Here is a 51,562-nt window from a genome sequence, read left to right on the forward strand (position 1 = left end):
ATACATAATCTCTTCGTTGCTATAAAAATAATTCAATATCGTAAAGATAAAATTATCATAGTTAAAATTTCTTTCTCCCAGATACATGGCAATTTTAAAAGTCAAAAAAGTTAAAATGACATATATCAAAATGAAAATAGTAAAAATTTTAAAATATGTTCTTAGTTTTGAGGAATTATAAACAGAGCATATCAATGAAATGGCAAAAAATAAAAGTAGCCAACTGATAGAGTCGCAGCATGCTTTGAAGATAAGACTGAAATCACGATCAAGGGTTTTGTAAAGTCCCGAAACGAAAACTAGATACTTAAATATCACCACGATACAAGATATAAGCCCCAACTCTCTGGCACTTTTTAGCATATATTTTTTTTCTTGTTGTAATGGTTCCAAATTTACTCCTTAAATTAAATTAGTTATTTTATTATAATTAGTTTAAAAATATTCAAATATTTTAAATCAGGTTAATTTATTTTAATTTGGTATTTATTTATCTCGTGACTGACCTTAAAAAGTAGCTAGAAACCGCGCATATAAGCGATACTGCTGCGACAAAGTAAAATGAGTGTATAAGGCTAAAGATGTCAGCGATCTTGCCGATGACCGTTGCGAATATGCAACCATCGTTATACTAAGGCCAAGCATTACGCCGGAGGCTAGGCCGATTTGATTTGATTATAAAGACCAGCGTCCCTTTTAGGCCAAAATTTCCCACAAAAACGGCGACTAAAATGGGTCCAACCGCAAAGCCCACATTGCCACCAAATGAAAATATACTTATGCTTTTGGCTCTATTTTTGGTGTTTGAGGCGTAGTTTACGATCCTTGCAGCACTTGGGTGAAAGAGCGCGGCGCCGATACCGCTTATCATCACGCAAACTAGGATGATGTAGTAGTTTGTCACAAAGCCAGTGAGGCTCATGCCCCCCCCCGCCAGCAAGCAGTAGCCCAAGCGGGATGACGTATGGCAACTCTTTTTTGTCGCTTAGGTGACCGATGAGCGGTTGGATGAGCGAGTTTGCTAAATTCGTGGCGGTCACGAGCGAGGTGGCTGTAGCGTAGTCGTAGTGGTAGCTCGCGATGAAAAATGGCAGCATCGCGCCAAGGGCACTTTGGTTTATGTCGCTACAAAAGTGCCCAAGCCCCATTAGATACTTTAAATTTTCCGCCTTTTTCATCTAAAATAGCCCCTTTAAAAACCCCTTTAAATTTTGTTTGTCGTTGTTAGAGTCGCTATCTTTGCCAAGCTTTTTATCTAAAAATCTACCTATCTCTTTTTTGACCTTATTTTCAAGATATTGCGATCTGACGTCGTATTCTAGGTTGTCTGTCATGCCTGAGATTTGCACGTTTAGATCGGTCTTTTCTAGCCTGCAAACAAGCGGCGCGTTAAGCATTTTTGTCGCGGTATTGTAAGTGCCGTTTGCAACCTTTATGTCGCTCTTTGGCGAGCTTAAATTTACGTTAAAGATGACGTTGTCGCCCTTTATATCGCCGTAAATTTTACCGTCTTTGTAAATTTCTTTTGTGATGTCCTTGCCAGTGAATATTTTTATGTTGTTTGTGAGATTTGTGCTGGCTAGGTGACCCTCTTTTAGCAAGATGTCAAATTTGCCGAGCTTTTGCTTCGTTTCGTAGTCAAATTTAGCATCGCCATTGCCGTCATATAGATGATCCAGCCCCAAAGTCTGCGTTAGCCCTTTAACCTCAAAGTTTTTTAGCACCGCATCAAGCGCGCCACCTTTGTAGGTTGCCTCTAGCTTGCCCCTAAATAGATCATCTGAAGTGGCTTTTACGCTTAGATCATCCACTTTGCCGTTTGCCGTTACGTGGGCTGCAAATTTACCGTGAAGCTCGCGACCAGCTAAAAATGCAAGCTTATTTAGCTCCGAAACTACCGCTTGAAGCTTTAAGTTTAGCGTATTTTTGCCCACGTCAAAACTGCCATCTATGCCCTTTATATCAGCTAATGAGCTAAGAAAGTCACCACTAAATTTTGCCATGTCGCCTTTATAGTCTAGGCTCAAATTTGAGCTAAATTTCTCATTTTCAGGGAATTTTTTATCAAGCATTTTGCTAAGTGCTACGGCGTTAAATTTACCATCATTTAAAGCGATCGTTGTGGCGATGCTTGGGCTTTTACTAAAGATATTTTGCCCCTTTGCTTGGACATTTGCCTTAGCGTTTGCCAGTCTGTCATTGCCGCTGAGCGCCAAGATCTCTCCTAGCTGCGCCTCTTTTAGGCTAAGATCAAGATTTTCATTTTTTATTGTGGCGTTTAGCTTGCCAGCAAAGGCATCACCGCCTAAATTTAGCTCATCTATCTTGCTAGCCTTGAGCTTCACATCGCCCGCAAGCACCATCTTTGAGCTCACCTCAAAGCCGCTAACCGCTTTAAATTTCTCAGGGTCGCTAATGAGCAGGACAAATTTGCTAAAAATTTGGCTATTTTTTAGGTCAAAAACGCCCTTTACATCCTTTAACTCACCAAGGTCGCTAAGCACATTTGCGTCAAAATTTACAAGCTCATTTTTCGCGGTAGCGCCACCTTTTAGCTCAAATTTTGCCGCATTTTTAAGCTTTGCAAGACCATTATTTATAAGGCCGTTTTTTATCTCAAATTTAGCCTCGCCCGCAAGCTTTTTTAGCTCGTCAAAGCCGCTAAAATTTGCATTTAAATTTATCTCTCCGTCTGCGTAGCTAGGCTGCAAGGCAAGCGCTAGAAGCTCTTTTAGCTTTATGCTGGCCGCATTTAGGGCTAAGTTTTTACTATCAAAATTTGCATTTATCTTGCCACCAAGGCCGTTTATGTCAGCCTTTAGGTTTTTAAGGGTGTTTTCTTGCATTGTAATTTCGCCGTTTGCATCCACGGCGCCACTTAGCTGTTGCCCCAAAAGCTTGCCAAAAAGAGCAAGATCAGGCACATTTAGAGAAAAGTCGCTCTTTAAATTTTTGCTACTTAGATCATAAGTCGTCTCATTTGCTTTTAAAGTGGCTTCAGGCGCAATGATAAGGGTTTTTGCGGTCACTTTTTCATTTGCAAATTTAGTATTTACACCGCCTTTAAAGTTTATATCTTTTGCTAAATTTATCCCAAATTCGTTTTTAAGAATTTCTTTGTTTATCGCTGCATCACTTGCTAAAATCTGAGCGTTAATGATCGGCTCATTTTTCTCATCAACCCCTTGCATATTGCTCGTTAGATCAAGCTTACCACTAGCTAAATTTGGCTTTTGAGCAAGAGCTGATATCTCAGAGAGTTCGATATTTTTAGCGTCAAGATTTAGAGCTTTTGGCAGATAGTCTTTTAAATTTGCATTTAAATTTATGTTTGAGCCAAGCGCTGTGCCAGTTGCCACTAGTTTGAAGTCACTAAATTTACCAGCCACGTTTGCTTTAAGTGCTACATCTCTTTTTAACCCAAGCTCGCTAGCCTTTGCCTTGTCGGCATTTATATCTATATTTAAATTCATACTTTGAGCAAATAATGAGAGATCGCCATTTGCCCTTAAATTTATGGCATTCATCACGGTCGCTTCTAAATTTAGCGTACTAAGCCTAAGATTAAAATCTTTAAATTTCACATCGATACCGCGAGCAAGTGCCTCTTTTTCTATTTTGTTGGCTATAAATTTATTACCAAAAGAGCTAAAGATAAAGCCAAAAATGCAAAGGATTATCAGCGCCAAAGCCACTACCAAATAGGCTATTTTTTTCATAAATTTCCTTTATATTAGTTTTATATATCATAAAACTTTAGTGCAAGTGACTAAAGTTTTAATAAAATTTAACTATAAATTATTGACTTTTTTAGAAAAAAGTGCTAGGATTTCATCACTCAAAAATAAAGAGTGCTAAAAAAGACAATTAAACCAAAAGGATGAACAATGAACTTTCAACCATTAGGCAAGCGTGTTCTAGTCGAACGCGTAGAGGAGACAAAGACCACAGCTTCGGGCATTATTATACCTGATAACGCAAAAGAAAAACCTTTAAGCGGTGAGGTAAAAGTAGTCAGTGCTGAAGTAGAGGGTGTAAAAGTTGGTGATAAAGTTGTATTTGCAAAATACGGTGGCACTGAGATAAATTTAGATGATAAAACATATCTTGTTTTAAATATCGATGACGTTTTAGGCGTGATCAAATAAGGCTGCAGATGGCTACGATTATGTATGTTGATTTTCCGCAAGAAGGTCTTTTTGGAGACGAGATGTCAAAAGCTTTTGAGGATTTGGCTAAAAGCATCAACCAAGAACCTGGTATGATATGGAAAATTTGGACTGAGAACAAACAAACAAAAGAAGCAGGCGGAATTTATCTTTTTGACAATAAGGAGAATGCGGAAAAATATCTGAAAATGCACAGCGAAAGGCTAGCTAAAAACGGCTATTCAAATATTCGCAGCAAAATTTTTGATATTAATATGCCTTTGTCGATGATAAATAAGGCTGATTTTTTAAAATAAATTAAAACCGAAAGGAAATACAATGGCAAAAGAAATTTTTTACTCTGATGATGCAAGAAACCGCCTATACGAGGGCGTAAAAAAACTAAATGACGCTGTGAAAGTGACAATGGGACCAAGAGGTAGAAATGTCCTTATCCAAAAGAGCTTTGGCGCTCCAAACATCACAAAAGACGGCGTTAGCGTGGCTAAAGAGGTTGAGCTAAAAGATACTATCGAAAACATGGGTGCAAGCCTAGTTAGAGAAGTAGCAAGCAAGACAAACGACCAAGCAGGTGACGGCACTACAACAGCGACTGTGCTAGCTCACGCGATATTTAAAGAGGGTCTTAGAAACGTAACTGCTGGCGCAAATCCTATCGAAGTAAAACGCGGCATGGATAAAGAAGTAGCAGCTCTTATAGATGCACTAAAAAACATCTCTAAAAAAGTTTCTGGCTCAAAAGAGATCGCGCAGATCGCTACTATCTCTGCAAACTCAGACGAGAGCATCGGCAAGCTTATCGCAGATGCGATGGAGAAAGTCGGCAAAGATGGCGTAATAACAGTAGAAGAGGCAAAGTCTATCCAAGACGAGCTAAGCGTTGTTGAGGGTATGCAGTTTGACCGCGGATATCTAAGCCCATACTTCATCACAAACCCTGAAAAGATGCAAGTTGAGCTAAGCAATCCATTTATATTGCTATTTGACAAGAAGATCACAAATTTAAAAGATCTACTCCCTGTGCTTGAGCAAGTACAAAAGAGTGGCAAACCACTTCTAATCATCGCTGAAGATATCGAGGGTGAGGCCCTTGCAACACTTGTTGTTAATAAACTTCGTGGCGTGCTAAATATCTCAGCTGTTAAAGCTCCTGGCTTTGGCGACAGAAGAAAAGCTATGCTTGAAGATATCGCTATCTTAACAGGTGGTGAAGTTATCAGCGAAGAGTTAGGCAGAACACTTGAGAGCGCTACTATAAACGACCTTGGACAAGCTTCAAGCGTAGTTATTGACAAAGATAACACAACTATCGTAAATGGTGCGGGCGAGAAGTCAGCGATCGACGCTAGAATAACTCAGATCAAAGCGCAAATCGCTGAGACAACAAGTGACTATGACAAAGAAAAACTTCAAGAGCGTCTTGCAAAACTAAGCGGTGGCGTGGCAGTTATCAAAGTAGGTGCTGCGACTGAAACTGAGATGAAAGAGAAAAAAGACCGTGTAGATGACGCTCTAAGCGCTACTCGTGCAGCTGTTGAAGAGGGTATCGTAGTAGGTGGCGGTTCAGCTCTTATCCTTGCTTCAAAGAGTGTAAATCTAAATTTACAAGGTGATGAGGCAATCGGCGCTGAGATCGTTAGAAGAGCGCTTCGTGCTCCACTTCGCCAAATCGCTGAGAACGCTGGCTTTGACGCAGGTGTAGTGGCGAACGCAGTTGAGACAAGCAAAGATGCAAATTTTGGCTTTAACGCTGCAACTGGCGAATATGTAAATATGTTTGAAGCTGGCATCATCGATCCAGTAAAAGTTGAGAGAGTTGCTCTACAAAACGCTGTTAGCGTGGCTAGCTTGCTACTAACAACTGAAGCAACTATCAGCGAGATAAAAGAAGAAAAAGCAATGCCTGCAATGCCTGACATGGGCGGAATGGGTGGCATGGGCGGCATGATGTAGCAGCCCTTTTCGAGCTAGAGCCTTCTAGCTCGAATTTATATTTAAACTTTAACCTCACTAAATTTATAAAATTATTTACTCCTTTTTAAATTTATTCTTGTATCATTTTGCTTTCTTTTATGGAGAATTTACAATGAAATATGATGAAATTTTTAGAGAATATGACATCCGCGGTATTTTTGAAAAGGACTTGACAGAAGATAGCGTCAAGGCTATAGGGCTTGCTTTGGGTAAGAAATTTAACGAATTTGGCGTGAAAACTTTAAGTGTTGGTTTTGATGCAAGGCTAAGTGCTAGCACGCTTTTTAGGTATCTGCTAAGTGGTCTAAACAAGGCTAGCGGCTTTAAAATTTATAACATCGGCTTACTTCCAACTCCCGTTGGCTACTTTAGCGTTTATGCTGATTATTTTGACGCAAACATCATGATCACGGGCTCTCACAATCCAAAAGATTATAACGGCTTTAAGATCACTATCAAAAAAGATAGTTTCTTTGGCAAAGATTTGCAAATTTTAAAAGATAAGGTGAACGAGATAATCGCCTCTGGTGAGCAAATAGCAGACAATGAGAGCTGTGAGAAATTTAATATCTTAGAAAAATACGTTGAGTTTTTTGTAAAAGAATTTAGCGAGCTTAAAAATTTCAAAAAGCCTTTTATCATCGACTGTGCAAATGGCGCTGTTGGCGTGAGTTTGGTGCCTATCGTCAAGGCACTTGGACTAAATGCAAAAATTTTATATGAAGATCCAGACGGAAATTTCCCAAATCACCACCCAGATCCAAGTGAAAAAGAGAATTTAAAAGAGCTATTTTCTCTTATCGAAAAGAAAGAATTTGACCTTGGATTTGGCTTTGACGGAGATGGCGACAGGATCGCCGTGATAACGCCAAAAAGAGATATAAAAGGCGATGAACTAGCATATCTTTATGCTCTAAATATGAAACATCCAAAGGTGCTTGGTGAGGTTAAATGCTCGCAAAATATGTATGATGAGATCGCAAAGATTGGTGAAGTTTTTATGGGAAAAACAGGACACAGCAACATCAAAAAAATGATGAAAGAGCTAAATGTCGATCTTGCGGCTGAAGTGAGTGGCCATATCTTCTTTAAAGAGCGCTATTTTGGCTTTGACGATGCGCTTTACGCGATGATGAGGGTGCTTGAGCTAGTTCACAAGGGCTTTGACCTTGATGGCGAGCTTGATAAGATGCCACTTGTCTTTAGCACCGATGAGATCAAGGTAAAGACGACTGATGAGGCTAAATTTAAGATAGTTGCCAAGCTAAAAGATTGTGTGAAAAATGAGAGTTGCGACCTGCCAAAGATAAAAAATATCATCGACATTGATGGTATAAGAATTCAGTTTGAAAATGGCTGGGCGCTGGTACGTGCATCAAATACAACGCCAGTTATCGTCACTAGATTTGAGGCAAAGAGCAAGGAATTTCTAGAAGAGATCGAACAAAAAGTGACAAATTTATTAAAGAGTTTAATGTAGCTTGCAATGAGCATTTTGGGCTAAATTTACTCCAAAATACTTTTTAAATTTTTATTTAAATATTCAAAAACTGAGATTTGTCTTTCTTGTATGGCTTTCGCGGTTTTTCCTCTGCATACATACTATCTGTAATTTAAATTTATCAAAAACATGCATCTTAGCTTTTTGAACCTTCATGTGGATAATGTAATTTAAATCCGCAAGTAGTCTATCTATAGCTCATTATTGCAAGGAGCTCGTCTACTAGCTTGCTACTCAGGTATGTTAAGATATCCGCCCTTTATGGATTTTATGCAGTGTAATCTACTGGCAAAAATTTTTACAAACGTATTTGTCAAATTTAAAAAAAAAGAGAGATGGCGTAAAAATTTACGCCATTAAATTTTAGAGTTTGCCGCCTTCAACGACAAGTGATTCTGGATTGACGCTGTCGCCGTAGATCGGTTTTAGCGTAGCATCATAGTCTTTGTGGAAGAAATTTTCTTTTCCAAGCTCAATGATCTCATTGTTTAGCCAGTCAAGTAAAACTTTGTTACCTTTTTTAACAGCTGGTGCTATCACATCCACATCACCAAGTGCTTCAACGCCTACAACAAAGCCAGGGGTCTCTTTTGCCCAGGCAAAAAGTAGGGCGTTATCATGCGCTAGTGCAGCACCTCTTTTATCAACCAAAGCTGCGAATGTTTCAGTATTTTGGTCATATTTTGCAAGCTTGATATCAGGATAATTTTTTGTAAAAAACGCGTCTGCGGTTGTGCCCTTATTTACGATTAGGGTTTTGTCTTTTAGCTCATCGATGCTCTTTATCACTGCACCTTCAGGGCTTACGATGCCAAGCGAAACCTTCATGTATGGAAGCGCAAAATCAACAACTTGTGCGCGCTCAGGTGTTTTTGTAAAATTTGCAAGCGTGATATCTACTTTATCAGCTACTAAAACTTCAACTCTACCAGCAGCCTCGACTAGCTCAAATTTTACCTTGCTTTCATCGCCTAGTAGGTCTTTTGCGATACGTTTTGCAAAGTAAATATCATAGCCTTGGTTTTTGCCGTCTTTATCGACATAGCCAAATGGTGGTTTGTCGCTGAAAACGCCAATTCTTACATATCCGCGCTCTTTGATCTTTGCGATCGCATCAGCTTCGTTTGAAGCAGCTTTTGCCGTGTCGGCACCTTTGTCATTACCACAACCCGTTAGAAAGACGGTAGCGATTAATGCTAATAAGAAAAATTTAAATTTTCTCACTCTTTCTCCTTATAAAAAATTTAAATAAATAAGAGCGTTAAATTTTCGCTCTAAACGCATTTTGAAAAAACGGCAAATTATCTCTTATTTTTTCTAAAACGAGAATAAATTTAGAAATTTCTTCGCGCGGTCACTCTTTGGATTGGTAAAAAATTCCTCTGGCTCGCTGATCTCCACGATCGCTCCAGCATCCATAAATACGATCTTGTTTGCAACCGCCCTTGCAAAGCTCATCTCGTGGGTAACTATTAGCATCGTCATTCCATCTTTGGCTAAATTTAGTATCACGTCAAGCACCTCTCTAACGATCTCTGGATCAAGTGCAGCCGTAACCTCGTCAAATAGCATAATCTCAGGGTTTAAACAAAGGCTTCTTACTATTGCTATGCGCTGCTTTTGACCGCCGCTTAACTCCTTTGGGTAGGCAAATTTCTTATCAAGAAGTCCAACCTTGCTTAACCACATATCAGCCGTTTTTTCAGCCTCGGCCCTATCTCTTTTTTGTACCTTTAAAGGCCCAAGAAGGACGTTGTCAATGACGTTCATGTGATCAAACAGCTCGTAGCTTTGAAAGACCATGCCGACTTTTTGGCGGATCCTTTGCCAATCATTAAATTTAGCATCTATCGCTTCGCCATCGATTATTATCTCGCCGCTTGCGATACTCTCAAGTCCGTTTATACATCTAAGAGTTGTGCTTTTGCCACAGCCCGATGGTCCAAGAAGCACGACCACTTCACCGCTTTTAACCTCTAAATTTATATCTTTTAAGGCGTGAAGCTCTCCATAAAATTTGTTTATTTTTTTAAGTTCTAATATGTTTTCGCTCATTTTAGCTCCATTTTTCTTCTAGTTTTTTTGATAGTTTTGAGACTGGATAGCAGATCACAAAATATAAAAAGAATATGAGCGTGTATATCCAAAATGGCGCCATAGGATTTGTAAATACATTTCGCTCGATGATCTGCTGACCGACCTTGACTACCTCTACAACGCCAATTAGCACGACGATAGAGGTCGTTTTTATCATACGGCTTAGTAAATTTACAGCTCCAGGCACTAGCCTTCTCGTGGCTAGTGGGATGATGACGTGAGAGTAAATTTGAAATTTACTAAGTCCAAGTGAGGCGGCTGATTCAAATTGATGTTTTGGTATTGATGTTATTGCACCACGCACGATGTCCATCATTTCAAAAATTCCCCACAAGCTAAAGACGATGAGTGAGGCTGTAAATGCTGAAATATGAATATCAAACGCCTTGCTGACACCAAAATAAAATAAAAATAGCCAAACGATCTGAGGCATTATACGAACGATTTCTAGGCAAATTTTTAAAATAAAATAGATAAATTTATTTTTCATGCTCATAAGCACGCCAAGCACTAAACCGCCGATTATAGAGATAAAAATAGAGATAAATGAAATTTCTGTGCTAACGACTAGACCTTCAAAGAGCCTTAGTAAATTTTGCGTGTCAAATAAAATACTAACTCCTTGCATTTCTCACCCTTTTTTCGATATAGCTAAGCACTAGCGAGACTGGCAAGATGATGATGAGATAGCTAATTACTAGCATAAAAAGCGCTTCGTCTGTTTTGTAATAAAGCCCGATGAGATCCTTTGCGACGTAAACTAGATCAGCAAGAGCTACAATACTAACGATGCTTGTTTCTTTTAGTAAAAAGATAATATTTGCACTAATGCTTGGCACTGCTACACTAAATGCTTGAGGCAAGATAACATATCTTAAGAGCTGATTTTTGCTAAGTGCGATGCTAAGACCTGCTTCTATCTGCGACTTTCTAACCGCCTCAAAACCAAGTCTAAAGCTCTCACTCATGTAACTACCGCCAAGAAAGCTAAGTCCCGCGACCGCACAGGCAAAGCCGCTCATCGATACACCAAGCTTTGGCAAGCCATAATATAAAAAGAAAAGCTGTATAAGAAGTGGCGTATTTCTTGAGAGTTCGACGTAGCAGTCAATCACTTTTGATAGAAATTTTAGCTTGTAAAATTTTACAGCCATACAAAAAATACCGATCAAAATAGAAAAAATGATCCCTAAAAAGGCGATCTCACAGGTAAGCACTCCGGCCTTAACATAAAGCGGATAAAATTTCTCAATAAACTCAAAATCCATAAAACTTTAATCCAATCTGAAAAATGGAGTTATTTTATCTTATAATCATAAATTTAAAACTAATTAGATATGATCTTGCTTTAAATTTAAGCTTGCAAAAAGGATAAAATTTGATCGACCTTTTTCAGATCATCGGCTTTTTAGGGATGATTTGCATCGTGATGGGCTACTTTTTACTTCAGATCGGCCGCCTAAATAGCCGCGATCTAGCCTATCAGATAATAAATTTAGCAGGTGCGGTGCTACTTATCATCTCGCTTTTTGTGCACTTTAACCTCGGTTCATTTTTGATAGAGGTCTTTTGGATAATCATTACGATTTATGGAATTTACAAAATTTATAAGGAGAGAGCGTGAGAGCGTATGCAGAGTGGGAAGAGCAGGAGCTTTTGTTTTTATCGCTACCACATAGTAAGAGCGACTGGGAGCCTTATTTAGAGGAGATTTTGGCGAGCTATGAGGAGCTAGTGGCTGCTATTACGCCCTTTGAAAAGGTGGTACTAATCTGCCCTGATGAGGCAAATTTTGATAGATTTAAGAAATTTAAAAATATTGAGTTTGTTAAGCTTGATACTGACGATACTTGGATCAGAGACTACGGTATGATCGACGTTTGTGCTGAAGATGGCGTAAAGAGCTACGACTTTAAATTTAACGCTTGGGGCGGTAAATTTAAGAGCTCGAAAGATGATGCGATAAATTTAGAACTAGCTAAAATTTACAAAACCAAGCTTGAGCCAGTCGATATGATACTAGAGGGCGGAAGTGTTGAGTTTAACGGAGATGGCGTGCTTTTAACCACTTCAAAATGCCTGCTAAATGAAAATAGAAATTCCTCTCTTAGCAAAGAGCGGATCGAGGAGAAGCTTAAAAATTTATTTGGCCTAAAGCGTATCATCTGGCTTGAAAATGGCTTTATAAAAGGCGATGACACAGATAGTCACATCGACACTTTAGCACGCTTTATCACACCTGATACTATCGCTTATGCGAGCTGCGAAGATGAGAGTGATGAGCACTTTGATGAGCTTAAAAAGATGGAGGACGAGCTTAAAAAAACTGGCTTTAAGCTGCTTGCTCTGCCGCTACCAAAACCTAAATTTTATGAGGGCAAAAGGCTTGGCTGTACCTATGCAAACTTTATATTTATAAATGGCGCTTTGATCGTGCCAACATATAACGACGAAAACGATGAAAAGGTGCTAAATTTACTAACCAAGGCGCTGCCAGATAGAAAGATCATCGGTGTAAATTCGCTAGTTTTTGTCCGTCAAAATGGCTCGCTTCACTGCTCAAGCCAAAATAGATACAAAAGGTCTTAGTCTTGTCAAGTCCGTTTGATTATGAGTTTAATCGCATAAATAAGCAGGAGTGTACGCAGGGCGAAAATAAGGCAGTTATCGCAGCTGGAGCTTGCGCCTTTTTGCTCGCACTTGTGAAATTTACAGCTGGGCTTTTTAGCGGCTCGGTCGCTGTGCTTGGCTCGGCGATTGACTCGATGCTTGATTTTATAGTCTCGCTTTTAAATTTATTTGCGCTTAGAAAGTCAAGAAAGCAAGCCGATGAGAGATTTAACTTTGGCTATACAAAGCTAGAGGCGTTAGCAGCGCTATTTGAGTGCGTCATCATCGTTGTGGCTGCTGGATATATATTTTATGAGAGCATTAAGAAATTTAGCGAGCCAAATTTAGAGATAGACCTTGGCTTGAGCCTTGGTGTGATGGTGTTTTCAGTCGTGGTTACGCTATGTTTGGTGCTATTTTTAAACCAAATTTCTAAAAAAAGTGGCAATCTTATCATAAAAGCAGACGCACTGCACTACAAGATCGACCTTTTTAGCAACCTTGCTGTCATTATTTCTCTTCTTATCATTAAATTTAGCGGATTTGTGATGATAGATGCGATCTTTGGTATCGTGATAAGCGGCTACATCGCTCAAAGTGCGATAAGCCTTGGCAAAGACGCTCTTGGTGTCTTGCTAGATCACGCAGCAAGCCCTGAGGTCACAGCTGAGATTATCAAGATGATAAAGGCAAAAGAAAGAATTTCTGATTTTCACTATCTAAACACAAGACAGAGCGCAAATACCATATTTTTAACGCTGCATTTAGTTTTTGACAAAGATATCTCGCTTTACGACGCGCACGAGGTGGCCGACTCGCTTGAAGCTGAGATAAGAGAGAAATTTAAGGAATTTTCGTGGCAGATAACCACGCATTTAGACCCATACAACGACAAAGAAGGGAGATGAGATGAAAGTAGCACTACTTCAACAAGAATTTAAAGGGACAAAAGAGGCGACTATCGCAAAGACACTTGAGCTAATCGCCGAGGCAAAAAAAGGCAGCGCCGATCTAGTCGTCTGCCAAGAGCTGCACCAGACGCAGTACTTTTGCCAAAGCGAGGATACAAATTTCTTTGATCATGCAAACGACTGGCAAGAGGACGTCGCTTTTTGGGGCAGGGTGGCAAAAGAAAATGGCGTGGTTTTGGTCACTTCGCTTTTTGAAAAGAGGGCTGACGGACTTTATCACAACACCGCCTTTGTCTTTGAGCGTGACGGCAGCGTGGCTGGCAAATACCGAAAAATGCATATTCCTGATGACCCTGGATTTTACGAGAAATTTTACTTCACGCCTGGCGACATTGGCTTTGAGCCAATTGAAACAAGCCTTGGCAAGCTTGGCGTTTTGGTCTGCTGGGATCAGTGGTACCCAGAGGCAGCAAGGCTGATGGCACTAAAAGGGGCGAAAATTCTCATCTACCCAACGGCTATTGGCTGGTTTGAGGGCGATAGTGACGATGAAAAATCAAGACAGCTTGAAGCATGGGTGGCAGTTCAAAGAGGTCACAGCGTGGCAAATGGCCTGCCGGTTGTTGCGGTAAATCGTGTGGGCTTTGAAAAAGATGATAGCGGCGTGATGGATGGGATAAAATTTTGGGGAAATAGTTTTGTTTTTGGGCCACAAGGCGAGCAGCTTTTCCGTGCAAATAGCACAGATGAGCTTTGCAAGATCGTTGAAATAGATATGAAAAGAAGCGAAGAAGTGCGCAGAATTTGGCCATTTTTAAGAGATCGCAGGATAGATGCCTACGCAAATATCACAAAGAGGTTTATCGACTAAATTTAGAGCTAGAATTTCTAGCTCTTTTAAAATGTAAATTTCTTATCTACAATTCGAACTATCCTGCCGCCAAGCCTTTTTGTCTGCTCTTCATTGTGCGTGGTGATGATGATGGTGTATCTTTGCGACAAGCTTTTTAAAAGCTCCTCTACGATCAAAATATTTTTCATATCAAGCGATGAGCAAGGCTCGTCAAGCATGAGCACTTCAGGTTTTGTAGTTAGCATCCTTGCGATGCAAAGTCTTTGCTTTTGACCACCAGAGAGCTTGCTAGCTGGCATATCTAGGTCACTTATTTCACCTAGTAAATTTACGCTTTTAAGTAGCTCTTCTACCCTTTTTTGCTTATCTTTTATGCTGCCCTCGTAAAATTCCATTGCATAGGTCAAATTTCTCTCGACACTAAAAGGAAAGAGCGTGGCGTCTTGAAAGAGTATAGCTAGCTTTCGTCTTAGCCAAATTTCGCCCTTATTTTTGATATTTTCGCCTTTAAATAGTATCTCTCCGCTATATCTGCCGCCTTTTTGCTCCAAAAAGCCATTTAGCGCTGAAAGAAATGTCGATTTACCACATCCTGAGCTGCCCATTAGACAGATGATCTCGTTTTCGGCGACGCTTAAATTTAGATCTTTTAAAATTTCATTATCTTGATAAAAAATACTAAGATCTTTTATGTTTAAAATATCTGGCAATTTTCTCTCCTATATCAAATAAAACTACGGCTGAAAGCAGATGCAAAATGATCAATATAAAAATGAGCACGAGCGCCGTGGCGTAGGCATTTTGCGTTGCGACTGACTGGCTTAGTAGCATGTGCAGATGAAAAGGCAGTGCCATGACTGGCGAGAGCAGCCCCTCTACTTTTGCCATGAAGACGACTCCAGTTAAAAGTAGCGGTGCGGTAGCCCCTATGGCGTAGCTGCCAGCAAGTATTAAAATAGATATTATATTTTTTCTAATAGCTGGCAAAACCAGCTTTCTAGCCATGAAATTTTTATCAACACCAAGCGCGAAGCTATCTCTTAACATCTTTTCATCGATCTGCGAGATCACCTTTTCAACGCTTACTTCAACGAATGGAAAGACCATCAAAGCAAGCGTAATGCTAGCTGTTAGCAGGCTCTTTGGGATATCAAGACTAACTATAAAAAGCCCATAAACAAACATCCCAAGCAAGATAGAGGGTATGGAGGCCATCGTTTGGATGATAAATTTAAGCCCAAGCTTGATCTTGCCAGAGGTGCAGTAAATTTGCCTATAAATGGCGCAGCTAACGCCAAGAAGTGCAGAAAATATCATAGATAGTAGCATCAGCAAAAATGAGCCTATGATAGCGTTTTTTATGCCGCCACTCTCACCTAAATTTAAACCTTGCGGATTTTTAGTTAGAAAGTCTAAATTTATCTGAGAGATGCCATTTGCGAAGATGAAATAAAATATCCAAAATATCACCGCAACGACTATAAAAACGCAAAGATAGGCGTAAAATTTGACTAGATGATCTTTAAAAGCGTTCATTGTTTTTCTCAAATTTAAAGATAAAAATATTTAGCAAAAATATAAAAACAAGCAGGACAAATCCGCTTGCTATTAGGGCGTGATAGTGCAAGCTACCAGCCTCGCTCATGCCCATTTCAAGGGCTATTAGAGATGGTATGGTCTGAGCTTTTGAGAGTAGGTGCGGAAAAAGTGGAGTGTTGCCTATGACCATCATCACAGCCATCGTCTCGCCAGCTGCCCTTGAGAATGCGAGTATAAAGCCTGAAATGCTAGCTTTTATGGATTTTCTAAAAATGACTTTTCTTATAAAATATCCCGTGCTTACGCCAAGCGCGTCTGAGTTTGTTTTGAAATTTTGCTTTAGCAGATCAACACTTTGGAGCAAGTGCGAGGTAAAAAAGGGCAGTATCATGACGCTAAGGATGAGGCTAGCGGCCAAGACTGACTCGCCAGCGGACATTTTTAGCCCTGACTCTAAAATTTTTACAACCGTGTAAAGCGCGAAAAATCCATATATGATAGAGGGTATGCCAGCTAGTATTCTTATCATCCAGTCTAGCACGTGCCTAAGCCAGGCGTTCGCAAAAAAGCAGATAAAGATAGTAACTCCAAGCGAGATGAAAAATGAAAATATGCAAGCTAGAAATGCGACTGCAAAATTTGCGATTAGGATATTAAAAAGCCCAAAGCTAAATGGCTCCGTGCTAACGTCCCAGTCGCCATTTAGTAAGAAGTCAAAGAGACTTACTTCTGCAAAGAAACTCGTGGAATTTAGCAGCAAAAACCCCACGAGTAAAAGCAAAAGCATGGCGGATAAAAGTGTGAAAGCATATACCCCGCCTTTAAAAATTTGCCCTGTCATTGGCTATTTTACTGGTATAAATCCCATTTTTTCGATAGTCTTTTGACCTTCGGCTGAATTTAGTACGTCAACAAAAATTTGCTCGCTCTTGCTTAGATCACCACTTTTTACGATGATGAGCGGACGAGAGATGTAGTATTTGCCATCAACTATATTTTTTACAGTTGGCTCGACGCCGTCAACGTTTAGTGGTATTAGCTTGCCTTTGTTTTGGTTTGTGATACCAAAAGATGCGTAGCCAATAGCGTTTTTATTTTCGATTATTTTTGATACAAGCGCGCCCATTGAAGGTGACTGGATGACGTTTTTGCTAACTTTGACATCTTTCATTATCTTTTTTTGAAATACCTCGTGAGCACCGCCGCCAAGATCTCTTGTAACTACGACTATTTCGTCATTTGGTAGGGATTTGTCAAGATCGCTCCACTTTTTATACTCGCCTGAGAAAATTTTGACGATCTCATCTTTACTCAAATTTCCGCCCTTTAGCTTTATCACTTCATTTTCTGGGTTTACAGCTACGCAAAGTGCGTCTATGCCAAGCGTATAGGCTTTCATATCTTTGATCTTTGCTTTTTCGCTATCTTTTATGTCGCGAGCTAGCATACCAAAGTCAGCGACATGATCAAGCACAGCTTTTACACCAGCGCCAGAACCACCAGCTGAGACAAAGATAGTGATGTTTTTGTTTGGTAAAGAGCTATCAACTTTGTCCCAAGTCTCGTACTTTTCGATAAAGTCGGTTGAAATTTTAGCGATGACTGGAGCTAGAGTAGATGAGCCACTAAAGCTAACTTGCGTTTTTTCATCCGCACCAGAAGCGAAATTTAAAGATAAAAGCAGCATAGAAGCGGCCAACATAAGTGATTTTTTCATAAAAATCTCCAAAATTTGATTGTTATTAACATTTGTAAAAGCTATTGATTAGTTGTAAATTTGCAACAGTTTTTCTAAAACTTAGAACTGCGGTGGATTATACAATAAAAAATGATATTTAAATAGCCGGTTTATCAAATTTATTTTGGCTGATAAAGAAATATAAATTTAATCTTAAGAAAATATTTTTTTAAGTCTTGATTGTGTAGAATGGTTGCAACTTTACTAAAACGGCATGAAAATATCATATCAAATAAGGTAAAAAGCTAAATTTATAGAATAAAATAGCCTTAAATTTCTTGAAAGGATCTTAGATGAAAACTACTTCTTTGGCACTTGCTGGCTTGCTTTTAGCAACAACTCTTTCAGCAAAAGAATTTATCAGTATCGGTACTGGCGGCATGACAGGTACTTATTATCCGATAGGTGGAGCGATTTGCCGTTTAGCAAACAAAAATACTAATGTAAAATGCTCAGTCCAATCAACTGGCGGCTCAGTCTATAACGTGAATAACGTCCTCAAAAAAGAGCTTACATTTGGCTTCGTTCAAAGTGACGTTGTCTATGATAAATTTAACGGTACTGGCAAATTTGACGGAGCAAAAGATGAAAATTTACGCTCAGTAGTTGCTATCTATCCAGAACTTCTTGCATTTGTTGTAGCAAAAGATAGCGGTCTTACAAGTGATCTTGCTTCATTTGCAGGTAAAAAATATAACGTCGGAAACCCAGGCAGTGGCAACGAAGTGAGCACGCTTGAAGTCTTTAAAGCAAAAGGCTTTGACGTTTCAAAACTAGGCTACCGCGGTGTTTTAACAGTTGGTGAATGCCCACACGCACTAAAAGATAAAAAGATAGACGGATACAGCTTTGTCGTCGGTCACCCAACTGCAAATATTACTGATGCTGCGACATCTTTACCTATTGATATCCTAAATATCGAAGGTAGCGAGATTGATAATCTTCTTAAAGAGAAGCCATACTTTGCAAAAGGTGTGATCCCAAAAGGCTCATATGACGGCGTTGATCACGATGTAAATACTATTGGTGTAAAAGCTGTTTTAGTAACTAGCAAAGATACAAAGGACGAGGCTGTAAAAGCTGTGATAAAAGCTATTTTAGACAACTTTGATGAGTATAAAACTCTTCACCCAGCGCTAAAATCAGTAAATAAAGAAGATCTTGTTCAAGGTCTTTCAGCTCCGCTTCACCCAGCTGCAGAGGCTGCATTTAAAGAGGCTGGTATTTTAAAATAATCCATTTCCAGGGGCTTTTGCCTCTGGATAAAATTTAAATATGCAAATTTTTAATTTATATATTTAAATTTTAAAGGAGAGAGATGAACGAAGTCAAAGATAACGAAGAACAATTTGTCGAAGTAAAGACAAGGGAGATAAATAGCAATTTTTACAACTATTTCATTGCGATCGTATGCTTTTCTTGGTCAGTTTTTCAGCTTTACATAGCTTATTTTCCACTAAATACCAACATTTCGCGCTCGATACACTTAGCCTTTGCGGTTGGGCTTGTATTTTTACTCTACCCAGTCACTTTTCATAAAAAGGCACATTCTAGTTTGCCATTTTACGATCTGGTCTTTTGTGTGGTAGGCGTTGTAGCCGTGCTTTATCCAGCTGTTTATTTTTATGAGCTAGCTGATAGGACAGGGGACTACATCACGCAAGATATCGTCATATCGTTTTTAGCGATCATTGTCTTGCTTGAGGCTGGTAGACGCGTAATGGGGCCAGCACTTCCAATTATTTGTATACTATTTTTGATATATGATCACTTTGGCCCTTATATGCCAGATATCATTGCTCATCAGGGTGCAAGCTTTGAAAAGATCGCAGGACATATGTTTTTAACGACTGAGGGCATCTTTGGTGTGCCTATCGGAGTTAGTGTTAGTTTTATCTATCTTTTTGTTCTTTTTGGCTCATTGCTTGAGAGAGCAGGTGCTGGACAATACTTCATAAATTTAGCTTTCTCTCTTCTTGGAAAATATAGAGGCGGCCCAGCTAAGGCTTCAGTCATAGCAAGTGGCCTAACTGGCATGGTTTCAGGAAGCTCCACTGCAAATGTTGTAACAGTTGGTACATTTACCATACCACTTATGAAAAAAGCTGGTCTTTCGCGCACAAAAGCTGGAGCCATCGAGGTTGCAGCTGGCGTAAATGGACAGCTTATGCCTCCGATCATGGGCGCAGCTGCTTTTATCATCGCTGAGTTTTTAGGCATGACATATACAAATGTCATGATGGCGGCGGTTATCCCAGCGTTTGCTTGTTATTTGTCGCTATTTTTTATCGTTCATTTAGAGAGTGTGAAGCTTGGCTTAAAAGGTATAAATCAAAGCGAGTTTCACTCAAGATTTAAAATTTTTGTAAGTGGACTTCACTATATAACTCCGATTTTGATTTTGCTTTATACGCTATTAATCGCAAAAGAGTCAGCCATCGCTGCAGCATTTAATGCGATTGGATTTTTATTTTTAATAATGATCTTTCAAGAGCCAACTAAAAAGCTAGCAAGTGGCGAAAAAGTTGGCATAAATGACGTACTTCTTGGCTTTGAGGATATATTTTGGGCGATGGTTGCAGCTGCAAAAAGTATGACTACTATTGCCATCGCAACAGCGCTTGCTGGCATCATCGTGGGCTCTATCTCTTTAACTGGCCTTGGCCAAGTACTTTCAGATTTAGTTGAGTTGCTTGCTGGTGATAATATAGTTATGATATTGCTTCTTACTGCGTTGATGTCACTTATACTAGGAATGGGCCTTCCAACAACAGCAAACTACATCGTAGTTTCAAGTCTTGTGGCACCTGTCATTTTATTTTTGGCGCACAAAAATGGCTTTTTGATCCCAGCCATTGCTGTGCATCTTTTTGTATTTTACTTTGGAATTTTAGCTGATGATACGCCACCAGTTGGCATCGCAGCTTATGCGGCAGCTGGTATTGCTAAAGCAAATCCTATAACCGTTGGCGTTCAAGGATTCTTTTATGATCTAAGAACGGCGATCTTACCATTTGCCTTTTTCTTTAATAACAAACTTATGCTAATAGAAAGCGTAAATGAGGGCGATCCGCTTGATTCAAAAGGAATAGTCTGGATGAGCAATCCACTTGAAATTTTACTTGTCTTTGGTATGGCGATCGTGGGAATGTTTGCTTTTTCAAGCTTACTTCAAGGCTACTATGTCACAAAGCTTAGGATCTGGGAGCGTATTCTTTTGATCCCTGTTGTGCCACTAGCTCTTGTACCAAATATATGTGCGAAATTTAATCTTATACCAAACGAATACACTGCTTATATCGTAGCTGCTGTACTTTATGGATTTGTTTTTATGACTCAATGGGGTATTAAAGACAAACCACTTGATCAAATAAAAATAATCTAACCTTAGGCAAGAGCATTCTTGCCTAAATTTCTAATATAAATTTTTAGAGCCACCTTTATACTTTGAGTAATTTCTATTTAAAATAAGTGTTTTTTGGATTTTTTGTTTTAAGAAATTTTTAGGCTCGTAAGCCTAAAAATTATAGTTGTTTTGAGCGTCTTAGATCTCCTGCAAATTCGCAAGACATCTTATCGCCTAATTCGCAGCCTTTTACTAAAAATTCATAAGCTTTTTTAAATTCTTTAGCTTCTATCAAGATAGAACCTACCATCTCGCAAGAATATCCATCATTCTTATCACAAGCTTTATTAAAAAGTTCTCTTGCTTTTTGCGGCTCAGTATTTAGATAAAGCCCACCAGCTGCCGAGCAACCTTCTTTTTCACCGCTTTGGCAAGCTTTATTATAATACTCTAAAGCCTTGTCTAGATCCGGTGTCGCTGTTTTGCCTAGCTGATAAATGGCGCCAGTTTTTACACATGATTTTGCATCATTTTCTGCACATCCTGCTTCAAATTTAGCTAAAGCTTCTTTGAAATTCGAGCTCCCATATGCCTTTAGGCCATCTTCAAAGTTACCTGCAAAAGCACAAGCAGCTAATATTGAGATAAAAATCATTTTTTTCATTGAAATTCCCTTTTTTGTGAATTAACATGCAATTTTAGCATATTAATTTTTACACTTACTTGATGAAAAATAATTACGCTTTTAAAATTTGCTCTTGTTTTTTATAATCAGGCATGATTTTTTCTATAAAATCGTAAAAACTTTTTTGATGATGCGGATAGAGCAGGTGTGTTAGCTCGTGAAGAACGACGTAGCGTACGGCTGAGAGCGGCTTTTCTATGAGTCTTAGGCTTAGGTTTATATAGCCTTTTTTGTGATTGCAACTACCCCAGCGAGTTTTGCTATTTCGTATGACGATGCGCTTGATTGGCTTATTTATAAAAGGCTGAAAATGGCTTACAAGCTCTAAAAATAGCTCTTTTGCTCTTACTTTTACAAAACACTCAAGGCTTTTTAAATTTGGCGTAAAGACAAACTCGCCATCAAAAAATGGCTCTTTAAAATTTTCATCAAATTTTATCTTATAAATTTGTCCAAGAAATTTCATCTCATCATCTTTTGGTAAATTTGCAAGAGCTTTCTTGTAAGTATTTTCAAGCCAAATTCTGTGCATCTCAAGAAAGCTAAGAGCCATCTTTTGTGTGCTGTAAAATGGCATAGATAGCGTGATTTTAGCGTCCTTGCCAACTCTTAGACGCATGGATTTTACATTTGTTTTAAAATTTATTAAAACGCTTAGCCCATAAAAGTCTAAATTTATACTCTTTTGCTTTAAACTAGGCGTTTTTCTTGCCATTTTTTGCTTCTCCAACGCCACGTATTTGCAAGGCCCCTTAGCCATTCATCAGCACAAAACCCTATCCAAACGCCGATAATTCCCCAACCAAGATAGATGCCTAAAAAATATCCAAGTGGCAGCGAAAGCCCCCACATAAAGATAAGCCCGGTTGCTAGTGGAAATTTTGCGTCGCCGCTTGCACGAAGGGCGTTTACGATGACTATGTTAAAGGTTCTGCCTGCTTCAAGAAATATCGAAAGTGTAAAAAGCGGTAGCATGATCGCACGTAAATTTTCATTTAAATTTAGTGCGTCCATGATTTGATACTTTAGTGCATAAGCTATAAGCACGACTACTAGCGTGATAAAAACTCCAAGTCTTAGCGCTCTAAATGTCCTTGTATAGGCCTCGTTAAACTCACTTGCTCCAACTAAATGTCCTACAATGACCTCGTTTGCTACGCTGATGCTTGCTCCACAAAGCAAGATAAGAAGCGTGATCTGAAAGTAAATGGTCTGCACGCTAAGGCTAGCCTCGCCCATGCTTGCCACAAAGCCAAAAGCGACCATGTATTGCGCCATCCAGAGTAAATTTTCGCCTGCACTTGGAAGGCCAATTGAGAGGATTTTCTTTAAAATTTCAAATGGTACGACAAGTAGCTTTTTAAAGTAAATTTTAATTTTTGCCTTTTGACTTAGCATATAAGCTAGCACGAAAATGCCTACTAGTCTACCAACAAGTGTCGAGATAGCGACTCCTTGTAGGCCTAAATTTGGCAGATTAAACCAGCCAAAAAGGGAGATAGCATTGCCTAAAATCGTAATTACGTTCATTAAAACTGAAGTTAGCATAACAGCAGTTGCTAGGTTATAAACACGAAGTACCGCAGCTAGCACCATGCCGATACCATCAAAAAGTAGGGCAAAGCCAAGGATATGAAGATATGAGAAGCTATCATTTATAAGCTCTTTTGGCACGTTTAGTAAATTTAAGATGTTGTAGCCAAAGACGTAGATGATGATAGCTGAGAAGATACCAAAGAGCGTATTTGACGTGATGCTTGCGTGTATGACGTTTGAAGCAAGATCGTTCTTTTTAGCTCCAAGTGCTTGGGCGACGACGATTGAACAGCCAATGCTTAGGAAGTTAAAAATGGTCATAAAAAGATCCATCACTTGATTACCAGCACCCATTGCACCAACTAGATGCACACTCACTTTTGTAACCATGTAAGTGTTGATGATGAGCGTAATGAAGTGTAAAAACATATCTAAAAATATAGGAATTACTAATTTTTTTATAGAAAGATTCATTAAATGCTCGCTTGAAAGTCTAAATTTATGTGGCAATTATAGCCAAATTAGGTTTTAGCTCCCTTTTGATATAATCGCGAGAAATTTAAAAAATGAGAGAAAAATGGCATTAATCGACCTGATAGACGTAAGTAAAAAATTTGGCGCAAACGAGATTTTAAACGCTGTAAATTTTAGTGTAAATGAAAATGAGAAAATAGCTATCATCGGCAAAAATGGCAGCGGTAAAAGTACGCTTATGAAGATCATCTCTGGCGAGGTGGCAGTAGATAGTGGCAGACGCATAGTGCAGAGTTTAATAAGCGTCGAAATGCTAGCTCAAACTCCAAATTTTAACGCAACTTTTACCGTAAGGCAGGCGTTAAATAACGAGCTAAAAGAGATATTTGACGCGATAAGCGAATATGAAAAGAGCGGTGTTTTGCTAGCAAGTGACCCAGAGAACAAAGAAATTTTAAAAGAGCAAGAGAGGCTTTTAAAATTTATAGAGGCAAAGGACGGCTGGAATATCGAGCACAAGATCGAGAGAATTTTGCAAGAATTTAAACTAAAAGAGTATGAAAATAGACCCATTTGCTCACTAAGTGGCGGCGAGATCAGACGCGTGGCACTGGGTGCACTCATCCTTAAAAAGCCAGATGTGCTTTTGCTTGACGAGCCAACAAACCACCTTGATGTTTACATGGTCAAATTTCTTGAAGATATGCTAAAGGGCTCAAATCAAAGCATAGTTTTTATAAGTCACGATAGGTATTTTATCGATGCGCTGGCAACCAGGTGCGTTGAGGTTGAGGATGCAAGCTTAAAAAATTTCGAGGGCGGATATGCAAACTATCTAACCAAAAAAGAGGAAATTTTAGCAAGCCTTGCAAAGTCGCATGAGACTCTGTTAAAACAGCTAAAAGCCGAAGAGGAGTGGCTAAGGCGCGGCGTGAAAGCTAGGCTAAAGCGAAACGAGGGCAGAAAAGAGCGAGTGCTCGCCATGCGCGAAGAGGCTAAGAAAAATCCAGGCGTGATAAGACGCGTGAGGCTAGAGCTTGAGCGTGCGAGCAAAAATTTTAACCAAACGCAGAGCCAAAACCGCAAAAAAATGCTATTTGAGTTTAAAAATTTAAGCAAAAGCATAGACGGCAAAGTGCTTTTTGAAAAATTTGACGCAAGAATCTTGCAGGGCGAGAGGATAGCCATAGTTGGGCGAAACGGTAGTGGCAAAAGCACGCTACTTAAAATTTTGCTAGGACTTGAAAAGCAAAGTAGCGGCGAGATAAAAAGAGGCGAGGTGAGTATCGGTTATTTTGATCAAGCTAGAAATGTCCTTGATGATGATAAGAGCCTTATAGAGACATTTTGCCCAAATGGCGGCGATCACGTGCTGGTTCGTGGGCGAAATATGCATGTTTATGGCTATCTTAAAAATTTTCTCTTTCCAAAGGAATTTTTAGATAAAAAGATAGGCGTTTTAAGTGGCGGCGAGAAAAACCGCATCGCGCTTGCACTTCTTTTTACTAAAACTTACGATGTGCTGGTGCTTGACGAGCCGACAAATGACCTTGATATCGCAACTATCAACATTTTAGAAGACTACTTGCAAAGCTTTGAGGGGGCTATCTTGCTAGTAAGCCACGATAGATATTTTGTCGATAAGATGGCAAATAAGCTCTGGGCGTTTGAGGGCACAAAGATAAATGTCTTGCATGAAGAGTATAGCGTCTATTTGGAGCTTGAAGATGAGCTAAAAGAGCTTGATAAATTTGAAAAAGAGCTCTCAAATAACCAAAATGAAGCTAAACAAAAGAGCAAAACCGGCGTAAAACTAAGCTACAAACAAACGCAAATTTTAAATACATATCCAGATAAAATTTCAGCCCTTGAAGCAAAAATTTCTGAGCTAAATGAAGGTTTAAGTGATCCTAAAATTTATCAAGAAGTAGGTCTTACTAAGCTTTATGAAGAGCTTGAAAAGGCAAAAGCCCAGCTTGAGAGCCTAGAAAATGAGTACTTTGAAGTGCTTGAGATCGCCGAGGCACTGGAGTAGGGAAGATAAAGTATCGCAAGATGAAGTCATTTGCAGGTTTAAAATGATAAAAAAATACCCAATAATTGTCATAGTGCTACTTTTTGCTTTTATCTTGCTTGGTATTTATATATTTATGTTTATTTCCGCTGGCTATATAGATGAAGATAGAGAAAAATTTAAAGATATAAGAGGCAGTGTGTTTTATACCACCGAATATGACAAGGTCTATGCCATGGTGCCAAGTGGGGGTAAATTTGAGCTAATAGGCGTGAGGGCCAGCAAATTTAGATACATTGACACCGGCAAATACGACAACAGAAACGTTGGTGCTAGCGATAAGGCGGTATATTGTGGCAATCTCGTGATGAGCGGGCTTGATCCAAATGGCGTTAGAGCGCTTGGCAACGGCTATTTTGGCGATGGCAAGATCACATATTTTTGTGATAGCGTAAGCGAGACAAACCTTGAAATATCCGCACTTAAAGAGTTTTGGGACATCTTCTCACATAAAATGTTTGATACGCCTAAAGCGCAAACTCATATCTATAAATTTAGACAGGTTGATAACGTAAATTTAGCAGCGATCTTGGGCTTTGGCTACGCAAGCGACGGAGTAAAGGTCTATCATGAGGGCAAAGAGCTAGATGGCGCAAATGCCAGCAAGATGCGATATATCGAGCAGATATCTGGCAGAAAGAGCATGCATTTCACGACTGACGGAGAAAATGTCTATTATGACAGCACAAAACTAGGGATCAAATTTAGCCCGCAAATGCGTGATATCGGCGAGATATGGCGCATTCACTATCTGTATGAGCCAAATTCTGGCATGGTCTATGCAAACGATCATGAATTTGACCCAAAATTTGCCCCATACGAGCCACTTTTTAACCTAAAAGATGAGCACTCCTATCATGCGCTCTTTCGTGGCAAAGGCGGTATCTATCACTGGGAGCGAAAGTGGCAGTGGTATAACAGCATAGATGAGGGCGAGTTTGTAAGAGACGGAGACGATCCGTTTAAAGGCGAGATAACGCCGCTATATGGCGACGTGGTGATAAGTGATGGCAAGACATATTTTCTAAAAACCTATGAAATTTGGCACAACACGAAAAATGATCACAGCCTAAGCTCACGCCACACGTGTATCGTAAGGCTTGATACAAAAGAGCAGTGGCGAAAGATAGGGCTTGTAAGAAACGATGGCTACGGAGCGGTTTATGCAAACGGAGATAAGACATATTATTTTGATAACGTCGGCTACGGCTGGCATTTTAACATCAGTGTTTATGATATAAACGACCTTGGCGTGGTTGAAATTCTCACTCGTCCTTATGGTCCAAATGTTAAGAATTTAAAACTTGATGAGATAGTAAAAATGGTAGATCAAGGCGCTATGACGCCAGCTGATGGTGAGATGGTGATCGATGCGATAAGCGACTTTGATGATTACTCGCAAAAATATGCCTACTGGATATTTCTTGCCATTGCATTTGTGGCCTCGGTAGTTGGCGCTATTTTTAAAAATAAAAAGCAAACAAAAAAGCTTAAAAAAAGGGTAGATGATTATAGATTATGAGAAAAATTGCTATTAGATTTATTTATTTTTTAGTCATCTTGACGCTACTTTTTGTTTTGGCGATGCTTTATCTGTGGCATGAGGGCGAGTATCAAAGAAGCTTTGCAAACATAGATAGTAGCGGGTTTTATCGCTCGCCAGAGGGTAAAATTTATATTCAAATTTCAGGTAGCGGCAAGCATGAGCTAAAAGGCGTCGATGAAGCTAGTTTTAGGGTCTTAAAGCTAAAACACGCATATGACTACTCAAACGTGGCGGCTGATAAAAACAGCGTCTATTGCGCTAGAGAAATTTTGCCTGGTCTTGATCCAAAGAGCGCCAAAGTGCTTGGCAATGGCTATATAAGTGACGGCAAGATAAGCTATTATTGCAGCACTAGAAGCGAGAAAAAGGCGGGATTTAACGAATTTATCGCCGTTATGAAAAGCGTCGCTCACGTCTTTATAAAAAGCTACGATGATAGCTCATATTTTTATAGGACAAAGCTGGTTGAAAGTGCAAATTTAGAGCCTATATTTGACGCTGGCTTTGCAAGAGATGGCGGCACGCTTTACTACAAGGGCGAAAAGCTTGACGCGCAGCCTAGCGAGCTAAGATACATCACGGCAGAAAATGGCGCTCCTAGCGGATATTACACAGATGGTAAAAGCCTATTTTTAGGCTTTTATAAGCTTGATATGAGCTACACAGATGAGGTGCGCCGGATATGTTATGACCCAAAGCACGATATAGAATATCTTTTTGAGCCAAAAAGTGGGGCGGCGTTTGCAAATGAGCGTAAATTTAGCGCTCAAAATATGCCTTATAGCGCCATTTATAGCGTAGATAACGTGCACTCGTTTTGGCCTCTTTTTGCCAGCAAAGATGGAATTTACTTTTGGGATAGCACGAAAAACGAACAAGCTAAAATTTCAGACTACCAGCTAAAAGGCGAGCTAAAAAGGCTCTATGCTGACGTTTTTGTAGATGAGAGCTCGGCGTATTTCTTACAGCAAGGCGAAGAGTGGCGGCGTTCAAAGCACGGCAGGCACTTAGAGACGCAAACAGTCTCTTTATATAAATTTGCCCCAAGTAGCTCTTGGCGTGAGATAGGGCTGGTAAAAGATGGCGAATATGGCGCAGTATATGCAAACGGCGATAAGCACTATTTTTTTAGCAAGATAAAGCCATTTTATGGCATAAAGCATAGCGTTTATGAGGTGGCGGATCTTGGCGTCATAGAAATTTTAACAAGAGCGTCTAAAGAGCTTAGCGCAAAAGATATCAGCGAGATGATAAAACGTGGCGAGCTAGTGGAGGCAAGCGGCGAAGAGGTCGCAAGGTCGAGGATAGAGTATGACTCGCCAAAGATCATTTTGTATATCACATTTGGCATTGCTTTTGTCGTCATAGTGCTAATAACTCTTGCAAAACCAAAGAGAGATAAAAGCGACTTGAGATAAATTTCAAAGTGGCTATTTTTGGTGGCTAAAGCTTAAAATTTCATAAAAATTTAAAGAGAAAATTTGACCCATTTACTCTTTTTTGTTATTTTGAAATGAAGCTGAAATTTACAAAAAAAAGGAGAAAAATGATCAAATTTCAAAGGTCGAAATTTAACAATTCGGTATTTATCCCATCGCTTGTCGTCATATTTTTAATAACGGCATTTGCAGCGATATTTCCAAATTTCTCAAATGAGTTTTTTAAAGGTATGCAAAACTACATCGCGGCCAAATTCGGCTGGTTTTACATCCTGGCCGTCGCCGTCATACTTATAAGTATCATTATCCTTGGCTTTAGCAAGCTTGGCGAGATCAAACTAGGAGCCGATCACGTAAAGCCAGAGCACAAAAATATCTCGTGGTTTTCTATGCTTTTTGCCGCCGGCATGGGCATCGGGCTTGTGTTTTTTGGCGTGGCCGAGCCGCTCATGCACTATCTAAACCCACCAGTTGGCGACGCGCAAACTATCGCAGCGCAAAAGCTAGCGATGAATATCACCTTCTTTCACTGGGGTATGGGCGCATGGTCGGTCTATGCTATCGTGGCGCTGATACTTGCCTTTTTCTCGTATAGACATGGCTTGCCGCTCACGCTTAGATCGGCATTTTATCCGATCATCGGAGATAAAATTTACGGCAAGATAGGTAGCGCCATCGACACATTTGCCGTCGTGGCGACGCTATTTGGCGTGGCGACCTCTCTAGGATACGGCGTACTTCAGGTAAATGCGGGTCTTACGCACGTTTTTGGTCTGCCGACTATGCACATCACGCTTCTTGTCGTGCTTTGTCTGGCTGCGACCGTCTCAGCTGCAAGCGGCGTGGATAAGGGGATTAAAATTTTATCAAACTCAAATATCGCGCTAGCCATTTGTTTTATGTTTTTGATACTATTTTTGGGCGATACGACGCAGCTTTTAAAGTCGTTTGTGCAAAACAGCGGCGACTACGTCTCGACTCTCATCTCAAACACCTTTAACCTCTACGCCTACGAGAGGCAAAATGAGAGTTGGCTAGGCGGCTGGACGCTGCTATACTGGGCTTGGTGGCTATCTTGGTCGCCGTTTGTGGGGCTATTTATCGCTAAAATTTCAAAAGGCAGGACGATAAGAGAATTTGTGATCGGCGTGCTTCTCGTGCCAACCGGCTTTACTTTTGCTTGGATGAGCTTTTTTGGTAACTCAGCGATCGCTCTTGTGCAAGGCGGCTTTAGCGAGCTAGCTACGACTGTAAATTCCGACTCGGCTTCGGCGCTTTTTATGTTTTTGGAGAAATTTAGCTTTTCAGGCGTGCTAAGCACGATCGCGGTCTTTATGATCGTCATATTTTTCGTGACTTCTGCCGACTCTGCGGCGCTTGTTATGAACATGCTTTGCTCAAACGGCAAGGACGATACACCAGTTTGGCAAAAGGTCTTTTGGGGTGTTACAGTTGGCGTCGTGGCGGCATTTTTGATGCTAGCCGGCGGTCTTGGCTCGCTTCAAGCTCTCACAATCACCACGGCATTGCCGTTTGCTATCGTGCTACTTGGCGCCATTTACGGGCTATTTAAAGCCTTGCGCGTCGATGTGACCAAAAAAGAGACAAATAACTTTAACAACATGCCTCTTAGCGATCTTTCAAAACCTTGGCAAGAGCGACTAAGTGCGATCATTACGCTACCAGGCAAAAAAGATGGCAAGAAATTTTTAAACGAAGTTGTGCTAAAAGCTTTTAACGAGTTAAAAGAGGAATTTGCCAAAAACGGCCTTGAAGCAAAGGTCACAAATGGCGAAAATTTTGTAAATTTAAATGTCGGACTTGGCGACGAGATGGACTTTAGATATGGCGTCTATCTCACCAAGAGCCAGAGCCCAGACTACACCAGAGAGCTTGACGGCGACGATCTTTACTACAGGGCTGAGGTCTATCTAAAAGAGGGCGGTCAGGACTACGATGTGCTTGGCTGGAGCGAAGCCACGCTGATAAACGACGTCATAGAGCAATACCGCAAACATATGCAGTTTTTACATGTTGTTAGAGAGTAAATTTGAGTGAAATTTGCCTGGAATTTGAAAATTTCTAGGCAAATTCTAAATTTTACTCACTCGTTATCGTTTGTTACTGAATTTAAAAGCGTGATATACTTGTTTGTAAATTTTAAAATTTAAATGAATTTATGCACGTGGTGTAAAGCAAGATATGAGTGTCCTTATTTTTTAGAGAAAACAAATTAGAAAATTTAACTTTATTAGTTTGTATTTTTGCTTGTAGCTATGAGATAAATTTGAAATAAAAAATGTTAATTTTTTGTTGCGTATCGTTCAAATTCCAGAGCCAAAATGCATTTTCTGTAAATTTTTAACTTTGATAGATGTTTTGCTGTATCGGTCATTGTAAAAATTTATAAAATCTCAAGTCTGGTGCTGATATCAGCAACGCCTTTTGAATACATCGCTGATGTTACTATCGCATCGGCATTTGCGTAATCTTTTGCATTTGATAAATTTATACCACCGGCTGCTAGGATAATGGTATTTGGCGAAATCTCATCTCTTAAAGAGAGTACATTTTCGATGAGTTCTGGACTAAATTTATCACACTGCACGACGTCACACTTTGCTTTTAGAAGCTTGCTTGCTTCATCTAAATTTTCGGCTTCGATGCATATTTTTCGCTCGGCCATTTTTGCTTTAAACTCTGGTAAATGCGATAAAAATTTATCAAAGCTACCGTAGGCTTTCATGTGGTTTTTAAAAAATAAAATGCTATCGCTAAGCCCAAGCCTATGGATACCACCACCGCCTTCAAGTACGGCTTTTACGCAAAATTTCTTAGCAAATGGAAAACTCTTTCTGGTTGCTAAAATTTCACATTTTTCATTGACGCACTTTGTGGCATTTACCATTTTATTTGTATAAGTGGCGATGGCGCTAGCATATTCTAGTGCGACTTGAGCTAGTTTCCAAGCTTTATGCACATCTTCGTAGCTGCCATAAATTTTTATGATTACATCGCCAGCTTTGCAAATTTGAGAATTTTGCACAAAAATTTCACTCTCACACCCAAGTAGCCTTGCAACACTTGCGGCCACATCAACGCAGCTAACACAAATTTCATCACGTGAATAAATTTCAAGTGAGGCATTTTTATCGATATTTTGAAGCGATGTAGTAAGATCAAAGTAAGGTACATCTTCATTTATGTAGCTTAGAATTTCTGCGTCGCTAAGTGTCATTTTATGCCTTTTTTACCTCATTTTTTGCTTTTATTATCATTTTTTTGAAGATTCCATTATCATAAAGCCCAGCATGATAAAGAGCAAAGCAGGTAAATGCAATGCCTGAAGCAACGTGAAATTTCTTAATGCTTTTATTTCTTTTCATAAAAAGGGCACTTAAGCAAACTGAGGCTAAAGTGATGCCCATACCGACTTTTGATACTTGTCTATGAGTGTTTATATCAAGTAGTTTGCCACTTATTTTTGTTTCGTTTTTCAAATTCTTCTCCATTTAGTTTTTATTCCAGCAACTTGTATTTTTTATACCAAGACTTTCTGGGTCAAATTCTGGATTTAGCCCAGCCTTTCTTTGAGCTTCGTAGTCTTTGACTGCTATTATCACTACCTTTGAAAGTAAGAATATAGCGATAATATTAATAGTTGCCATTGCAGCCATCGTGATATCAGCGATATTCCAAGCGAGCTTTAAATTCATTTGAGCACCAATAAATATCATAACGACGGCCGTTATCTTAAATAGCAACGTAAGCTTGTGGTTTTTGGTTAAAAATTTCATATTTGCCTGAGCGTAGTAGTAGTTGCCAATAAGTGAAGTGATAGCAAAAAGTACGACTGCAAGAGTGGTAAAATGAACTCCAAATTCGCCAAAGTACTCTTTCATAGCGGCTTGAACGAGAGGAAGTGCTATTAGCACCTCACCACTTGATCCAGTTTGCTTCGTAAGATAGGCCTGTGAAAATAGCACGATCATACCAGAAGCGATACATATAGTCATGTCTATAAAGACTGCCATTGCTTGAACTAGGCCTTGTTTTACTGGGTGGCTAGTATGTGCTGCGGCTGCTGCGTTTGGAGCTGAGCCCATGCCAGCTTCGTTTGAGAAAAGGCCTCTTTTGATGCCTATTACGATCACGCTGCCGGCAAATCCGCCAAATATGGCTTTAAAATCAAAAGCATTTTCCAAGATCATCTTGATAACATCAGGAATTTCTTTGAAATTTAAAACGATAGAAATAAGTGCTAGCGAGATGTAGGCAAGTGCCATGAAAGGCACGATGTATGAGCTTACTTTACCGATGATGTGACTTTTGCTAAAAAACATAACCGCCGCAAATGCTGTAAGGATAAGGCCGATGCCAACAGGTAGGCCACTTTGTGCAAAGCTAACGTTGCTACCAGCTTTGTCATAGTAAATTTCAAAAGCTGATGTCATGGTGTAGCTTTGAAGGCCGTTAAAGCCGTATGCGTAGGTGATGATGAGAATCACCGCAAAAAGCGAAGCCAACCACTTTATGCCAAGGCCATTTTTGATGTAATAAGCTGGACCACCTTTAAATCCAAAAACGTCTTTTGTCTTATAAATTTGTGCTAGCGTACTCTCTATAAAAGCTGAAGCTGATCCTAAAAATGCCATCAAGCACATCCAAAAAAGAGCACCAGGACCGCCCGCAACAATGGCAGCTGAAATTCCAGCGATATTGCCTATGCCAACGCGTGAAGCAGTCGAGATCATAAGTGCTTGAAACGGCGTTAAATGGTGCTTATTGTACTTGTCTTTTTTTTCTACTAAGACCCTGCAAGCCTCAAAAAACATCCTAAACTGCACAAAACGAGTCAAATAACTAAAATAAATTCCCGTAGCCACAAGAATAATGACTAAAAAATATCCATATAAAAAGTCGTTGGCTACGTCCATTTTGCCGTTTAAAAAATTTAAGAAACTATCAAGCACCATCTACCCTTTCAAATTTATTTCGATTTGAATTTTACGCCCTTCATTGAGTTTAATAAAAGCCAAATCGTTGTGCCATTATGAAGCATGGCAGTTGCTATTGGATTTAACATGCCAAGTGTCGCAGCACTTAGTATAGCTGTGTTTACGCCAACGGTTGAGCGGAAATTTGAGCTAATTAAATCCATTGTTTTATTTGCAAGCTCTTTTACGAGAGCTACGCTCATGATGTCGTCTTTTAAAAGACTTATGTCAGCCGTCGCTTTAGCTATATCAGCACCTTTGTGCATGCTTATGCCCACATTTGCCTTAGTTAGACTTGGAGCATCATTTATGCCATCTCCCACAAAGGCTACTTTTTTGCCCTCACTCTTTAGCTCTTCGATGATAGCTGCTTTATCTGTTGGTAAGCACTCTGCATAGACCCTATCAAGTCCAAGCTCACGTGCTACTTCTTCAGCCTTGCTTTTGATGTCGCCGCTTAGCATGACGACCTCTTTTACGCCAAGGCTTCTTAGCTTTTTAACCATATCTTTTGCGTTTTCTCTCATATCATCTTTCATAGCGATGACGCCAACTAGCTCTTTATCATATCCTACATAGAGTAAGGTTAGTCCGCTATTTAATGCTTTGCTTATTAAAGCTTCATGAGCTTTAAAGCTTATCATCTCGTCATCTTCTAAAAAGTGTCTACTGCCGATAACCACCTCTTTGCCGTGCATCGCAGTTTTTACGCCGTGAGCTACGATAAATTCAACTTCATCGTGATGAATATGGTGGAAACCACGCTTATTTGCAGCTTCAACTATTGCTTCGGCTACTGGATGAAAGTAGTGCTCTTCGGCACTTGCAGTTAAATTTAATATATCATTTTGAGAAAAGCCCTCTTTAAATGAGTAAATTTCAACTACACTTAGGCGTCCGTGTGTCAGAGTGCCGGTCTTGTCAAATACAAAAGTATCAACTGAGCTTAAAGCTTCGATCGCCTTTGCACCTTTTACAAGAATGCCGTTTCTGCCTGCTTTTGAGATGCTTGATTTAAAAGCAACTGGTGTAGCAAGCTTTAATGCGCAAGAGTAGTCTGCTTGAAGTACGCTAGCAACACTATTCATATTTTTATTTATAATGTATGAAAGTCCAGCAAGCGAGATTGTAACAGGCACAAGTTTATCAGCTAGTTTTAACGCTTTTACACCAATGGCTGATTTTTCATTGAGTGAAGTTTGTATGTACTCTTTGATCCTAGCTGTTGCTGTATCACTACCTACATTTTCAGCCCAAATTTTTATCCTACCTTCATCAACCACAGTGCCACTTATAACACGGTCGCCTCTAGCTTTTGGTATAGGCTCAGCCTCTCCGGTCATTGAGACTTGGTTTACATCAGCGTTACCTTCAACGATATAGCCATCAACACCTATCGTCTCACCAGCTCCAACTACTACGATGTCGCCCTTTTTTAAATTTTCGGTTTTTACTTTTTCAAGCGTCTTTTCACCATTTAAATTTCTCTCGACCCAGACTTCTTCGATATTTGGTTTTGCTAGCTCTTTGATGAGATCATCACTTCTGTGACTAGCACTTTCTTCCATATATTCGCCGATATTTATCATCAAATTTGTGCTATTTGCTGCTAAATGATCGCCCATTGCTAGGCTAGTGCCAATGGCAGTTGCCTCAAGCACTTTTGAAGTAACGCCCTCATGCCTTAGCTCTTTTGCACCTTCTATTAAATTTGGCGCTGTGGCATAAAGAGTCACGGCTGATTTTAGAGTTTTATTGCTCATAAATGGCGTTATACCAAGTGCAGCAGCAGCCTTATAGATATTTGCCTTGCTTGGCAAATTTGGATCTTTAGCCTTTGTTGGAAATTCATAGCTCTTTATAAAGTTTAAAATTTTATCGTAGTTTTTATTGTATTCAACGATAATGCTTTTTGCGTATTTATTTACACGAACACTTAGTGCATCAGTTCGCTCTGAGATCGCAGCCTCGATAGCGCTGACGTCGCTTCTAGCGTTTAGGCTCTCGCAAATAAACCTCGCTCTATTTTTACTCTTGTGAGCTAGAGTGATCTTATTTTTGTGAGTCAAGTTCTGCTTTGACATCTTCAAAACGCTCTTTTAGTTCTTCTATGCCAGCATTTATAAGCTCGCCACCTTTGATAATCGCTTTAAATACGCACTCTTGTGCTTTTGGATTAGTTAGTACATAAGCTGCGATACCACCTAAAACTAGACCTTTTACAAAGCCAGCAGCATTAAAATTTTCAGGTACAAATGGTAAATTTTGAGCTGCATTGTTTATTGCGTTATCAATTGCGCTTGGCTGAGTAGCTGCTGCATTGTTAGCCGCAGTTTCACTTGCTACGTTTTCTTCGTTGATGTAAGGGTTGTTCATTATTTACTCTCCAATTTTATTAGTTTTTCTGCTATCAAAAGACCGCCGATACCAGCTGCTGTAAAAGCTGCTGCATTTAGATATTTTTTTTGTGCTATTAAATTTGAAGCATGAATACCAACAGCACCTACAAAACCACCTGTTACAGCGTATTTCGCTATCTTTTTAGCGACATCTTTTTTAGTTGCTCTATTATTTAGATAGTCGCTAAAGCCAAGTGCAGTTGCACCCATGCCAGCGATTAAAGCACCACTGATGAAGTGATCAAATGGAAGTCTTGTGCTTGAAAGTGTAAAAAGACTATTTTCTTGCATTCTCTATCCTTAAGCTATATCGTTTGGTGTGATAGCTTTTGGAGCAGCTGGCTTTTTAGTGCGTGGTTTTCTTGTTTTCTTTACCACTTTTTCAGCCTCTTTTTCTACTTTTTTAGCACCGCGTTTTGCTTTTTTCTCTTCTTTTACTATAAAGTCTTTTGCATCTTTTGCAACACTTTTACCTTTTTTGTAAAGATCTTTTGCGGCCTCTTTGCCTTTATCAAAGCCATCTTGGGCGTACTCTTTGATCTTATCTCTTTTATTCCAAGCAGCTATCGCTAAACCGCCTACTGCTAAACCCGCTAAAAATGGTAATGCCATTTTAAATCCTTTCTTTGTTTGATTTTGTAAATTATTCATTTTCTTCATCCTTATTAAAATTTTTGCTAACTACTGAAATGCCTAATGCCCCAAGCGCAAGTCCGCTAAAAAACGAGAAATTTGGATTATTAGTTATCTTTGCTAACTCACTTTTATCAGCCTTGCCACTTGCGATATTTTGCAAGCTTTTAGTTATCTCATTAAAGTCATTTTGATAGTTTTCTAAAATATTTGTTATGCCATTTTGCTCAAAATTTTGTGAAATTTCATTTAAATTTAGCTCATTTTTTATTTCACAGCCACTATAAATTTCTTTTAAGCGTTGTTTTAAAGAGGTGACATATTCGTTATTTGAAGTAGCCCAAAGTCTAAAAAATAGATCTTTTAGCTCTTCATCATCTAGGCTTTCACAAAATTTTTCATACATTTTATTTAGTTCTAACTCGTAGTTTAAAGCTTGTATTAGTGCATCTTCTTTATTTTTTGCTGGCAAAAATATAGCTTCATTTTCGCAAGCAAGCTCATAATCATGTGTACTCGCAAATTTTTCTATCAAAATGATCGCATTTTTTCTGATATTTGCGATCTCGTTAAAAACATCACCAAATGAAGCTAAATTTTCATATAAACTAAGTGCGTTCTTTTCGCTGGTGTATGATGCATTTAAAAGTTCATTAAGCATATTTCACTTCTTTTGCAACTTCATTTACTCTAGTTGAAATTTCTTCTAAATTTTGCCCTTTTAAAAGATCTTCCCAAAGGTTTTTTGGAAAAATTTCATGATCATATTCGATCGTTACAGAGCCGATTAGCTTGTTAAATTTTACATTTTTTATACCATTTATTTGAGCTATCACATCATCTAGGCTAGCTAAATTTACGCTGCTACTTAGCTCTTTTATCTTTGGACTAACTCTTACTCTTAGTCTGCCGTTTGTATGAGCTATCATTGAAAAATAGCTTGCAACTTGTGCTAAAGTTTGTGTTTTTATATCCATTTTCATCCTTTTTTTAATTGCGTATTATCTATTTCACAGCTTAAATAAATCTGAAATTTTTTTGTCTTTCATTATCAAAAAGTAAAATGAAATGATAAAATTTAATTTCCATTTTTCTCTTGGCAATCACTACAAATGCCATAAAGTATCATCGTATGCGACTGTTCACTAAAATTTTTTTCTTTGCAAATTTGCTCTTGCCTTTGCTCTATCATCTCATCTTCAAAATCAACTATCTTCTCACAAATTTCACATATCAAATGATCGTGCGAGGATTTTAAATTTAGCTCAAATTTCTTTACTCCATTTTCTTCAAAGCAGTTTGCAAGATGATGCATTTCGAGAAAATTTAAAAACGAGTAAATTGATGTCATTGAAATTTCATTCTTGTGGATTTTGTAAATTTCTGAAGAAATTTCTTGAGCACTTAGATGAGAGTTGCTAATGAAAAGTACATGCAAAATTTGTTCTTTTAACTCTGAGCTTTTTTGCCCAAAGGCTTCCAAAAACTCTTTAAAATGCTTATAAAATAGTTCAAAATTATCCACAAAAACCTAACTAAAATGATAATGAATATAAGGATTTTACAACTTTACTTATAAAAAAAGCATAAAATTTCTTACGAATTTCAAGTAAAGTATTTTATAAGATTGTTTTGGTATAGTGTCGCATTTTTTAAATCAAAATTAAGGAATAAAATGACTTACGACGAGCTTGAATTAGACGCCGTTTTGTTAGAGGTTTTAGAAAATAGAGGCAGTTTTGACTCGATGGATGACGAAGAGCTTTACGAGCTTATCGAACAAGTTGCACAATATACAGATGGCGATTACGAAGAAGCGTTTGAGTATATGACTCAATTTTCTCCAATCCCTAAAAAACGCTTTGTTTCACTATTTATGGTTTAGCAAAAAGCTAAGCCATAACTTCTATAAAATTAATCAAAAAAGTAAAAATAAAAAGAGCTCTTGACCCACTTAATGAGCCAAGAAATTTGAGCTATAAGAAGTATTTTGAGATTATTTCTTTAAATTTTAGAGTGTATTTACTAGCTTTTGGGCTATTGTTGTAGATATTTTCAAAATCATACATTCGCTCATAGTAATCATTTGTATCTTGTATATTTATTTTAAGCCTTGCTACATCTAGGCTAACGCCTACAAAAGCACCACTTGTCTTGCCGCGCTCCTCAGCAAATGCTGAAATTTCAGGCAAATCACTTGTGATTGCTACTTCGTTACCAACACCACCAGTTGCTTCTGCTTTTAGGCTGATCGTATCTTTTGCATTAAATAAATTTGCATAAGCTTCTGAATTTTTAAATAAGATAATCATATCAGCTGAGCTGTAACCAAGCTGTAAGCCTACGCTTCCAGATGTGTAATTTACAAAAAATGGGCTTGACCATTCACCATCATCGTTTTTAGCGATAAATACGCCTTTACCTGTTGATCCAGTTACAACAGCGCCTGCTTTTGTTACATCAGGGATTATGGCGATCGCTTTTATGCCTTCAAATTTAGTGTTTGGCTTTAAATTTCTCGCACCAAAAGCATTTAAAATATTTATTGCATTTTTTAGCTTTTGATTTTGGATCACATCAGCATTTAAGCATGGCGTGAAAAATAAACCAGCAAGAAATATGATCAATAGTCTTTTCATTAAAATTCCTTCCTTAAATTTTTCGTTATTATAGCCTAAAATAAACTAATGGTAAAAATATTATTAATGATTTTTTATGAGAGTTCATTATAAAATGCGACCTTTTAAGGAAAAAATATGAGTTTAATACTTTTTGTCGAATACGTCGGTATCGCATCAGCTGCACTTAGTGGCTTTTTATTTGCAGTAAAAAAGGAGTGTGACTGGCTTGGAGTCTTTTTGTCTGCATTTTTGACCGCACTTGGTGGCGGTATCATGCGTGATATGCTTGTTGGTAGGGCGGTTTATTCATTTACACACTACATGCCAGTAAGCGTTGTTATTTTTATGTTGATTGTTTCAAGAGTGGCAAATTTACACATAAAAAGAGAAGGTTTGGAGCGAAAATTTGTATTCATTTTCGCCGATGCGATCGATGTTATTTGTTTTTCGATCGTTGGAGCAATGGTTGCTATTGAGTACAACTACAACATCTTTGGTGTGATGATGATTGCCTTTTTTAACGGCGTTGGCGGCGGTATCTTAAGAGATATATTGCTAAATGAAATTCCATGGTTTTTGCGCACCGGACTTTACGGCACGATAAGCCTTGGCGTGGGGCTTGCTTACTTTGTGCTATATCATCTAGGCCTTACCAACATATTTTTTACCATGCTCTTGCTCGCTGCTGGCATTACAGTTAGGATGTTTGCATTTTACAGAGGTTGGAAGCTACCTGATCTATGAAATTTAGCGAGTTTTTTGATATCTGGGTCAATGAAAACTACTATAAATTTGGCGTAGATATTGGCAAAAAGGGTGATTTTTACACAAATGTAAGCGTTGGCTATCTTTTTGGTGCTTGCCTTGCAAACTATTTTTTAAAACTACTTGGAAACGGTGAAATTTCTAGCTCTTGTAAGGTCGTGGAGATCGGTGCGAACTCTGGTGATATGATAGCTGATTTTGCACAAGGCATCTTTACGCTTGAGCCAGAAATTTTGCCAAATTTAGAGTTTATAATCATCGAACCTCATGAAATTTTACGCAAAAAACAGCTTGAGACTTTTGCAAAACACTTTGGCGATGATATCAAAATAAAACACTATGAAAATTTAGACGAGTGCTCGTTTAAAGAAATTTTTGTCATCTCAAATGAGCTACTTGACACATTTAGTTGCGAGGTGATAGATGGGCAAAATATGCTTTTTGTGGATAGTGATCTAAAATTTTACTGGCAAAAGGCTGATCAAAATTTGTTAGCACTTGCAAAGAAATTTGGCATAAAAAAGGGCGAGATATCAACTAGCTACGCTAAATTTGCGCTCCAGCTTGCAAATGCGGCAAAAAAGGTGAGATTTTTAAGCTTTGATTACGGCGAATTTGAGCCAAAAAATGAGTTTAGTTTAAGGGTTTTTAAAGACCATCAAGTATTTTCTTTATTTGAAATTTCAGACCTTGAGCAATGCTTTAAAAGATCGGATCTAACTTATAGTCTTTGCTTTAAGCAGGTAAAAGAGACTTTTTGCGAGGCTGGCTTTTTGATGCTTAATTTTAAAAAACAAAACGAAGCTTTAGTTTGCGATCTTGGTGTGGATGAAATTTTATCTTTAGTACTTGAAAAAGGTAGCAAGCAAGCCTATGAAAATGCAGCCAAACAGGCGAAATTTCTACTCTCGCCCGAGTTTTTAGGCGAGAAGTTTAAATTTATAGAGTTTTTAAAGAGCTAGCCTAGCGATATTGGCAAAACTTGCCCCGCAAGCCTTTAAAAGATCATTTGGAGCTATTTTTATCTGTTTGCCTCTCACTCCAGCGCTTACTAACACGTATTCTTGTTCTTTTGCGCGTTCATCGATAAATGTTGCAAAGTGTTTTTTCATAGCAAGCGGTGAGCAGCCGCCCCTGATGTAGCCAGTGATCTTTTCTAAGTCTTTTAAATTTATAAGTTCGCAGCGTTTAGCTCCGCACACATGAGCAAGCGCTTTTAGATCAAGCTCCAAATCACCCTGCAAGCAAGCAACAACGAAATTTTTAGGCTCACACTCACAAACAATAGTCTTATAAATTTGCTTTATATTTTGCTTAGTACTAGCTGCTACGTGGAGAGCTGAAAGATCGTTTAAATCGACCTCATACTCTAAAATTTCATAATTAATTTTTAGCTTATCTAAAGCTCTGGCAGCATTTGTCTTATGTATCATTTTTTCTCATTTTTGCGAATTTTTTGTATAATTATAGCCAAAACTTAAAGGAGGAAAGATGGCTGAAGAAGTTGAAGAGAAAAAGGCAAAAAAAGGTGGCAATGGTGCATTAATGATAATTATCATTGCGATATTTGTTTTGCTGCTAGTTATTGGAGGGCTAGTCGCGTTTTTGATGCTTAGTTCAGACGAGCCAAAAGAGGCTAACATGATGCAAGCACCAGCTCAGACTCAAACGCAGTCCATGCCAGCTCAAAATAAGGCAAAGCATGGTAGCAACGACTATTCAAATATGGGACCGATATATCCGCTTGATCAGTTTATTGTAAATTTGCTTAGCGAAAATGGCTCAAGATTTCTTAAAACTAAGATCGATATGGAGCAAAGCGATGAGTTGCTAACTCCTGAGCTTGATAAGAAAAAAGCACTTTTAAGAGATATTATTATAAGAACACTTTCATCAAAAACCTACGAAGAAGTAAGCACTGCAAAAGGCAAAGATAGGCTAAAAGACGAGATCGTGGGTAAGTTAAATGAAGTGCTAAATGATGGCTACATCAAAAACATATTTTTTACTGATTTTGTGGTGCAATGATAGGTATTGATATCATTAAAATAGATAGAATTTCTAGACTTAAAGCTCGTTATGGCGAGCTTTTTTTAAAAAAATTTCTTAGTGATGACGAGATCATGCTAGCAAAAAATGATGCGACTTTGGCTGGATTTTGGGCAGCCAAAGAAGCAGCTAGCAAAGCCCTTGGTGTGGGCATCAGCAAAGAGTGTGGCTTTTTAGACATTATGCTCAGTAAAGACGCAAGAAACGCACCAAAGATAAAATTTAGCCCAAAAATTTATACAAATTTTAATATCAAAGAAGCAAGCCTTAGCATAACTCACGACGGCGGATTTGCCGTAGCTGCAGTGATGATTGTCTAAAATTTATGCATTTTTACAAAGCTTTTTAATATCTTTTAACTACTTCTGATAAATTTAAAAAACGTATTTTTATAAAATTTTTTAAAGAAAAGACGATATCTTTAATTAAGATTTAATGGAGCTAAAGAGACTAAGGATAGTAAAATGCAAATTTCTAATAACCTCCCAACTACTAACTACCTCTCAAGAGAGAACATGGCAAGAGAGATGGGCTTTAAATTTAATGATATAAACGAGATACTTAGTAACGATATGGGATATGGTATGAGCTTTCCTAAATATGCAAGGCTTGATAGAAAAGCTCAAGCTGCGTCTTATGATAGACATATATATCCACTATCTGGCTTTACAAAGGGAGATGAAGCAAAAGTCACTATCATAGGAAAGCTCAGAGGCTATGATCCTGACTTTACAAGTGAGCAGCTATCAGATCTTAAAAATTTCATAAATGAAAGCAAGGGTTTATTTGTAGAGTATATACAAGGTCAGCAAGCAAAACCAGACAATGATAAGCCAAAAATTTTAAGAGATACCCCATACACTGTAAATGAATTTTTAAATGAATATCGTGGCGATAGCGATTTGCTATTTATGCAAAACTCAAGGACTATTGATCTGCTTGATAGCGATATGAGTATCGATGAGTTTAAAGAGGAGTGGGCTAAATATGCGTTAAAAGAGCGTTTTAATCTAACTTTGTCTAGTGAAGATGCTAAAAATGCTGTTAATATATTAAAAGAGCTAAACGAAAAAGGTATTCAGAATATAGATAATCTTGAAAAAGAAGACAACGCTAAAGAGAAGAAATTTACACCTATACAAGTTACTAAAAAATCTCAAACCTATAAGTTTGAAGCCGATGAGAGATTTAAAGAGCTTTATAAATTTATAAAGAGTGAATTTGATAGTGGTAAGAGTATGTTTGAAATTTTAGAAAAAGTAGCAAAGCTTAAAGTGGATAAGAGGGCATAGGTATTTTATAAGCAAAGAACGGAATTTTTATAATTTAAATTTCAAAGAAAAAAGCATAGATATCCTAAGACTTATGCAAAAGATAAAAAATATGGCCTAGCCAGCAAAGTATTGATGTTAAATCGCTGGCAAGACAAATTTACATCCACTCAAGCACTTGTGTGATATCTTTGGCGTAAAAGCACTTTAGCCCTTGTGTGTCAAGCGGTTTGTTTGGGATGATGGCGTTTTTAAATTTCTGCGTTTTTGCCTCTTTTAGTCGCTGGTCGAGGTTGAAAATTTCTCTTATCTCACCATTTAGGCTTAGCTCACCGATGAATACACTATCCTTGCTGATAGGGCGGTTTTTAAAGCTACTTATTATCGCTGCGATGACGGCTAGATCTGCCGCAGTTTCGCTTATCTTAACGCCACCTGAAACGTTTATAAAGACGTCGTAGTGCCCAAGTGGAATTTCAAGCTTTCGCTCAAGTAGGGCTAGCAGCATATCTAGGCGGTTTCTCTCAAAGCCAGTCGAGCTTCGTTTTGGATAGGCACTTTCGCAAACAAGGGCTTGAATTTCTATGCTAAGTGCCCTTGAGCCTTCCATTATAATAGTGATCGCACTGCCACTCATCGCCCCACCACGTGTGAAAAATTTACTCGATATCTCATTTGCACTCACCAGTCCGTGCTGGCTCATCTCAAATATACCAACCTCACTCGTTGAGCCAAAGCGGTTTTTAAACCCACGTAAAATTCTCAGCTCTCTGCTTGTATCGCCCTCAAAATAAAGCACCACATCGACCATATGCTCAAGTACCCTTGGCCCTGCGATCGAGCCCTCTTTAGTAATATGACCGATGATGAAAACGCAGATATTTTGGCTCTTTGCAAGCCTCATCAGCTCAAATGTGATCTCACGAACCTGCGTGATTGAGCCTGGAGCGGAGGTTATATTTTGGCTATAAAGTGTTTGAATGGAGTCAATGACTAGTACCTTGTAGTCGCTCTTTTGCACCTCTAGCATGATATCTTCTAGGCAAATTTCAGTTAACAGGTATAAATTTTTATCCACCGCATTTAGCCTGTCAGCTCTCATTTTTATTTGGCTTTGGCTCTCTTCGCCGCTTACATAGAGCGTTTTTTTACCGTCTTTTGCTAAATTTGAGCCAATTTTTAGAAGCAATGTTGATTTACCGATGCCCGGGCTACCGCCTATAAGCACAAGTGAGCCCTCGACCACGCCACCACCAAGAACAAGGTCTAGCTCGCTATCTTTAGTGCTAAACCTCGTGAAATTTTGAATTTCAACTTCGTCTATGCTTATGGCTTTGCTGGCTACTCCGGTGCTTTTTGCTATCTCTTTGCTTATCTTTATCTCTTGCTGGCTAAGCTCGACAAAGCTATCCCAAGCCCCACATTGTGGGCATTTGCCCAGCCACTTTGCCTGTTGATTACCACAGGCTTGACACTCAAAAACTGGCTTTGCTTTTGCCATAAATTATCCTTTTTAAAATTTCAACTACTATCACTCCAAAAGCCGCTCCGATCATGTCAGCCACGATGTCAAGCAGGCTAAAGCTCCTGTTTGGTAAAAACGCCTGAACGATTTCTATTTGCACTCCGAAGGCTAAAAGCAGGGCTAAATTTTTAAAAATTTTAAACTCATAGCCAAGGTAGAGCAGTATATAAAGGACGAAAAAAGCTAAAAAATGATTTGCTTTATCCCACGAATTTTCGATGATAGTAGGAGATTTTGGAGTAAATGCAAGAAAATCAATTGCTAAAAGAGCAGCGAAAAAGCAAATTTTACTAAGAAATTTTACTCTACTCAAAAATGGCGTCCATTAGCTCGTCTAAAAACTCATCTGGGTTAAATTTGATGATATCATCCATGCTCTCGCCAACGCCTATATAAAATATAGGTAGCTCAAGCTCTCTTGCCACGCCAAATAGCGCTCCACCCTTTGCGGTACCATCAAGCTTTGTGATGATGACACCATCAAGCGAGATGATATCGTTAAATGCCTTTGCTTGCGCAACTCCGGCGTTACCTTGCGTGCCATCAAGAATCAAAATTTTGCGGTGAGGCGCTTTTTCGTAAGCTTTTTTGCTAATACGAACGATCTTTTCTAGCTCGTTTGCTAAATTTGTCTGGTTTTGAAGTCTGCCGGCTGTGTCAAGGATGACTCGGTCGATACCTTTTGCAAGGGCTGAGCTGATCGTATCGTAAGCAACAGCTGAAGGATCATGCCCTTGCTGTGTGGCGACTATTGGCACATTTAGTCTAATTGACCACTGGCGGAGCTGCTCGATCGCTCCAGCTCTAAATGTATCACAAGCGCCTAAAATAACGCTTTTGCCATTGTTTTTATATAAATTTGCAAGCTTTGCGATGGTTGTCGTCTTACCAGCACCATTTACGCCGAGGATAAGATCGACAAATGGCTTATCAGGCTCGATCATACGCTCGTTTTCGTAGATAAAATAGCTACTCATAACGCGCCTAAGATCAGCTCTGCTTACTTCATCTTGTGGCGGCAAGTAGTATAAAATCTCTTCCACGATCTCGTAAGCTACGTCAGCTTCAAGTAAAATTTCTTCTAAGCTCTCTTTGTCTATCTTTTTTGACTTTTTAGCCGAGCTTATCGCTCCAAAAGTCTTCTCAAGGCCTTTTTTTAGAAAGTCAAGCATTATTTTGTTGCCCTATTTATGTCATTTTCAAGCATCTCTTCAGGCACAAGACCGATGTAGCCTTGAACGTAGTCACCATTTGCTTTAAAAAGTGCTGACGCAGGCAAGCCTTTTATGCCACCCATTGCTTTTTCAAATAAAAAATTTCCCTCGCCGACCGCGACTTCGTATTTTATTTTATATTTTTGAGCAAAATCTTTTACTTCATCTTCACTTTTGTCTTCAAGTAGCACACCAACGATATCTAGCTCGTTTTTAAATTTCTCGCTTAGATTGTTTAAGTGCGGGATCTCGGCCTTGCAAGGAGGGCACCAAGTGGCGAAAAATACGTAAAGAGTTGCTTTTTTACCATCTTTTACATCAAAGCCATTACTTCTTTTTGTAATCTGCATAGTTGTGCCATTTAGTAGCTTTAGATTTATCTCTTTTATCTCGTTTTCTTGGACACTTTCACTCATTTTTGGAGTGAGTGAGTCTTTGCTTAAATTTTCATCTTTGCTGGCATTTTTATCTAAAATTTTGCCCTGCGTTTGTTCGCTTGTATTTTGCTCGTTTTTTTGCTTGTTCTCGTCGCCGCATCCAAAAAATGCAAAAATGCAAAGTGATGTTATAATTGCTCGTTTTAATGTCATAAATTTCCTTTTGAATAAGATTTCAGGATTATACAAGAAAGAGCATAAAATGAGCGTTAATTTAGAAAAAAATGAATTTAGAAAAAATGCAAGAGTAAATTTGATGAAACTTACTAAATTTAAGGCCAAATGCTCGCACTATAAAGCTACGAAAACTCTTTTAAAATTGATAAATTTTACAAATTCTAAGAAAGTATTGTTTTATTTGCCACTTAACTACGAAGTCGATGTGCTTAAAATAAGGCGAAATTTATCACATAAATGTGAAATTTTTGCCCCTTTTATGGTAGGTCTTAGCTTAAAGATGGTAAGATTGCGACTGCCATTTATAACTTATAAATTTAACGTCAGACAGCCATCTGGCAAAAAAATGGATAATGTTAGACTTGATATGGCAGTAGTTCCAGCGATTGGGGTTGATGGAGCTATGGCTAGGATAGGGCACGGAAAAGGATTTTATGATAGATTTTTTGACTCTTTGCCCATTAAGCCAAAACGGATAGTTTTTCTTGAGATAAAAGACTTTTATACCAAAGATGTGCTTTCAAATACACAAGACGCGGTAGCAGACTTTTATATAACCCCAAATAAAAATTATATAAAAAAAAGAGGAATAAATGATAGAGGTTTTAATAGGCTTAGGAGCCGGTGTGGCGGGCGTTGGAGCAGGATATCTATACGCCAAAAAGATAAATGATGCAAACTACAACATCTTCTTAGAACAAGCAAAAGCAAAGGCAAAAGCTATTGAGTATGAAGCTGAGCTAACGCTTAAAAATTCTAAAATTTCAGTACAAGAGGCTGAATTTGAGGCCAAAAAAAGATACGATGACAAGACGACAAAGCTTCAAAAAGAGTATGCAAGTAAATTTGATGAACTAGCCAAAAAAGAGAAAATTTTGCTAAATGAGCAAGAGCTTTTAAATGAGAGCAAAGAGCTTTTTGAAAAAGATAAGCAAGATGCTAAGGTCACTTACGAAGAGGGTTTAAATTTAAAAGCGACTTATCAAAACAAAGTAGAAGAGGCGATAAGAGTGCTTGAGCACGCTGCTGGCTTAACGGAGGAAGAGGCAAAAGAGGTCGTGCTTAAAAAGGTCGAAGAGAAGTCACGCGCCGACATCGCTCACATCGTTAGAAAGTACGAAGAAGAGGCAAAAAGAGAGGCTAAAAAGAGGGTTAATTATATCTTGGCGCAGGCTACGTCAAGATTTGCTGGAGAATTTGCGGCTGAGCGACTAATAAATGTCGTAAATATCAAAAACGATGAGCTAAAAGGTAGGATTATTGGTAAAGAAGGACGTAACATCAAAACCCTTGAAATGGTGCTTGGCGTTGATATCATCATTGATGATACCCCGCACGCGATCATACTAAGCAGCTTTAACCTTTACAGACGTGCGATCGCTACAAGAGTGATCGAGCTTTTGGTGGAGGACGGCAGAATTCAGCCTGCAAGGATAGAGGATCTTCACAAAAAAGTAACTGAAGAATTTGAGCAAAGCATACAAGAAGAGGGCGAAAACATCGTCATGGACCTTGGTCTAAATAAAATTCATCCAGAGATCGTAAAACTAATAGGTAAACTTAAATTTAGAGCAAGCTACGGTCAAAATGCCTTGGCCCACAGCCTTGAAGTGGCGCATTTAGCTGGCATCATCGCAGCTGAGTGTGGCGGAGATGAGAAGCTAGCAAAAAGAGCTGGCATACTTCACGATATCGGTAAGGCGCTAACTCACGAGTACGAGGGCAGCCACGTCGATCTTGGAGCTGAAATTTGCAAACGCTATAAAGAGCATCCAGTCGTCATCAACGCGATCTATGCTCACCATGGTCACGAAGAGGCGACAAGTATAGAAAGTGCTGCTGTTTGCGCGGCTGATGCACTAAGTGCAGCTCGTCCAGGTGCAAGGCGTGAGGTGCTTGAGAGCTTCTTAAAGCGTGTCGAAGAGATCGAAAATATCGCAAAAAGTAAGGACGGTATCAAACAAGCTTATGCGATAAATGCAGGCCGTGAAATTCGTGTCATCGCAAATGCTAAACTCATAAACGACGACGAGGCCGTGCTTGTAGCAAAAGAGATAGCTCAAGAGATCGAGAGCAAGGTGCAGTATCCTGGTGAGATAAAAGTAAGTGTCATCAGAGAGACTCGTGCTGTTGATTTTGCAAAATAACGGCAAGATATGAAATTTCTTTTTTCAATTTTATTATTTTTTTCACTTGGCTTTGCCAGCGAGGAGCTCATGCTAGACTCGGCAAACTCGTTTATAACAACGATGAGAGGCGCTAGAAACGCTCCTATAAAAGAGCTAATCGAGCAGTCAAAAGCGACGATCATCTTTCCAAGTGTTAAAAAGGTCGGTTTTGTAGTTGGTGGTATGGGTGGAGATGGTATCATGGTTGTTGGTAACATTAACTCGCCAAGTGAAATTTTACCAGTTAGCATAAGTGGCGGTAGCATCGGTATACAGCTTGGTTATGAAGATAGTTCGCTTGTACTTTTTATATTTAAAGATAGCATTATCCACGATATCAAAGATGCCAAGATCACGCTTGATACAAAGCTATCAGTAGCTTTTGGTGATATTGGGCGCAATTACAGTAAAGTAAGCGATTTTAAATTTTCAAGTGATATCTACGCATATGCCGCAAATGATGGTTTTTTTGCGGGTGCTAGCTTTGGTGGAGCAGTCATCAGTGCAAGAGAAGAAATTTTAAAGCAAAGTGGCTATGCCTATGAACAGCTAATAGCCTCTGCATCTAAACTTTTAGGAGATTAATGCAAGATATCATAAACTCAGTTTCAACATACGGCTATATTGTATTGTTTTTTTATAGTCTTGGTGGCGGTATGGTTGCATTAATCGCCGCTGGAATTTTAAGTTTTGCCGGTAAGATGGATATCACTCTTAGTATAATTGTCGCTGCTGTGGCAAATACAATCGGTGACACACTAATTTTTTATGTCGCAAGATTTAATAAAAACTCACTTATGCCTTATATCAAAAATCATAAAAGAAAGCTTGCTTATGCAGGAATTTTGGCCAAAAAACATGGCGATAAGATAATATTTATCAAAAAATTTATCTACGGAGTTAAAACTTTGGTTCCTATCGCACTTGGACTTACGAAGTATTCATTTTATAAATTTAGCATTATAAATTTCATCTCGTCAGTGCTTTGGGCGATCATTATCGGATTTGCCAGCTTTAAAGCGGGTGATTATTTTGTAGGTGCAAGCGACTATCTTGGCGAGCATGGATATATTATGCCTCTTGCTATGGTTTGTTTGTTGCTTGGAATTTGGTTTTTTTTACAACATATTACAAAAAGGAGAAAAGCATGAAAAAGGTGATATCTGTTTTAATCGTAGTTATCTTAGTAGCCATTGGAGCGGTTTATTTTGCTTCAAATGAGGTGGAGAAAAACTATCAAAGGATAGTGAATGATCTAAACAATATTAATGGCTTTAAAATTTCTAATAACGATTACAAAAAAGGTTTTTTTGGCTCAAAAGGATCATTTGATTTTAGTGTTTCAAAAGATCTTTTGGAAAATATATTTGGTAAAAATGTAAATGAGGATTTGGTTTTTAAAGTAGAAAATGAAATTTCTCATACAGTGCTCGCTTTTATAGATGGCTTTGAAATAGACTCAAAAATTTCTATCCAAAACGATATGATTAAAAACATTATCGCAACATTCATGGGTTCAAACGTCATTGCAACAACTAAAACAAAAGTTAGCTTAACTGGCGATAAAGATGTAGATATCAAATTTAGCAATATTGAATTTAACGATAAGCAAAAAACTGCCGTTAATACAAAAGATATAAAGATTGGTATGACGCTTGATTCAAAAGATAGTATAAACAGCTTAAAGGTTGAAGCAGATAAGATTGTTTTGAAAGATTTTAGTGAATACAATAAAGTTGATCTAAATATCGAAGGGTTTTATATTGACTCAAGCTATAAAGAGCCAGTTAAGATTTCAAAAATTTTAGAGAGTCAGCTTGTACCTTATCTAGCAAAAGTTAAATTTAAAAGGGTGTCTTTCGCATCTAATGATATAAGTAATATTTTGATAGATGACTTTAAGTATGACTCAAAATTTGAAATCTCAAATGATCTTGGAAGATCGGACGATGTTATAAAAATAGGTATAGTAGCAGTTGATAAAGTAAAATATACAGATTTTGTCTTTGATAGCAAAATCGCAAATATCAATGTGCCTGCATTAAATAATGTATTAGACAAGCTTAATAATTTAAATAATGAAGAAAATTATAATGTTTTAGCTGGATTAAATTTTGATGAGATAATAGATCAAATCTTAGAAAAGAATCCAAGCATAAAAATAGATACATTAAGCTTTAAAAAAGGAGATAAGGCTTTAAAGCTAAATTTGGATGCAGCAGTAAATGGCTTTAAAAAGGGAACAAATCAGTCAGAAATTTTTGATAAATTATCTCTTAGTGGAAAAATAAGCGTCGACGAAAGTCTAGCGAATTTTTTTGATACACTAGTGCCAGAAGTAGCTTTTGTTGAGCCTACTTTGATATCTGCTGGATATTTTAAAGAAGAGGATAAAAAAGTAATAAGTGAATTTAAATATGATCCAAACAAAAAAGATATTATATTTAATGGAAAAGTTGGACTTCAAAATTTCTTTATGGGTTTTTAAAAATTAGCCTGATTTTTATCTGCATTTAAGCATCACTTCTATATACTTCACTTTCTGTTTTGCAAAACGCAGAGCAGAAAGTTCTTTTAACTTACAATTGTTAAACTATTAGTCAATCTTTGAAATCTAAACAAGTGATCGATTGAGCCAGTCTATTATTTTATAATTTATAATAGATTAGACAAACTAATAAATAAAACTAAAAGTTTTTTGATTAAAAACTTCATAATAAAATCCTATCAAATAAATTTTGCTAGGTAATTAATATGGAGAGTTTGATCCTGGCTCAGAGTGAACGCTGGCGGCGTGCCTAATACATGCAAGTC

The 51,562-nt window shown here is 38.5% G+C and carries 56 protein-coding genes; 25 read left to right on the forward strand and 31 right to left on the reverse strand.

Annotated features, from left to right (window positions below):
- The 4 genes from FZ940_RS09525 to FZ940_RS04370 form a co-directional block, all read right to left on the reverse strand.
- Nucleotides 1–393: hypothetical protein (locus tag FZ940_RS09525; protein WP_222861998.1), on the reverse strand; the 393-nt coding region annotated here is incomplete at its 3' end.
- Between the two features lie 238 nt (nucleotides 394–631).
- Complete coding sequence (locus FZ940_RS09435; protein WP_262367613.1) at nucleotides 632–904, reverse strand: MFS transporter; 273 nt, start codon at nucleotides 902–904, stop codon at nucleotides 632–634.
- Nucleotides 792–1,178: a hypothetical protein gene (locus FZ940_RS09585; protein ID WP_262367620.1), complete on the reverse strand. Its 387-nt coding sequence runs from the start codon at nucleotides 1,176–1,178 to the stop codon at nucleotides 792–794. The genes FZ940_RS09435 and FZ940_RS09585 overlap by 113 nt, the downstream gene beginning before the upstream one ends.
- Nucleotides 1,179–3,719: a translocation/assembly module TamB domain-containing protein gene (locus tag FZ940_RS04370; RefSeq protein ID WP_148821614.1), complete on the reverse strand. Its 2,541-nt coding sequence runs from the start codon at nucleotides 3,717–3,719 to the stop codon at nucleotides 1,179–1,181. It abuts the gene before it with no gap.
- Nucleotides 3,720–3,887: 168 nt separating this feature from the next.
- Here FZ940_RS04370 and groES point away from each other — a divergent pair, with 168 nt between their 5' ends.
- From groES to FZ940_RS04390, 4 genes are all read left to right on the forward strand, one after another.
- Complete coding sequence (gene groES / locus FZ940_RS04375; RefSeq protein ID WP_148821616.1) at nucleotides 3,888–4,148, forward strand: co-chaperone GroES; 261 nt, start codon at nucleotides 3,888–3,890, stop codon at nucleotides 4,146–4,148.
- 8 nt (nucleotides 4,149–4,156) lie between these two features.
- Nucleotides 4,157–4,465, forward strand: a complete 309-nt coding sequence (locus FZ940_RS04380) for a monooxygenase (protein ID WP_148821617.1) — start codon at nucleotides 4,157–4,159, stop codon at nucleotides 4,463–4,465.
- Nucleotides 4,466–4,487: 22 nt separating this feature from the next.
- Nucleotides 4,488–6,122, forward strand: a complete 1,635-nt coding sequence (gene groL, locus FZ940_RS04385) for a chaperonin GroEL (protein ID WP_002940160.1) — start codon at nucleotides 4,488–4,490, stop codon at nucleotides 6,120–6,122.
- A gap of 133 nt (nucleotides 6,123–6,255) precedes the next feature.
- On the forward strand, nucleotides 6,256–7,623 hold the full coding sequence (locus FZ940_RS04390; RefSeq protein ID WP_148821619.1) for a phosphomannomutase/phosphoglucomutase: 1,368 nt from the start codon (nucleotides 6,256–6,258) through the stop codon (nucleotides 7,621–7,623).
- Between the two features lie 384 nt (nucleotides 7,624–8,007).
- On the opposite strand, the gene FZ940_RS04395 is transcribed toward FZ940_RS04390, so the two are convergent.
- The 4 genes from FZ940_RS04395 to FZ940_RS04410 form a co-directional block, all read right to left on the reverse strand.
- Nucleotides 8,008–8,868, reverse strand: a complete 861-nt coding sequence (locus tag FZ940_RS04395; protein ID WP_021091264.1) for a cysteine ABC transporter substrate-binding protein — start codon at nucleotides 8,866–8,868, stop codon at nucleotides 8,008–8,010.
- 93 nt (nucleotides 8,869–8,961) lie between these two features.
- The gene (locus tag FZ940_RS04400; RefSeq protein WP_107793858.1) at nucleotides 8,962–9,699 is read right to left on the reverse strand and encodes an amino acid ABC transporter ATP-binding protein; all 738 of its coding nucleotides are present in this window, start codon (nucleotides 9,697–9,699) and stop codon (nucleotides 8,962–8,964) included.
- A 1-nt stretch (nucleotide 9,700) separates the two neighbouring features.
- Nucleotides 9,701–10,369, reverse strand: coding sequence for an amino acid ABC transporter permease (locus tag FZ940_RS04405; RefSeq protein ID WP_103593871.1), 669 nt, complete (start codon nucleotides 10,367–10,369; stop codon nucleotides 9,701–9,703).
- Entirely contained in the window at nucleotides 10,356–11,009 is a 654-nt protein-coding gene (locus tag FZ940_RS04410) for an amino acid ABC transporter permease (protein ID WP_103619006.1), read from the reverse strand. Before FZ940_RS04410 ends, FZ940_RS04405 begins: the two co-directional genes overlap by 14 nt.
- A 110-nt stretch (nucleotides 11,010–11,119) precedes the next feature.
- On the opposite strand from FZ940_RS04410, the gene FZ940_RS04415 reads away from it, so the two are divergent.
- Genes FZ940_RS04415 through FZ940_RS04430 form a run of 4 tightly spaced genes read left to right on the forward strand, consistent with a single transcriptional unit; the run spans nucleotide 11,120 to nucleotide 14,133 of the window.
- Nucleotides 11,120–11,365 carry a CBU_0592 family membrane protein gene (locus tag FZ940_RS04415; protein WP_021089339.1) on the forward strand — a complete coding sequence of 82 codons (246 nt, stop codon included), beginning with the start codon at nucleotides 11,120–11,122 and terminating at the stop codon, nucleotides 11,363–11,365.
- Nucleotides 11,362–12,330, forward strand: a complete 969-nt coding sequence (locus tag FZ940_RS04420; RefSeq protein WP_148821621.1) for an agmatine deiminase family protein — start codon at nucleotides 11,362–11,364, stop codon at nucleotides 12,328–12,330. Before FZ940_RS04415 ends, FZ940_RS04420 begins: the two co-directional genes overlap by 4 nt.
- Nucleotides 12,331–12,332: 2 nt before the next feature.
- The gene (locus tag FZ940_RS04425; RefSeq protein ID WP_148821622.1) at nucleotides 12,333–13,259 is read left to right on the forward strand and encodes a cation diffusion facilitator family transporter; all 927 of its coding nucleotides are present in this window, start codon (nucleotides 12,333–12,335) and stop codon (nucleotides 13,257–13,259) included.
- A gap of 1 nt (nucleotide 13,260) precedes the next feature.
- Nucleotides 13,261–14,133 (forward strand): carbon-nitrogen hydrolase, encoded by an 873-nt coding sequence (locus tag FZ940_RS04430; protein ID WP_148821624.1) that lies wholly within the window; start codon nucleotides 13,261–13,263, stop codon nucleotides 14,131–14,133.
- Between the two features lie 26 nt (nucleotides 14,134–14,159).
- On the opposite strand, the gene FZ940_RS04435 is transcribed toward FZ940_RS04430, so the two are convergent.
- Genes FZ940_RS04435 through FZ940_RS04450 form a run of 4 tightly spaced genes read right to left on the reverse strand, consistent with a single transcriptional unit; the run spans nucleotide 14,160 to nucleotide 17,371 of the window.
- A complete protein-coding gene (locus FZ940_RS04435; RefSeq protein WP_148821626.1) occupies nucleotides 14,160–14,825 on the reverse strand; it encodes a phosphate ABC transporter ATP-binding protein in 666 nt (221 codons plus the stop codon).
- Complete coding sequence (locus FZ940_RS04440) at nucleotides 14,794–15,651, reverse strand: PstA family ABC transporter permease (protein ID WP_103579872.1); 858 nt, start codon at nucleotides 15,649–15,651, stop codon at nucleotides 14,794–14,796. The genes FZ940_RS04435 and FZ940_RS04440 overlap by 32 nt, the downstream gene beginning before the upstream one ends.
- Nucleotides 15,638–16,495, reverse strand: coding sequence for a phosphate ABC transporter permease subunit PstC (pstC, locus tag FZ940_RS04445; RefSeq protein ID WP_103579873.1), 858 nt, complete (start codon nucleotides 16,493–16,495; stop codon nucleotides 15,638–15,640). Before pstC ends, FZ940_RS04440 begins: the two co-directional genes overlap by 14 nt.
- 3 nt (nucleotides 16,496–16,498) lie before the next feature.
- A complete protein-coding gene (locus FZ940_RS04450; protein WP_084042175.1) occupies nucleotides 16,499–17,371 on the reverse strand; it encodes a phosphate ABC transporter substrate-binding protein in 873 nt (290 codons plus the stop codon).
- A gap of 314 nt (nucleotides 17,372–17,685) precedes the next feature.
- Between FZ940_RS04450 and FZ940_RS04455 the strand changes: the two genes are divergently transcribed.
- Complete coding sequence (locus tag FZ940_RS04455; protein WP_148821627.1) at nucleotides 17,686–18,627, forward strand: TAXI family TRAP transporter solute-binding subunit; 942 nt, start codon at nucleotides 17,686–17,688, stop codon at nucleotides 18,625–18,627.
- Nucleotides 18,628–18,710: 83 nt separating this feature from the next.
- The gene (locus FZ940_RS04460) at nucleotides 18,711–20,777 is read left to right on the forward strand and encodes a TRAP transporter permease (protein WP_148821629.1); all 2,067 of its coding nucleotides are present in this window, start codon (nucleotides 18,711–18,713) and stop codon (nucleotides 20,775–20,777) included.
- A 139-nt stretch (nucleotides 20,778–20,916) separates the two neighbouring features.
- On the opposite strand, the gene FZ940_RS04465 is transcribed toward FZ940_RS04460, so the two are convergent.
- The 3 genes from FZ940_RS04465 to FZ940_RS04475 form a co-directional block, all read right to left on the reverse strand.
- On the reverse strand, nucleotides 20,917–21,402 hold the full coding sequence (locus FZ940_RS04465; protein ID WP_087585286.1) for a tetratricopeptide repeat protein: 486 nt from the start codon (nucleotides 21,400–21,402) through the stop codon (nucleotides 20,917–20,919).
- Between the two features lie 73 nt (nucleotides 21,403–21,475).
- Nucleotides 21,476–22,138: a M48 family metallopeptidase gene (locus FZ940_RS04470; protein WP_187422137.1), complete on the reverse strand. Its 663-nt coding sequence runs from the start codon at nucleotides 22,136–22,138 to the stop codon at nucleotides 21,476–21,478.
- A complete protein-coding gene (locus FZ940_RS04475) occupies nucleotides 22,114–23,433 on the reverse strand; it encodes an MATE family efflux transporter (protein WP_148822095.1) in 1,320 nt (439 codons plus the stop codon). Before FZ940_RS04475 ends, FZ940_RS04470 begins: the two co-directional genes overlap by 25 nt.
- Before the next feature lie 103 nt (nucleotides 23,434–23,536).
- On the opposite strand from FZ940_RS04475, the gene abc-f reads away from it, so the two are divergent.
- From abc-f to FZ940_RS04495, 4 genes are all read left to right on the forward strand, one after another.
- Nucleotides 23,537–25,468: a ribosomal protection-like ABC-F family protein gene (abc-f, locus tag FZ940_RS04480; protein ID WP_148821631.1), complete on the forward strand. Its 1,932-nt coding sequence runs from the start codon at nucleotides 23,537–23,539 to the stop codon at nucleotides 25,466–25,468.
- A 43-nt stretch (nucleotides 25,469–25,511) separates the two neighbouring features.
- Nucleotides 25,512–27,029 carry a DKNYY domain-containing protein gene (locus tag FZ940_RS04485; protein WP_148821633.1) on the forward strand — a complete coding sequence of 506 codons (1,518 nt, stop codon included), beginning with the start codon at nucleotides 25,512–25,514 and terminating at the stop codon, nucleotides 27,027–27,029.
- Nucleotides 27,026–28,471 (forward strand): DKNYY domain-containing protein, encoded by a 1,446-nt coding sequence (locus tag FZ940_RS04490; protein ID WP_148821635.1) that lies wholly within the window; start codon nucleotides 27,026–27,028, stop codon nucleotides 28,469–28,471. The genes FZ940_RS04485 and FZ940_RS04490 overlap by 4 nt, the downstream gene beginning before the upstream one ends.
- Nucleotides 28,472–28,599: 128 nt before the next feature.
- Nucleotides 28,600–30,540, forward strand: a complete 1,941-nt coding sequence (locus tag FZ940_RS04495) for a BCCT family transporter (protein ID WP_148821637.1) — start codon at nucleotides 28,600–28,602, stop codon at nucleotides 30,538–30,540.
- A 356-nt stretch (nucleotides 30,541–30,896) separates the two neighbouring features.
- Here FZ940_RS04495 and modD read toward each other — a convergent pair whose 3' ends face one another.
- The 10 genes from modD to FZ940_RS04545 form a co-directional block, all read right to left on the reverse strand.
- Nucleotides 30,897–31,730, reverse strand: a complete 834-nt coding sequence (gene modD / locus FZ940_RS04500) for a ModD protein (RefSeq protein WP_148821639.1) — start codon at nucleotides 31,728–31,730, stop codon at nucleotides 30,897–30,899.
- Between the two features lies 1 nt (nucleotide 31,731).
- A complete protein-coding gene (locus FZ940_RS04505) occupies nucleotides 31,732–31,992 on the reverse strand; it encodes a helicase (RefSeq protein WP_087585279.1) in 261 nt (86 codons plus the stop codon).
- Nucleotides 31,993–32,004: 12 nt separating this feature from the next.
- Entirely contained in the window at nucleotides 32,005–33,468 is a 1,464-nt protein-coding gene (locus FZ940_RS04510; RefSeq protein ID WP_262367598.1) for an alanine/glycine:cation symporter family protein, read from the reverse strand.
- 14 nt (nucleotides 33,469–33,482) lie between these two features.
- Entirely contained in the window at nucleotides 33,483–35,558 is a 2,076-nt protein-coding gene (locus tag FZ940_RS04515; protein ID WP_148822096.1) for a heavy metal translocating P-type ATPase, read from the reverse strand.
- Entirely contained in the window at nucleotides 35,542–35,865 is a 324-nt protein-coding gene (locus FZ940_RS04520; protein ID WP_087577962.1) for an oxidoreductase, read from the reverse strand. The genes FZ940_RS04515 and FZ940_RS04520 overlap by 17 nt, the downstream gene beginning before the upstream one ends.
- Entirely contained in the window at nucleotides 35,865–36,179 is a 315-nt protein-coding gene (locus FZ940_RS04525; RefSeq protein WP_103625173.1) for a hypothetical protein, read from the reverse strand. Before FZ940_RS04525 ends, FZ940_RS04520 begins: the two co-directional genes overlap by 1 nt.
- Nucleotides 36,180–36,188: 9 nt before the next feature.
- Nucleotides 36,189–36,539, reverse strand: coding sequence for a hypothetical protein (locus FZ940_RS04530; protein WP_103625172.1), 351 nt, complete (start codon nucleotides 36,537–36,539; stop codon nucleotides 36,189–36,191).
- On the reverse strand, nucleotides 36,532–37,182 hold the full coding sequence (locus tag FZ940_RS04535; RefSeq protein WP_103589311.1) for a ferritin-like domain-containing protein: 651 nt from the start codon (nucleotides 37,180–37,182) through the stop codon (nucleotides 36,532–36,534). The genes FZ940_RS04530 and FZ940_RS04535 overlap by 8 nt, the downstream gene beginning before the upstream one ends.
- The gene (locus FZ940_RS04540) at nucleotides 37,175–37,498 is read right to left on the reverse strand and encodes an HMA2 domain-containing protein (RefSeq protein ID WP_021091233.1); all 324 of its coding nucleotides are present in this window, start codon (nucleotides 37,496–37,498) and stop codon (nucleotides 37,175–37,177) included. The genes FZ940_RS04535 and FZ940_RS04540 overlap by 8 nt, the downstream gene beginning before the upstream one ends.
- A gap of 101 nt (nucleotides 37,499–37,599) precedes the next feature.
- Nucleotides 37,600–38,046: a Fur family transcriptional regulator gene (locus tag FZ940_RS04545; RefSeq protein ID WP_054196789.1), complete on the reverse strand. Its 447-nt coding sequence runs from the start codon at nucleotides 38,044–38,046 to the stop codon at nucleotides 37,600–37,602.
- 150 nt (nucleotides 38,047–38,196) lie between these two features.
- Here FZ940_RS04545 and FZ940_RS04550 point away from each other — a divergent pair, with 150 nt between their 5' ends.
- A complete protein-coding gene (locus FZ940_RS04550) occupies nucleotides 38,197–38,406 on the forward strand; it encodes a hypothetical protein (RefSeq protein WP_002942234.1) in 210 nt (69 codons plus the stop codon).
- A gap of 91 nt (nucleotides 38,407–38,497) precedes the next feature.
- Here the strand turns inward: FZ940_RS04550 and FZ940_RS04555 are convergent, their stop codons facing one another.
- Nucleotides 38,498–39,160: a lipid-binding SYLF domain-containing protein gene (locus tag FZ940_RS04555; protein WP_148821643.1), complete on the reverse strand. Its 663-nt coding sequence runs from the start codon at nucleotides 39,158–39,160 to the stop codon at nucleotides 38,498–38,500.
- A 117-nt stretch (nucleotides 39,161–39,277) separates the two neighbouring features.
- Here FZ940_RS04555 and FZ940_RS04560 point away from each other — a divergent pair, with 117 nt between their 5' ends.
- Together FZ940_RS04560 and FZ940_RS04565 are read left to right on the forward strand one after the other, a co-directional pair.
- Entirely contained in the window at nucleotides 39,278–39,886 is a 609-nt protein-coding gene (locus FZ940_RS04560) for a trimeric intracellular cation channel family protein (RefSeq protein ID WP_054196787.1), read from the forward strand.
- A complete protein-coding gene (locus FZ940_RS04565; protein ID WP_148821645.1) occupies nucleotides 39,883–40,869 on the forward strand; it encodes an SAM-dependent methyltransferase in 987 nt (328 codons plus the stop codon). Before FZ940_RS04560 ends, FZ940_RS04565 begins: the two co-directional genes overlap by 4 nt.
- Here FZ940_RS04565 and ybaK read toward each other — a convergent pair.
- Nucleotides 40,858–41,340 (reverse strand): Cys-tRNA(Pro) deacylase, encoded by a 483-nt coding sequence (gene ybaK / locus FZ940_RS04570; RefSeq protein ID WP_148821647.1) that lies wholly within the window; start codon nucleotides 41,338–41,340, stop codon nucleotides 40,858–40,860. The genes FZ940_RS04565 and ybaK overlap by 12 nt on opposite strands.
- A gap of 58 nt (nucleotides 41,341–41,398) precedes the next feature.
- On the opposite strand from ybaK, the gene fliL reads away from it, so the two are divergent.
- From fliL to FZ940_RS09590, 3 genes are all read left to right on the forward strand, one after another.
- Nucleotides 41,399–41,935 (forward strand): flagellar basal body-associated protein FliL, encoded by a 537-nt coding sequence (fliL, locus tag FZ940_RS04575; RefSeq protein ID WP_084042196.1) that lies wholly within the window; start codon nucleotides 41,399–41,401, stop codon nucleotides 41,933–41,935.
- Nucleotides 41,932–42,276 carry a holo-ACP synthase gene (acpS, locus tag FZ940_RS04580; protein WP_148821649.1) on the forward strand — a complete coding sequence of 115 codons (345 nt, stop codon included), beginning with the start codon at nucleotides 41,932–41,934 and terminating at the stop codon, nucleotides 42,274–42,276. The genes fliL and acpS overlap by 4 nt, the downstream gene beginning before the upstream one ends.
- Nucleotides 42,277–42,420: 144 nt before the next feature.
- Nucleotides 42,421–43,248: a Cj0814-related protein gene (locus FZ940_RS09590; RefSeq protein ID WP_148821650.1), complete on the forward strand. Its 828-nt coding sequence runs from the start codon at nucleotides 42,421–42,423 to the stop codon at nucleotides 43,246–43,248.
- Between the two features lie 139 nt (nucleotides 43,249–43,387).
- On the opposite strand, the gene radA is transcribed toward FZ940_RS09590, so the two are convergent.
- From radA to FZ940_RS04605, 4 genes are read right to left on the reverse strand one after another with little or no spacing between them, the layout of a single operon-like run.
- A complete protein-coding gene (radA, locus tag FZ940_RS04590) occupies nucleotides 43,388–44,728 on the reverse strand; it encodes a DNA repair protein RadA (RefSeq protein WP_148821652.1) in 1,341 nt (446 codons plus the stop codon).
- A complete protein-coding gene (locus FZ940_RS04595; RefSeq protein WP_084110091.1) occupies nucleotides 44,703–45,065 on the reverse strand; it encodes a VanZ family protein in 363 nt (120 codons plus the stop codon). Before FZ940_RS04595 ends, radA begins: the two co-directional genes overlap by 26 nt.
- On the reverse strand, nucleotides 45,058–45,924 hold the full coding sequence (ftsY, locus tag FZ940_RS04600; RefSeq protein ID WP_148821654.1) for a signal recognition particle-docking protein FtsY: 867 nt from the start codon (nucleotides 45,922–45,924) through the stop codon (nucleotides 45,058–45,060). The genes FZ940_RS04595 and ftsY overlap by 8 nt, the downstream gene beginning before the upstream one ends.
- Nucleotides 45,924–46,556 carry a TlpA family protein disulfide reductase gene (locus tag FZ940_RS04605; RefSeq protein ID WP_148821656.1) on the reverse strand — a complete coding sequence of 211 codons (633 nt, stop codon included), beginning with the start codon at nucleotides 46,554–46,556 and terminating at the stop codon, nucleotides 45,924–45,926. Before FZ940_RS04605 ends, ftsY begins: the two co-directional genes overlap by 1 nt.
- Before the next feature lie 49 nt (nucleotides 46,557–46,605).
- On the opposite strand from FZ940_RS04605, the gene FZ940_RS04610 reads away from it, so the two are divergent.
- The 5 genes from FZ940_RS04610 to FZ940_RS04630 are packed head-to-tail and all read left to right on the forward strand — an operon-like array spanning nucleotide 46,606 to nucleotide 51,236.
- Complete coding sequence (locus tag FZ940_RS04610) at nucleotides 46,606–47,253, forward strand: 5-formyltetrahydrofolate cyclo-ligase (protein ID WP_148821658.1); 648 nt, start codon at nucleotides 46,606–46,608, stop codon at nucleotides 47,251–47,253.
- Complete coding sequence (rny, locus tag FZ940_RS04615; protein WP_087580697.1) at nucleotides 47,174–48,727, forward strand: ribonuclease Y; 1,554 nt, start codon at nucleotides 47,174–47,176, stop codon at nucleotides 48,725–48,727. Before FZ940_RS04610 ends, rny begins: the two co-directional genes overlap by 80 nt.
- A 9-nt stretch (nucleotides 48,728–48,736) precedes the next feature.
- On the forward strand, nucleotides 48,737–49,333 hold the full coding sequence (locus FZ940_RS04620) for a lipid-binding SYLF domain-containing protein (RefSeq protein ID WP_107775535.1): 597 nt from the start codon (nucleotides 48,737–48,739) through the stop codon (nucleotides 49,331–49,333).
- Nucleotides 49,333–49,899 carry a DedA family protein gene (locus tag FZ940_RS04625; RefSeq protein ID WP_107812321.1) on the forward strand — a complete coding sequence of 189 codons (567 nt, stop codon included), beginning with the start codon at nucleotides 49,333–49,335 and terminating at the stop codon, nucleotides 49,897–49,899. The genes FZ940_RS04620 and FZ940_RS04625 overlap by 1 nt, the downstream gene beginning before the upstream one ends.
- A complete protein-coding gene (locus tag FZ940_RS04630; protein ID WP_148821660.1) occupies nucleotides 49,896–51,236 on the forward strand; it encodes a DUF945 family protein in 1,341 nt (446 codons plus the stop codon). The genes FZ940_RS04625 and FZ940_RS04630 overlap by 4 nt, the downstream gene beginning before the upstream one ends.
- The last annotated feature ends 326 nt before the right edge of the window (nucleotides 51,237–51,562 follow it).

Origin of the sequence: Campylobacter concisus (assembly GCF_902460415.1) — a bacterium.
Taxonomy (GTDB): Bacteria; Campylobacterota; Campylobacteria; order Campylobacterales; family Campylobacteraceae; genus Campylobacter_A; species Campylobacter_A concisus_Y.

Bases quoted from the DNA above. Each gene is read 5' to 3' on its own strand.
- FZ940_RS09585 (WP_262367620.1), bottom strand. From the start codon at position 1,178: ATGAAAAAGGCGGAAAATTTAAAGTATCTAATGGGGCTTGGGCACTTT.
- FZ940_RS04370 (WP_148821614.1), bottom strand. From the start codon at position 3,719: ATGAAAAAAATAGCCTATTTGGTAGTGGCTTTGGCGCTGATAATCCTT.
- groES (WP_148821616.1), top strand. From the start codon at position 3,888: ATGAACTTTCAACCATTAGGCAAGCGTGTTCTAGTCGAACGCGTAGAG.
- FZ940_RS04380 (WP_148821617.1), top strand. From the start codon at position 4,157: ATGGCTACGATTATGTATGTTGATTTTCCGCAAGAAGGTCTTTTTGGA.
- groL (WP_002940160.1), top strand. From the start codon at position 4,488: ATGGCAAAAGAAATTTTTTACTCTGATGATGCAAGAAACCGCCTATAC.
- FZ940_RS04390 (WP_148821619.1), top strand. From the start codon at position 6,256: ATGAAATATGATGAAATTTTTAGAGAATATGACATCCGCGGTATTTTT.
- FZ940_RS04400 (WP_107793858.1), bottom strand. From the start codon at position 9,699: ATGAGCGAAAACATATTAGAACTTAAAAAAATAAACAAATTTTATGGA.
- FZ940_RS04405 (WP_103593871.1), bottom strand. From the start codon at position 10,369: ATGCAAGGAGTTAGTATTTTATTTGACACGCAAAATTTACTAAGGCTC.
- FZ940_RS04410 (WP_103619006.1), bottom strand. From the start codon at position 11,009: ATGGATTTTGAGTTTATTGAGAAATTTTATCCGCTTTATGTTAAGGCC.
- FZ940_RS04430 (WP_148821624.1), top strand. From the start codon at position 13,261: ATGAAAGTAGCACTACTTCAACAAGAATTTAAAGGGACAAAAGAGGCG.
- FZ940_RS04440 (WP_103579872.1), bottom strand. From the start codon at position 15,651: ATGAACGCTTTTAAAGATCATCTAGTCAAATTTTACGCCTATCTTTGC.
- pstC (WP_103579873.1), bottom strand. From the start codon at position 16,495: ATGACAGGGCAAATTTTTAAAGGCGGGGTATATGCTTTCACACTTTTA.
- FZ940_RS04450 (WP_084042175.1), bottom strand. From the start codon at position 17,371: ATGAAAAAATCACTTATGTTGGCCGCTTCTATGCTGCTTTTATCTTTA.
- FZ940_RS04455 (WP_148821627.1), top strand. From the start codon at position 17,686: ATGAAAACTACTTCTTTGGCACTTGCTGGCTTGCTTTTAGCAACAACT.
- FZ940_RS04460 (WP_148821629.1), top strand. From the start codon at position 18,711: ATGAACGAAGTCAAAGATAACGAAGAACAATTTGTCGAAGTAAAGACA.
- FZ940_RS04465 (WP_087585286.1), bottom strand. From the start codon at position 21,402: ATGAAAAAAATGATTTTTATCTCAATATTAGCTGCTTGTGCTTTTGCA.
- FZ940_RS04470 (WP_187422137.1), bottom strand. From the start codon at position 22,138: ATGGCAAGAAAAACGCCTAGTTTAAAGCAAAAGAGTATAAATTTAGAC.
- FZ940_RS04475 (WP_148822095.1), bottom strand. From the start codon at position 23,433: ATGAATCTTTCTATAAAAAAATTAGTAATTCCTATATTTTTAGATATG.
- abc-f (WP_148821631.1), top strand. From the start codon at position 23,537: ATGGCATTAATCGACCTGATAGACGTAAGTAAAAAATTTGGCGCAAAC.
- FZ940_RS04485 (WP_148821633.1), top strand. From the start codon at position 25,512: ATGATAAAAAAATACCCAATAATTGTCATAGTGCTACTTTTTGCTTTT.
- FZ940_RS04490 (WP_148821635.1), top strand. From the start codon at position 27,026: ATGAGAAAAATTGCTATTAGATTTATTTATTTTTTAGTCATCTTGACG.
- FZ940_RS04495 (WP_148821637.1), top strand. From the start codon at position 28,600: ATGATCAAATTTCAAAGGTCGAAATTTAACAATTCGGTATTTATCCCA.
- modD (WP_148821639.1), bottom strand. From the start codon at position 31,730: ATGACACTTAGCGACGCAGAAATTCTAAGCTACATAAATGAAGATGTA.
- FZ940_RS04510 (WP_262367598.1), bottom strand. From the start codon at position 33,468: ATGGTGCTTGATAGTTTCTTAAATTTTTTAAACGGCAAAATGGACGTA.
- FZ940_RS04520 (WP_087577962.1), bottom strand. From the start codon at position 35,865: ATGAACAACCCTTACATCAACGAAGAAAACGTAGCAAGTGAAACTGCG.
- FZ940_RS04525 (WP_103625173.1), bottom strand. From the start codon at position 36,179: ATGCAAGAAAATAGTCTTTTTACACTTTCAAGCACAAGACTTCCATTT.
- FZ940_RS04530 (WP_103625172.1), bottom strand. From the start codon at position 36,539: ATGAATAATTTACAAAATCAAACAAAGAAAGGATTTAAAATGGCATTA.
- FZ940_RS04535 (WP_103589311.1), bottom strand. From the start codon at position 37,182: ATGCTTAATGAACTTTTAAATGCATCATACACCAGCGAAAAGAACGCA.
- FZ940_RS04540 (WP_021091233.1), bottom strand. From the start codon at position 37,498: ATGGATATAAAAACACAAACTTTAGCACAAGTTGCAAGCTATTTTTCA.
- FZ940_RS04550 (WP_002942234.1), top strand. From the start codon at position 38,197: ATGACTTACGACGAGCTTGAATTAGACGCCGTTTTGTTAGAGGTTTTA.
- FZ940_RS04555 (WP_148821643.1), bottom strand. From the start codon at position 39,160: ATGAAAAGACTATTGATCATATTTCTTGCTGGTTTATTTTTCACGCCA.
- FZ940_RS04560 (WP_054196787.1), top strand. From the start codon at position 39,278: ATGAGTTTAATACTTTTTGTCGAATACGTCGGTATCGCATCAGCTGCA.
- FZ940_RS04565 (WP_148821645.1), top strand. From the start codon at position 39,883: ATGAAATTTAGCGAGTTTTTTGATATCTGGGTCAATGAAAACTACTAT.
- ybaK (WP_148821647.1), bottom strand. From the start codon at position 41,340: ATGATACATAAGACAAATGCTGCCAGAGCTTTAGATAAGCTAAAAATT.
- fliL (WP_084042196.1), top strand. From the start codon at position 41,399: ATGGCTGAAGAAGTTGAAGAGAAAAAGGCAAAAAAAGGTGGCAATGGT.
- acpS (WP_148821649.1), top strand. From the start codon at position 41,932: ATGATAGGTATTGATATCATTAAAATAGATAGAATTTCTAGACTTAAA.
- FZ940_RS09590 (WP_148821650.1), top strand. From the start codon at position 42,421: ATGCAAATTTCTAATAACCTCCCAACTACTAACTACCTCTCAAGAGAG.
- radA (WP_148821652.1), bottom strand. From the start codon at position 44,728: ATGGCAAAAGCAAAGCCAGTTTTTGAGTGTCAAGCCTGTGGTAATCAA.
- ftsY (WP_148821654.1), bottom strand. From the start codon at position 45,924: ATGCTTGACTTTCTAAAAAAAGGCCTTGAGAAGACTTTTGGAGCGATA.
- FZ940_RS04605 (WP_148821656.1), bottom strand. From the start codon at position 46,556: ATGACATTAAAACGAGCAATTATAACATCACTTTGCATTTTTGCATTT.
- FZ940_RS04610 (WP_148821658.1), top strand. From the start codon at position 46,606: ATGAGCGTTAATTTAGAAAAAAATGAATTTAGAAAAAATGCAAGAGTA.
- rny (WP_087580697.1), top strand. From the start codon at position 47,174: ATGATAGAGGTTTTAATAGGCTTAGGAGCCGGTGTGGCGGGCGTTGGA.
- FZ940_RS04620 (WP_107775535.1), top strand. From the start codon at position 48,737: ATGAAATTTCTTTTTTCAATTTTATTATTTTTTTCACTTGGCTTTGCC.
- FZ940_RS04625 (WP_107812321.1), top strand. From the start codon at position 49,333: ATGCAAGATATCATAAACTCAGTTTCAACATACGGCTATATTGTATTG.
- FZ940_RS04630 (WP_148821660.1), top strand. From the start codon at position 49,896: ATGAAAAAGGTGATATCTGTTTTAATCGTAGTTATCTTAGTAGCCATT.